The organism is Lacipirellulaceae bacterium (assembly GCA_040218535.1).
GTDB lineage: Bacteria > Planctomycetota > Planctomycetia > Pirellulales > Lacipirellulaceae > Adhaeretor.
The window spans coordinates 749,731-807,401 of record JAVJRG010000012.1; the positions used below are offsets into that span (position 1 = coordinate 749,731).

The 57,671-nt window shown below is 55.9% G+C and carries 43 protein-coding genes (2 of these 43 only partly in view); 27 read left to right on the forward strand and 16 right to left on the reverse strand.

The features are described 5' to 3' along the window. The 5 genes from RIB44_17120 to RIB44_17140 all read left to right on the forward strand — a co-directional run. On the forward strand, nt 1-751 hold the 3' portion of the coding sequence (locus RIB44_17120) for an aldehyde dehydrogenase family protein (protein ID MEQ8618295.1). Its footprint begins 680 nt before the window's first position; 751 of the gene's 1,431 nt are visible here — the last part of the coding sequence; the start codon falls outside the window, past its left edge; it ends in the stop codon at nt 749-751. A 126-nt stretch (nt 752-877) separates the two neighbouring features. Next, nucleotides 878-1,681, forward strand: coding sequence for an ATP-grasp domain-containing protein (locus RIB44_17125; GenBank protein MEQ8618296.1), 804 nt, complete (start codon nt 878-880; stop codon nt 1,679-1,681). 182 nt (nt 1,682-1,863) lie between these two features. Beyond that, complete coding sequence (locus RIB44_17130; protein ID MEQ8618297.1) at nt 1,864-2,532, forward strand: DUF533 domain-containing protein; 669 nt, start codon at nt 1,864-1,866, stop codon at nt 2,530-2,532. A 175-nt stretch (nt 2,533-2,707) separates the two neighbouring features. Continuing rightward, the gene (locus tag RIB44_17135; GenBank protein ID MEQ8618298.1) at nt 2,708-4,639 is read left to right on the forward strand and encodes a glycoside hydrolase family 44 protein; all 1,932 of its coding nucleotides are present in this window, start codon (nt 2,708-2,710) and stop codon (nt 4,637-4,639) included. Between the two features lie 51 nt (nt 4,640-4,690). Further along, the gene (locus tag RIB44_17140) at nt 4,691-6,025 is read left to right on the forward strand and encodes a PQQ-binding-like beta-propeller repeat protein (GenBank protein MEQ8618299.1); all 1,335 of its coding nucleotides are present in this window, start codon (nt 4,691-4,693) and stop codon (nt 6,023-6,025) included. Here the strand turns inward: RIB44_17140 and RIB44_17145 are convergent. The 5 genes from RIB44_17145 to RIB44_17165 all read right to left on the reverse strand — a co-directional run bounded on the left by RIB44_17145 (nt 6,010) and on the right by RIB44_17165 (nt 12,114). Then, nucleotides 6,010-7,596 carry a hypothetical protein gene (locus RIB44_17145; GenBank protein MEQ8618300.1) on the reverse strand — a complete coding sequence of 529 codons (1,587 nt, stop codon included), beginning with the start codon at nt 7,594-7,596 and terminating at the stop codon, nt 6,010-6,012. The genes RIB44_17140 and RIB44_17145 overlap by 16 nt on opposite strands. A 583-nt stretch (nt 7,597-8,179) precedes the next feature. Continuing rightward, nucleotides 8,180-10,210 carry a sigma-70 family RNA polymerase sigma factor gene (locus tag RIB44_17150; protein ID MEQ8618301.1) on the reverse strand — a complete coding sequence of 677 codons (2,031 nt, stop codon included), beginning with the start codon at nt 10,208-10,210 and terminating at the stop codon, nt 8,180-8,182. 165 nt (nt 10,211-10,375) lie between these two features. Then, nucleotides 10,376-10,945 (reverse strand): LemA family protein, encoded by a 570-nt coding sequence (locus tag RIB44_17155; protein ID MEQ8618302.1) that lies wholly within the window; start codon nt 10,943-10,945, stop codon nt 10,376-10,378. Nucleotides 10,946-11,056: 111 nt separating this feature from the next. After that, the gene (locus tag RIB44_17160) at nt 11,057-11,761 is read right to left on the reverse strand and encodes a hypothetical protein (protein ID MEQ8618303.1); all 705 of its coding nucleotides are present in this window, start codon (nt 11,759-11,761) and stop codon (nt 11,057-11,059) included. Between the two features lie 68 nt (nt 11,762-11,829). Further along, a complete protein-coding gene (locus RIB44_17165) occupies nt 11,830-12,114 on the reverse strand; it encodes a hypothetical protein (GenBank protein MEQ8618304.1) in 285 nt (94 codons plus the stop codon). Between the two features lie 345 nt (nt 12,115-12,459). On the opposite strand from RIB44_17165, the gene argH reads away from it, so the two are divergent. The 5 genes from argH to hemA all read left to right on the forward strand — a co-directional run bounded on the left by argH (nt 12,460) and on the right by hemA (nt 19,608). Further along, a complete protein-coding gene (gene argH, locus RIB44_17170; protein MEQ8618305.1) occupies nt 12,460-13,887 on the forward strand; it encodes an argininosuccinate lyase in 1,428 nt (475 codons plus the stop codon). Nucleotides 13,888-13,998: 111 nt separating this feature from the next. After that, nucleotides 13,999-16,242 (forward strand): hypothetical protein, encoded by a 2,244-nt coding sequence (locus RIB44_17175; protein ID MEQ8618306.1) that lies wholly within the window; start codon nt 13,999-14,001, stop codon nt 16,240-16,242. 49 nt (nt 16,243-16,291) lie between these two features. Continuing rightward, complete coding sequence (locus RIB44_17180) at nt 16,292-17,353, forward strand: sigma-54 dependent transcriptional regulator (protein ID MEQ8618307.1); 1,062 nt, start codon at nt 16,292-16,294, stop codon at nt 17,351-17,353. A gap of 75 nt (nt 17,354-17,428) precedes the next feature. Further along, nucleotides 17,429-18,334: a cytochrome c biogenesis protein CcsA gene (gene ccsA, locus RIB44_17185; protein ID MEQ8618308.1), complete on the forward strand. Its 906-nt coding sequence runs from the start codon at nt 17,429-17,431 to the stop codon at nt 18,332-18,334. Then, nucleotides 18,331-19,608 carry a glutamyl-tRNA reductase gene (gene hemA, locus RIB44_17190; protein ID MEQ8618309.1) on the forward strand — a complete coding sequence of 426 codons (1,278 nt, stop codon included), beginning with the start codon at nt 18,331-18,333 and terminating at the stop codon, nt 19,606-19,608. Before ccsA ends, hemA begins: the two co-directional genes overlap by 4 nt. 100 nt (nt 19,609-19,708) lie before the next feature. Here the strand turns inward: hemA and RIB44_17195 are convergent, their stop codons facing one another. The 3 genes from RIB44_17195 to RIB44_17205 all read right to left on the reverse strand — a co-directional run bounded on the left by RIB44_17195 (nt 19,709) and on the right by RIB44_17205 (nt 21,711). After that, the gene (locus RIB44_17195; protein MEQ8618310.1) at nt 19,709-20,218 is read right to left on the reverse strand and encodes a hypothetical protein; all 510 of its coding nucleotides are present in this window, start codon (nt 20,216-20,218) and stop codon (nt 19,709-19,711) included. Between the two features lie 109 nt (nt 20,219-20,327). Continuing rightward, nucleotides 20,328-21,107 (reverse strand): SMC-Scp complex subunit ScpB, encoded by a 780-nt coding sequence (gene scpB / locus RIB44_17200; protein ID MEQ8618311.1) that lies wholly within the window; start codon nt 21,105-21,107, stop codon nt 20,328-20,330. Nucleotides 21,108-21,150: 43 nt separating this feature from the next. Continuing rightward, nucleotides 21,151-21,711, reverse strand: a complete 561-nt coding sequence (locus RIB44_17205) for a hypothetical protein (protein ID MEQ8618312.1) — start codon at nt 21,709-21,711, stop codon at nt 21,151-21,153. A 164-nt stretch (nt 21,712-21,875) separates the two neighbouring features. Here RIB44_17205 and RIB44_17210 point away from each other — a divergent pair, with 164 nt between their 5' ends. The 7 genes from RIB44_17210 to RIB44_17240 all read left to right on the forward strand — a co-directional run bounded on the left by RIB44_17210 (nt 21,876) and on the right by RIB44_17240 (nt 30,610). Further along, nucleotides 21,876-23,075, forward strand: a complete 1,200-nt coding sequence (locus RIB44_17210; GenBank protein MEQ8618313.1) for a cysteine desulfurase family protein — start codon at nt 21,876-21,878, stop codon at nt 23,073-23,075. 90 nt (nt 23,076-23,165) lie between these two features. After that, entirely contained in the window at nt 23,166-24,356 is a 1,191-nt protein-coding gene (locus tag RIB44_17215) for a DnaA/Hda family protein (protein ID MEQ8618314.1), read from the forward strand. 401 nt (nt 24,357-24,757) lie between these two features. Further along, complete coding sequence (dnaN, locus tag RIB44_17220) at nt 24,758-25,873, forward strand: DNA polymerase III subunit beta (protein MEQ8618315.1); 1,116 nt, start codon at nt 24,758-24,760, stop codon at nt 25,871-25,873. Between the two features lie 6 nt (nt 25,874-25,879). After that, nucleotides 25,880-26,287 (forward strand): DUF721 domain-containing protein, encoded by a 408-nt coding sequence (locus RIB44_17225; protein ID MEQ8618316.1) that lies wholly within the window; start codon nt 25,880-25,882, stop codon nt 26,285-26,287. Between the two features lie 51 nt (nt 26,288-26,338). Then, nucleotides 26,339-28,903, forward strand: coding sequence for a DNA gyrase subunit B (locus tag RIB44_17230; GenBank protein ID MEQ8618317.1), 2,565 nt, complete (start codon nt 26,339-26,341; stop codon nt 28,901-28,903). A 41-nt stretch (nt 28,904-28,944) separates the two neighbouring features. Next, a complete protein-coding gene (locus RIB44_17235; protein ID MEQ8618318.1) occupies nt 28,945-29,493 on the forward strand; it encodes a hypothetical protein in 549 nt (182 codons plus the stop codon). A gap of 118 nt (nt 29,494-29,611) precedes the next feature. Further along, nucleotides 29,612-30,610 (forward strand): 2-hydroxyacid dehydrogenase, encoded by a 999-nt coding sequence (locus RIB44_17240; protein ID MEQ8618319.1) that lies wholly within the window; start codon nt 29,612-29,614, stop codon nt 30,608-30,610. A gap of 23 nt (nt 30,611-30,633) precedes the next feature. On the opposite strand, the gene RIB44_17245 is transcribed toward RIB44_17240, so the two are convergent. The 7 genes from RIB44_17245 to RIB44_17275 form a co-directional block, all read right to left on the reverse strand. Continuing rightward, on the reverse strand, nt 30,634-32,097 hold the full coding sequence (locus RIB44_17245; GenBank protein MEQ8618320.1) for a tail fiber protein: 1,464 nt from the start codon (nt 32,095-32,097) through the stop codon (nt 30,634-30,636). Nucleotides 32,098-32,301: 204 nt separating this feature from the next. Beyond that, nucleotides 32,302-34,020, reverse strand: a complete 1,719-nt coding sequence (locus RIB44_17250) for a PQQ-dependent sugar dehydrogenase (protein ID MEQ8618321.1) — start codon at nt 34,018-34,020, stop codon at nt 32,302-32,304. Between the two features lie 161 nt (nt 34,021-34,181). Beyond that, a complete protein-coding gene (locus RIB44_17255; protein MEQ8618322.1) occupies nt 34,182-35,474 on the reverse strand; it encodes a PQQ-binding-like beta-propeller repeat protein in 1,293 nt (430 codons plus the stop codon). A 213-nt stretch (nt 35,475-35,687) separates the two neighbouring features. Further along, entirely contained in the window at nt 35,688-36,191 is a 504-nt protein-coding gene (locus RIB44_17260; protein ID MEQ8618323.1) for a hypothetical protein, read from the reverse strand. A gap of 237 nt (nt 36,192-36,428) precedes the next feature. Next, nucleotides 36,429-39,911 carry an N-6 DNA methylase gene (locus RIB44_17265; GenBank protein ID MEQ8618324.1) on the reverse strand — a complete coding sequence of 1,161 codons (3,483 nt, stop codon included), beginning with the start codon at nt 39,909-39,911 and terminating at the stop codon, nt 36,429-36,431. A 211-nt stretch (nt 39,912-40,122) separates the two neighbouring features. After that, nucleotides 40,123-42,618, reverse strand: a complete 2,496-nt coding sequence (locus RIB44_17270; protein ID MEQ8618325.1) for a glycoside hydrolase N-terminal domain-containing protein — start codon at nt 42,616-42,618, stop codon at nt 40,123-40,125. A gap of 234 nt (nt 42,619-42,852) precedes the next feature. Then, complete coding sequence (locus RIB44_17275; GenBank protein ID MEQ8618326.1) at nt 42,853-43,386, reverse strand: metal-dependent hydrolase; 534 nt, start codon at nt 43,384-43,386, stop codon at nt 42,853-42,855. Nucleotides 43,387-43,654: 268 nt separating this feature from the next. Here RIB44_17275 and RIB44_17280 point away from each other — a divergent pair, with 268 nt between their 5' ends. The 10 genes from RIB44_17280 to RIB44_17325 all read left to right on the forward strand — a co-directional run bounded on the left by RIB44_17280 (nt 43,655) and on the right by RIB44_17325 (nt 57,297). Beyond that, on the forward strand, nt 43,655-44,653 hold the full coding sequence (locus RIB44_17280; protein MEQ8618327.1) for an SGNH/GDSL hydrolase family protein: 999 nt from the start codon (nt 43,655-43,657) through the stop codon (nt 44,651-44,653). Nucleotides 44,654-45,016: 363 nt separating this feature from the next. Further along, nucleotides 45,017-46,081, forward strand: coding sequence for a DUF1559 domain-containing protein (locus RIB44_17285; protein ID MEQ8618328.1), 1,065 nt, complete (start codon nt 45,017-45,019; stop codon nt 46,079-46,081). A gap of 61 nt (nt 46,082-46,142) precedes the next feature. Further along, nucleotides 46,143-46,655, forward strand: coding sequence for a hypothetical protein (locus tag RIB44_17290; protein ID MEQ8618329.1), 513 nt, complete (start codon nt 46,143-46,145; stop codon nt 46,653-46,655). 319 nt (nt 46,656-46,974) lie between these two features. Next, nucleotides 46,975-47,919, forward strand: coding sequence for a PEP-CTERM sorting domain-containing protein (locus RIB44_17295; protein MEQ8618330.1), 945 nt, complete (start codon nt 46,975-46,977; stop codon nt 47,917-47,919). A gap of 115 nt (nt 47,920-48,034) precedes the next feature. Next, nucleotides 48,035-49,189 carry a PEP-CTERM sorting domain-containing protein gene (locus RIB44_17300; GenBank protein MEQ8618331.1) on the forward strand — a complete coding sequence of 385 codons (1,155 nt, stop codon included), beginning with the start codon at nt 48,035-48,037 and terminating at the stop codon, nt 49,187-49,189. Between the two features lie 104 nt (nt 49,190-49,293). Further along, entirely contained in the window at nt 49,294-51,711 is a 2,418-nt protein-coding gene (locus tag RIB44_17305; protein ID MEQ8618332.1) for a hypothetical protein, read from the forward strand. 85 nt (nt 51,712-51,796) lie between these two features. Next, nucleotides 51,797-52,942, forward strand: a complete 1,146-nt coding sequence (locus RIB44_17310) for a hypothetical protein (protein ID MEQ8618333.1) — start codon at nt 51,797-51,799, stop codon at nt 52,940-52,942. Between the two features lie 918 nt (nt 52,943-53,860). Beyond that, the gene (locus RIB44_17315; GenBank protein ID MEQ8618334.1) at nt 53,861-54,400 is read left to right on the forward strand and encodes a sigma-70 family RNA polymerase sigma factor; all 540 of its coding nucleotides are present in this window, start codon (nt 53,861-53,863) and stop codon (nt 54,398-54,400) included. A 52-nt stretch (nt 54,401-54,452) separates the two neighbouring features. Continuing rightward, a complete protein-coding gene (locus RIB44_17320; protein ID MEQ8618335.1) occupies nt 54,453-56,258 on the forward strand; it encodes a LamG-like jellyroll fold domain-containing protein in 1,806 nt (601 codons plus the stop codon). 97 nt (nt 56,259-56,355) lie between these two features. After that, nucleotides 56,356-57,297 (forward strand): family 16 glycosylhydrolase, encoded by a 942-nt coding sequence (locus RIB44_17325; GenBank protein MEQ8618336.1) that lies wholly within the window; start codon nt 56,356-56,358, stop codon nt 57,295-57,297. 142 nt (nt 57,298-57,439) lie between these two features. Here RIB44_17325 and RIB44_17330 read toward each other — a convergent pair whose 3' ends face one another. Further along, nucleotides 57,440-57,671: the final stretch of a hypothetical protein gene (locus RIB44_17330; protein ID MEQ8618337.1), read on the reverse strand. 392 nt of this gene lie beyond the right edge of the window; the window shows 232 of its 624 coding nt (coding positions 393-624); its start codon lies off the right edge, out of view; its stop codon occupies nt 57,440-57,442.

The window sequence follows — 57,671 nt, forward strand, 5'->3', positions numbered from 1 at the left end:
CGGCTCGCCCGAGGTCGGCTGGGAACTGAAAGCCAAGGCGGGCAAGAAGCCGGTCATCCTGGAACTGGGCGGCAACGCGGCTTGCATCGTCGACGAGGATGCGGACCTCGAAGACGCCGCCGAACGGATGATCGTCGGCGCGTTCTACCAATCGGGCCAAAGCTGCATCGGCGTCCAGCGGATTCTCATTCATGAAAAGGTCTACGACCAGTTCCGCGACATGCTCGTCGAGCGCACGAAGCAACTCAAAATGGGCAACCCCAAGGACGAGGACACGTTCATCGGCCCGGTCATCTCCGCAGGCGACGGCGAGCGACTGAAGAACTGGATCGATTCGGCCGTCGAAGCGGGCGGCAAAGTCCTCTGCGGCGGCGGTCGCGAAGGAGCAATGGTCGAAGCGACGCTCCTAGAGAACGTCCCCGACGACCAGCCGATCTGCACCGAGGAAGCTTTTGGCCCCGTGGCAGTGCTGGCGAAGTTCTCAGACTTTGACGCGGCACTCGCGGAAGTGAACGACAGTGTGTTCGGTCTCCAGGCGGGCGTGTTCACCCGCGACCTCTATAAGATGCTCCGCGCGTGGGACGAGCTGGAAGTCGGCGGCGTCGTGATCGGCGACGTCCCCAGTTGGCGCGTCGACAACATGCCCTACGGCGGCGTCAAAGACAGCGGCCTCGGGCGCGAAGGGATTCGCTACGCGATTGAAGACATGACCGAGCTGCGGTTGTTGGTGATTCGTGAAGGGAAGGGATAGGTTTCTGGCGGTTCTTTTTTTGAACCACAGAGGACACGGAGAGCACGGAGGTTTGTTGGTGAACCTTAATAGGATGATTTCCCTCCTCTGATTATATTCTCTTATCTTCGAATGCGGATCACTCAAATGACCGAGATTACTTGGGTTCTCGAATCTGACGTATTCCCCGAGACTCACGCTGGTTTGCGTAGAGCTATATCTGAGCGTGGAATGAAGATCGTCGATTGGTGCGATAGCTGGTGGTACGACGGTTTTCCAAACTCTATCTCGGGAATCAATACGATCTTTCACGGTTCTCTGGGCAATGCTAGCGCGATCAATGAAAAACTCGATTGGTCACCTGGCGCGCTTTGTAATTCCTCAGCGCTAGAGTGCTCTTCTTGGTACGAAGCAGCGAAGAGATGGTTAATCCACGATGATTATCGAATTCTTCCAGCAAATGAATTAGTTGCAAACACCAAGGCCGTAGCCGAAGAGCTTGGATCACCTACGCAACTTTTTTTAAGGCCAGACAGCCCGTTGAAGCCTTTCAGTGGTCGAGTGTTAAATGTTGACGCCATCACCTTGAAAGCTCTGGATCACGGCTTCTATTTTGATGACGAATCGATACCAGTAGTTGTCGCACCCGTCCGTAATATTGGAAAGGAATGGCGATTCGTTGTTGTAGGCTCAGAAGTCGTTGCAGGCAGTGAGTATGACACCCAAACTCGCTCTGCCACTTCAGACAACCCTGACAGCCGAGCTTGGAATCTTGCCAACGTAATCGCTGGCGAGATACCACAACCTTCTTCGGCATACATGCTCGACATCTGCGAATCCGAAAATGAACTTCGACTTCTTGAGCTGAACCCATTCGGTGGTGCTGATCTTTACGGATGCGACCCCGATTCTATCGTGGAGTCGGTAAGTAAGTTGATAAGTTTCGAATAGTCTACTCAAGCTATGTGCAATTTGCGCACAGTGTCGTGCGTTTACTCCTCCGTGTTCTCCGTGCCTCCGTGGTTCAATCCAACACCACTACGGCAAACGCAACCATTGTTTGCTGCTAGCACCTCGATAGAGGTACATTGCTAGTTAGGAAATATTTCTCTTCACTTTCGAGGGCACAGACGATGGACGCGATTAAACTTCTTGGTGGGTTACTGGGCAATCGTTCGCAGCGTGGTGGCGGGCTGGGGCAGCAGGTGCTTGAGCATGTGCTCAGCGAAGTCCAGCGGAAGCAGGAGGAAGAAGCGTATCGGCAGCAGCAACAGACAGCAGCAGCCCAACAGGCCCATGCTCGCCAGCAGCAGTACTCGCAGCGCGGGCGAAATCTGAATCACGTGCTGCGTGATGCGCAGCAGCGATATCAACGCCATGTCACTCCCAGACGTGCCGCTCATGTCCCTGCGCGGCCGCACCACCAGCATCACGGCTACGACGATAGCGAACTCAATCGCCGCAGTGCGGTACTCATCCGCGCGATGATCAATGCCGCCAAGAGCGACGGCGGGATCGATCAGGCTGAGCAACAAGCGATCCTCAGCAAGCTGGGGCAGATCTCCCGCGACGAGGCACAGTTCCTTAATGACGAATTCCGCCGACCGTTGGACGTGCATGACTTCGCTCATAGCGTTCCCACAGGCATGGAGGAACAAGTCTATGCCGTGTCGCTGATGGCGATTCGTTTAGACACGCATGCCGAGGCACGCTACCTGAAGGAACTGGCCGAGTGTCTGCGGCTTGATCCTCGCACGCGCGACGAGATTCACGAGTATTATCACGCACCGTGCTTGCATTAGTTCTTGAACCACAACGACACGACGAGCACAACGAAACTTCTTTTGACGGGATGAACAAGATCGACAGGATAGCAGTCGAGAAGAGATCCTGCTCATCCTGTAGACCCTGTCTAAAACATCGTCGTGTTCGTTGTGTCGTCGTGGTTAATGTCTGAGTAACGACTAGGAACAGAAAATGGCAATGTTGAATCGATGCTTGTCCGCTGCTGCGCTGATCGTGTTTACGCTGGGAGTTTCCGTCGAGGCACAACTCATCACGCCTGACGATCCAGGCCCAAGCGATGTGCGGCTGACGATCAACTCCTCTCTCAATCAGAAAGCGATCTCGCCTTACATCTACGGCATCAACTCCTACGCGGAGTCTTCCTGGAACAACCCGGTGAAGTTCGATCGCAACGGGGGCAATCGCTGGACCGGCTATAACTGGGAGACGAACGCCTCGAACGCGGGGAGCGACTTTTTTCACTTCAGCGATAACTTTCTCGTCAACTTCCAAGCGAACACGCCGCCAGGTGAAGCGGTGCGGCCATCGCTTGTAGATGCTGGAAACAATAACCGTGCTTTGCTGACGACCATTCCTCATGCGGGTTATGTTTCCGCCGACACGAACGGCGAAGTCTTCGTCAGTGAGACCGCCCCCTCCGCACGTTGGCACGCAGTCGAAGCGAAAAAGTCGACCATCTACCCGGGCTCTTCGCTCTCGCTGACGCCCAACTTGACGGACAATTACGTCTTCACCGATGAGTTCGTCAATTGGGTGGAGCAAACCAAACAGCCAGGGCAAGAAGTGTTTTACGCCTTGGATAACGAGCCGGGCCTGTGGGCGGAAACGCACTCGCGACTGCATCCGTCCAAGGCGACGTTTGCGGAAGTCCGGGCCAACACCCTTGAACACGCCAGTGCAATTAAAGATGTCGCCCCAAATGCAAAAACCTTCGGCCCCGTCGGCTACGGCTGGCAAGGTTTTTTCAATCTGCAAAACGCACCCGACGCGACAACGGCTCCGGCCGACGAAGGCGTCGGTGAGTTGAACTTCCACGAGTGGCTCTTGCAGGAAGTGGCCGCGGAAGAAGCGGTGCAAGGCCGCACGCTACTGGACGTGCTCGACCTGCACTGGTACCCCGAAGCGCGCGGCGGAGGGGTGCGGATCATCGAAAACAACAGCGCTCCGGCCGTCGCCGCGGCCCGCGTGCAAGCGCCTCGCTCCTTGTGGGACCCAACTTATCAGGAAGATAGCTGGATCACTAACGATGTCATCGGGCAGCCGATCCAACTCCTTCCGCGCGCCCAGAACGACATCGACCAGTTCAAGCCAGGGACGCTGCTCGCCTTGACCGAATATAACTATGGTGGGACGAATCATATTTCCGGCGGCGTGGCCCAGGCCGACGCGCTGGGGATCTTCGGCCAGCAAGGGCTGTTCGCCGCCTCGCTATGGAACCTGCATGGCGAAGCGAATTCGCAGTTTGCGTCCGCCGCCTTTAACATGTACTTGGACTACGACGGCCAAGGAAGCGAGTTCGGCGATACCTCAATCGAAGCCGGGACGGATGAAATTGCCGAGTCAGCCGTTTATGCAAGCCTCGACTCCGAGGACCCAAACCGAATAATCGTCGTCGCGATCAATCGGACCGATGCGCCGTTGGATGCGGCGATCGAAGTGACGCATGACGAGCGCTTCGACGAGGCTGCCATTTACCAGCTCACCGACGCTGGGGCGGCCCCTGTTGCTGCAGGCGTCGTTACGCTCGATTTGGTGAATGCCCTGCTTTACGAAATGCCCGCGATGAGTGTCTCGACGATTGTGCTTACGCGTTTCGACGATGGCGACTTCAATCATAACGGACAGGTCGAAACTGACGACTTAGACGAGTGGGACACCAACTACGGCTTAACGAACGCCCTGCACAACCAGGGCGATGCCAACCGCGACGGCACGGTCGACGGCAGCGACCTGTTACGTTGGCAGCAAAGCCTCGGTGAGACGGGAGAATCTGCTATAAAAGTGGTGCCCGAGCCCACAAGTGTTTTCCTCCTACTATTACCGATGCCGTTATTGGCTTGGGACCGTAGATTAGGCCATCCCGATGTATCGGGACACGGATGACACGGAGTTTATCGTAACCCGAAGCGTAAGCGAGGGAAAAACCCTATTGGGATGCCCCCTCGCTTACGCTTCGGGTTACTAAATCGGACCTTCTCAAAAAGCCTCCAAATCGAAAGCCTCAACGAAGCTATGCACATCCGCCGGACCAGTTTCTATATCGCTTTGTTTTTTTTGTTCAGTCCGCAACTTCTACTGGCGAAGAGCGATCTTTGGCCTCAGTGGCGGGGACCGCAACGGGATGGGCAGGCGGTGGAAGAGGATGCGGCTTGGCCGGAGAAGCTTGACGAGGGGATGCTCGTTGAAAAGTGGCGGAAACCGTTTGGGCCGAGCTACTCCGGCCCCATCGTCACGGCTGACCGCGTGTTCACGACCGAAACGCGCGGTGAGAAGCAGGAGTACGTTTTCGCATTGAATCGCAAGACAGGCGACCAGCTCTGGGAGCAACACTGGGACGGGGCGATGAAGGTCCCCTTCTTTGCCGCCAGCAACGGTAGTTGGATTCGCGCCACGCCGGCATACGATGCCCAAAGCGACCGGCTCTACGTCGCCGGCATTCAGGATGTGCTGGTTTGCGTTGATGCAAAAACTGGCGAGAAAGTCTGGAGCGTCGACTTCAAAGAAAAATACGGCACGCCTAATCCAGCTTTCGGTTTCGCTTCGTCGCCGCTCGTGGATGGGGATGCCGTCTACGTGCAAGCGGCAGAGTCGTTCATCAAAGTCGACAAGAACAGCGGCGACATCCTCTGGCGAACGGCTGTCGAAGAAGGCCGCATGAACTCCGCCTTTTCTTCGCCAACAATTGCCACTGTCGCCGGAGTTCGGCAGTTGCTGGTGCAAATGCGGAACGACCTGAAAGGAATCAGCATCGACGACGGTAAGGAACTTTGGTCGCAGCCGATTCAGGCGTTCCGAGGAATGAACATCCTCACGCCACTAGTCGTCGGCGAGAGCACGCTCTTCACTAGCGCTCACAGTGGCCGATCGCAGTTGTGGCAGATCAAGCCCTCCGGCGATGGCGCATTCGCTGCAACTGAAGTGTGGCAAGCAAAGGCGAAAGCCTACATGTCGTCCCCGGTGATCGTCGGTGATTTCCTCTACATGCACTTACAAAACCAACGGTTCACATGCCTCGACCTCAAGACCGGCGAGGAGAAGTGGCGTACGAAGCCCTTCGGAAAGTATTGGTCAATGGTCGCCCAAGGAGACAAGATTTTGGCTCTCGACGAGACGGGTGATCTACGGCTGATCAGAGCGAATCCCGAAAAGTATGACCTGCTTGACGAACGGCACATCACCGACGCTAGCAGTTGGGCGCACGTGGCCGTCGTCGGTGGCGAGGTGTTTGTGCGAACGCTGGATGAGCTGATTGCTTACCGGTGGGAGTAGCTACTCCGATGGCGTCGTCGCTTTGACAAGGCGGCTAAGCTGCAAGCGGCTAGCAGTAGAGCGCTCGGTTCGGGGATCGTGGTGATTTGCCATGCGAGGGCATAATCCCAATCGACGCTTGAGGTCGAAGTCACTCTTAATTCGTAGATGCTTCCCGCAACCAGGCCGTCAAAATAGAGGTTCTCCGTGTTGTGGATCAGGCTGTTGGACGACGCAACCACGACTTCGGAAACAGGAACTGTGACGTCGACAAGCTCTAAGTTGAAGTCGTTGACCGTTGTTGTCAGCGAGGCACCAACAAGGTCCACCTTGGCATTCCAGGCGAGGGTTGTTTGCAGAAGATCGCCATCTTTGGCAGCAATAAACCGGTAGGTGCCGGTAGCGTTTGAGCCCCCAGCCCCACCGAAGCTCGGATCGTAATCCCAACCACGATCACCAATCGCCACCGAGAGGCCATCTTCGACGCTATCTTGCTCGCCAGCGGCCAGAATGTTGTAACTATTGAAGATGTTCATCTGGCCAGCACCGTAATCGAGATCCAGATTGTTCGTCGTATCGACGGTGTAATCGGTGAGATCTGTGAAGGCCGGATCTCGGAAGCCTGTCACGTGCCGATCAGTTCCAGCCATCAGCACCGCTTTGATCACTTCGGAAGTTTCCGCGTGATTGATCGTCCGCGTCCGGTTGGTGATCGTTCCATTAGACAGCGCCGCGGCTTGTCCCGTCTCTAACAGCAATGCTGAGGCTGCTGAGACCATCGGCGCCGCCCAGCTTGTTCGCTGTAAGTTGTTATCAAAACGAAAGCCGGGCGTCACCAAATCAGGAGCTTGGCGACCTGCAATATAGGTCGAATTAAGAGCGGTCGTTCCCTCGACGTGATTGCCATTGGTAAGGCCGACAGAGATTTCATTGTACGCATCTTTGAGCAGCGGCTGATTGGCACCGCTGTTGGGAACTCCAGCGACCACGATGAGGTCGTCCTGCTCGACAATGAAATCAGTCCGCTGCAAAGCGTTGATCGTATCCGAAGCGTTGGGAAAAGCACCGATCCAGCTATGGTTCGAAACCCGTGCCGTCGTCACCACCGGTGCACTTGCGGTCCCACGACGCAGGAAACCGTTGGCAAGCCAGTGATTCGCTTCGAAGACATCAATCGTGCTGATCCCAGGAGCGATGGAGTTCGTGTTGCCAAAGAAATTGCGTCCAACGGTCGAAGAGTGCGGCGAAGTTCCGCCATCTGCTGAAGGGGCTCCGGCAATGAGCGTCTCGTTGGTAAGTGTCTTGCCGACGAACTCGCCGCTGGAAGGGAAGTAGTGGCCCGCACTTGGTCCGCTGGCGATTTCAGCCTCAACCTGTTGAACTTCGATGCTGCTACCCGTGGGAATCGAGCCACCAAGTTGCGACTGCAATTCAGGGAAGCCCATGAGGTCGTTGTAAGTGGCTTCCGAGAGAGAAGCTGCCGAGAGACTCGCGGCAAGGCTAAGGAAAAGAACGCGGCCCCACGGCAAAAGATTTGCGCGCAGAACGCTTGCGCGGCTGGTAGAGAAAGCTAGCGATCGTGTCCGGGTCATTAGACTCGTCCGTTGTCAAAAGGTGTGCGTCAAAGGTTGCCAGAACGGCACAGACCATCGGCTGGGCGGCGAAAGCGGCCCTGTTCCTGCCTTGCTCCAGAATAACCAGCCTAGGAAGATTTCGCCAGCTTTTGCCAGGGCAGCGGAGGGAGCGAATCTCCTTATTTTCGGCCCTTTTTACGGTTTTCGCTCAAGTCCTAGGTTGTGTAAGAAGTTTCACACGCCTGTAAAAGTTGCAGGGTCAGGACGTCCTTTCGAGCCACAAAACTGCGGATAACAGCCTGATTGAGCAATTCCACAGTTTGGCACGCGATTCGCGTTACGATTCTAATGCTGAGTGGTCGGCCCGGAACCCGACTACTCGCCCCGGAGACCAGGAAGGTTTCCACGTGTCACTTCTTCACAACTTTGCATCCCCACGGAAAGGGAGATCTCTCATGGCTAACCCCGCACTAATCTTTGGCTGCTTTGGCGTTGTGGTTTACTTTTTCTTCGAAGGCATGCGGTAACGAATTGCGGAATTCGAAGTGTTGATTGCGGAACGGTCTAGCCGTCGAGCTACACCTCGACCGGAAGTTTTCCGCTAGTAACGTAGGCCTTTAGCTGCAGGTTGCTGCCAACTGGAATTGGATCGCTCAGGATATTTCGCGGAAGTTACCTGCACTTGCGGTTCCTTCAGATAGTCTGACAAGTGTGTTTTGATCAGCTCCTCGGCCTCCAAGAGCGATTTACCGGCAACCTTCACGCGTCCGTACATCGGCCCCAAGGCTACGGTCCCCATCGGTTCCACCGCGTAGTTTCCACTTATCGGTGCCTCAGGCAGCGTCCCAATCGCTTGAATGTTAATCGTCTCGCCGGGATCAATTTTTCCGTTGCTTGCTTTTTGAGCGAAGGGATCTGACCCAAACGATGGTTGTGGGACGGCACCGACAGTGACCCTTGAAGACTGGGCTGGGCGTGCGTCCAAGGCATCAGGAGCAGCTTGATACTGCATTGTATTGTCTCTTGGCACAGGCGTCGCATCGTAAGTGTAATTCTTGAGGTCTCCGGCTTGCCGTCTCACTGCCGGCTGCGGCGGGTTCTCTTGCAGTCGCTTTTCAAGCTTCTCTACCCGTTCGATTTGCTTGAGCCGACCGGCCAACTCCTCAACTTTCGACTCGCACAGTTTCACCTCAGCATGAAGCAGCGTAGCTTCGACCAGTAATTCGCGTTGTTGGAAAGCACTACCAGTTGCGTTTTCCTTCATTGCCGCAGCCCGATTCTCTTTGAGGTCTGCTTGATTGCTAAGTCCTTCAGCCTTTAGCGCCCAGTATTGACGCTCCAACTCCAACTGCTTCTTCCCACCCGCGGGCAACTCGATAGCCGACCCCATCTTGATAGATGCGGGTGCGGCGTAAGTTGGCTCGAAGGGGGTTGGAGCGGCCACAGTCCAATCAGGCATCGGCATAGGTTTTCGAAAAGAACTGTCGAACGACTGCGGTGGTTGTGAAGGTGCTACGATTGCCGATCCGGGCTTCTTCACTTCCAGATCGTCGAAAGCATCTAGTTCGACCGCTGGTGGCGGGCTATCCGCCGGAATGGGCTTCGCTACCTCGTCGATTTCAACAAACCTTCTTGCCGGGCGACTTGGCTGCAAGGGGGCATCAACTTCTGCCGCCTCGTGGACCGTCGACTTCGTCTCATTCGCCGCCAGTAAGTCAACCGCAGCGCTTGCGGTTTCGCCGCGTGAAGTTATTGAAACATCCTCCTTAGCGTTCACCTGCGTCAACAACACGGCAGCCAAGGCCACGGCAAGCACTCCCGCGGCCGGTTTCATCATCGTCGCAACAGTCATAGCAGCGATCCCTTTATGGGCTAGAGAACCGACAACTTGAGCGCCGTCGGGAAGTGGTAATTTGGTGCGAAACGCGAGTGCTAGTCCGGCAGTCCCTGCCGGGAGTGCAAGGGGCAGCGTCGCCGCGGAAGCTTCAAACGCTGTGGCGGTGACAGCCATCGCCGCGGAGAGTGCCACGCCCCGCCGGGCCAGTCGGCTCCGCAACATTCCGCGAGCCCTAGCTAGACGTCCTTTGACTGCCGCAGTGGTGCAACCGAGCTCCTCAGCAATCGCGGCCCGCGACTTCGCTTCGAAGTAGTGGAGTATCAAGGGGCGCTGATAGCGTGCTGGCAGTGCGTGTAGCTCTTCCATCAACGCAGAAGTCTGTTCACTCGCGGCAACCGCACTCAGTTGATCTTGGTAATTAGGTTGCTCATCGGCTGCCAACTCACCCAGTTGCTCCTGTGCTAGCGACTCTTCTCGTCGCCGTCTCCGCCGTTCTTTCAATCGCAACGCGGTTCGAAATGCCACGCGATAGAGCCAAGCCGCGGCTGAGTCGTTCGCTTTAATCGTGTGCGCCTTGCGAGCCAGAATGAGAAACGTCGCTTGAAAAGCATCCTCGGCATCTTGCCGCTGCCTGAGGATCTGCCAGCAGACAGACCAGACGAGCGTGGAGTGCGACTCAACCACCTCTGCAAACGCCGCTTCATCCCGATGCCTGACGAAGCGCATCAGCCGCTCGCCATCGGTCGGCGGAATCGCCTGCGTCGCGGGCGTGCTTTCGGTAAGTAAGTCGTACATGGAAAGTTGTTCGCCGACGGCCTTGGTCGTCGTGCACGATGGAACAGATCTGAGGTGCTGCTAATAAGATAGAGTCGCGATGAGGAGAAGCGGCCCTCGAATTTTGCCAGGAAAAGCGAAAACATCGTGTTTTCACGGCAAATTCGCGGCGACCAAGGTCGTCGGCTAACTTTTCAGCGACACCCGAGGCACGACGCGTTCTGCTTCGCTAGCAAGCTCGAAGTAATCGGCTCGCTCAAAGCCAAACATTCCGGCAATGACGTTCGAGGGAAAGCTTTCGCAGAGCTGATTCATCTCGCGGACGTTGCCATTGTAAAACCGTCGAGCCGCGGCAATGCGGTCTTCGGTGTTTGCCAGCTCGGTTTGGAGAGCCAAAAACTGCGTGTCAGACTTCAACTGCGGATAGCCCTCGACCAAGGCGAACAATTTTTTCATGCCGATGGCCAGTGCCGTTTCGTCCACCCCCTGCTGCGTCGGCGTGCCGTGGCTTTGGCTAGCGCGGGTGCGCAGTTCGGCAATTTCGCTCAACACTTCTTTCTCATGGGCAGCATACCCTTTGACGCAAGCCAAGAGGTTGGGGATCAACTCGTACCGCCGTCGCATCTCGACATCGATGTCCGACCAGCTTTCGAGCAAGTGCTGCCGTACTCGCGCAAAGCGGTTGTAGTTAGCGATGACAAACAGTCCCAGAAGAAAGAGGACGCCGAGCGGTATGAAGACGGGAGCGTATTGCATGGTCAAGAATATAGCCGAGGGAACATGCCTTGACGAAGATGGCGAGCCTGCGTTCTCGCCACGGATTGCACGGATGACACGGATTTTGAGTTGTACAGTATGGCCGAGTAACTAAACTCGCGCCTTGCTTTCAAAATCAGCTATCAGGTGCTGCGGCCACAAAGAGAAAAACTCTTGAGACCACTGTAAGTGCGTGAGAAACTCCTCCGGTTTCCAGATGCCTCCTTCTTGGATGCACAGCCAACCTTGCTGAACATCGATGATTGGCCCGCGACGGTTCAACAGAAACTCCATCATCCGGGGATGAACTAGGTCGTAGGCAAAGCGCTTGTCTTGGCTCTTCACATGGAACTTGTCGCTGAACTCCGCGGACTCGAAATCGATGTCGTCGAAGCCAAAGAAGCTGCCCACGCGATCAAAGAAATGCTCCGGGCGAATCGTCAAACTTGGTACGCCGCTAAGAGGAATCTCAACCACCAGATAACTTCTATGGTGGTGGGTCGTCTTGGACTTGCCCTTGGAATCGGTTGATCGGGTCGCGTAATGGTAATCACCCATCTGCGCGGACTGCAGGCCCAAGGGCGTCTCGATCTGGCCGACAAGCGTGTTGTATGCGAAGCGATTTGATCCACGCCTGAACAGATCGAACTGGGCGAAGCGCTCGTCATGCCCATGATCCCGAGCTTGTGTGTATACCCACCCGAGCGAATCGGCCAACTGCGACAAAGCCGCCCGCCGTTTCTTGGCCGCCTGGTGAGAATAGTATCCCAACACGCCGAAGATCAAGACAAGCAGCACGATGAGTACAATTGCCAAAGTGGGCACCCACCTTCCGAACTGGATCATGCTGTCGAGATCACTGGGCAAAGGCTAGGCCTCAAATACTACGCCTCGAAAGCCGGTTTGCCGAAGGCAGATTCCTCTTCTTCCTGCTCCTCATGCTTGTTTGGAAGCGCAGTGCTCTCCACAATGTGTCGGATCTCTCTGCCATCCATACCGCTGTCGACTAACTCGCGTTTGAAAGCCAGCTCCTGGCGGTGGGACACAAACAGTCGCACTTGCTTGGCAACCTCGCAGAGGGTGATGCAACCGAAGATGATCATCACGATGAACACCACCATGTTGAAGGGAGGAGGCATGCTCACGATGGCGTCGAAGAGAGATTTCATAGTTCCTGGCTCGCAATTAGGGACAGAGTCTGATCACTGTTCGTTGGGCAAACCTCGATCTTGCTATCCTAGTCGAAAACTTCCATAAAACCCTAGCCCCAGGCGCGAGCCTGGGGTTGAACTCTTCACACCGCGTGACGTTGAAACCCGCTCGCTCGCGCGAGGGGCTAGGATTGGAGTCACGACGTGAATCCGGGGCCAAATCGTGCTTAAATACTAGGCTCTCCGTGCCCGCGGCACATTGACTTCTCGCCCTAAGGCGTTTAAGCTAAAGAGCTTGGCGGGATTTTCTTCATTGCACAACCGATTCCGATTTCGTTTCCAAATCCCAGGCAAGCAGGCAACGTGGCGCCCTCCTCACAGTCTAACGCTGGCTCACAATCTGAAGCCGAGAAGAGTGCGAAACCCTGGGGTGGAGTCTTCGACGGACAAACCGCGCCGTTGGTTGAAAAGTTTACGGAAAGCGTTTCTTACGACCAAAGGCTCTACACCCAGGACATCCGCGGCAGCGTCGCTCACGCGCAGATGCTCGCCACGACGGGCGTGCTAACTGAGGACGAAGCCGCTCAGATCGTCACCGGCCTCGAAGAGATCGGTCGCGAGATCGCTGCCGGCACGTTCGTCTTTCGGCAAGATCTCGAAGATGTTCACATGAACATCGAACGAGCCCTCGTCGAGCAAATCGGCGACGTCGGTCGCAAACTGCACACGGGACGGAGCCGCAACGATCAAGTCTCAACCGATTTTCGTCTCTGGATTCGCGAAGCAATCGATCGGGCCGATCGACTGTTAGGCGATCTCCAACGGGCTTTCGTGAGCCGCTGTGATCAAGACGCGGGAGTCATTTTGCCTGGGTACACACATCTGCAGCGCGCTCAGCCCGTGTTGGCCAATCACTATTGGCTGGCCTATTGCGAGAAGTTCCAACGTGACCGTGACCGGCTTGCCGACTGCAGAAAAAGAGTGAATCAACTTTCGCTCGGAACTGCCGCGATGGCGGGGACGACGATCGACATTGATCGCCAGCACGTCGCCGAGGCTTTGGAGTTTGAAGGGCTCGTTGCCAACAGCCTCGATTCCTCGAGCGATCGCGACTACGCCATCGAGTTCGCCTTCGCGCTGACACTGATTGCCGAACACCTCAGCACCTTGGCCGAGGAATGGATTCTGTGGTCCACCGTTGAGTTCCGCTTTATTAAGCTGCCCCAGGATTACTGCACGGGCAGCTCGATCATGCCACAGAAGATCAACCCGGATGTGATGGAGCTCATCCGCGGCAAGACGGCCCGCGTGGTGGGCAATCTGCAGGCCCTTCTCGTACTCGTGAAGGGCCTGCCGCTCGCTTACAACCGTGATCTTCAAGAAGATAAAGAGCGTGTGTTTGATTCGGCCGACACGGTTGAAGCCTGCCTCGAATTGGCCGCCGCCGTGGTTGCAGGTGCCGAGCTGCAAGTGGAGGCGATCAACGAACGACTCGAACGAGGCTACCTCGACGCGACGACGCTGATGGAACACCTCATCAAGCTCGATGTTCCCCAACGAACCGCTCACGAGATCATCGGCAACCTCGTTGCCAAGGCCATGAAGCAAGATGTACCGCTGGCCGATTTGCCGTTAGAGACTTTCCAAGAAGCCCACCCTGCCCTCGATGAGTCCGTTTACGAAGTCCTCGGTGTGGAACGCGCCGTTGCCGCGTTCCGCAGCGTCGGCTCAACGGCCCCAGACCGCGTCGCTGAGCAAGTCGCCAAGTGGCAGCAGCGGTTGAAAGCGTAATCGTTGGATTCAGTCGCGAAGCGACGACACCACCTAGCCAGGGGCGGGAGCCCCTGGGAGAAGTCACTCCCCTGACCAATAGCCCCGAAGGGGCGACACATGATTCAAACCATGCCCAAGCCTTTCACGTCTCTCGTTGTCGCACTCGGTATAGTCGCGACGCTTGGGGTAACTTCCTTCGCCCAGGAGGAAACCCCAGCCGTCAATGTCGAGATCGACGTTGCCGACCCACTCGACAACCCGGCAGTCGCGGCTGTGCTGGAGCAAGATCGCACGACGCCTGCCGAGCAACTTCAAGTGGTGGCGACGCTTGTCGACTTAGGCTATCCGAGTGTTGCCGAGCCAATTCTCCAAGAAATCGTTGTGGCGAATCTCTCGGAAGAGAAGTTGGTCTCACTGGCGGATCGGTTTGGATCTGCCCGTTTGGTGCGACTTGTCCGTCAATCTCGAGATCCGGGTATCAAGGCTTCTCCGAAGTTTCAAAAGGCGGCGGCCACACTGGTCCAAAGCATCCTCGACGCGACTGACAGCAGAGCACGCGATCCTGAGCGGATCGCTTCCCTGATCGCGAAGCTGAGTGACGAGTCCGATGCCGTTCGCCGGCAAACTCGCTCCGACCTGAGCGTCGGAGGAGAGCCAGCGATCGTCGCCTGCTTCAATGCACTGGCCGCCACGGAAGAGGAAGACCTGCGGGCGCAGCTCCTCGCAACTTTGGCGTTGATGCGACATGCCGTGGAGTCACCTACGCTCGCCGTGCTCGCTCGTGGGAAAGGCCTAGTCCAACGCGACGCGGCTGAGCTGGCAGGACATCTACGCATGAAGGATGCCCTGCCCTACCTGTCATTGTTTTCGATCCAGGGAGACGAAGTCCCGGCATCTCAAGCCGCGCGGGCAGCGCTCGCGAAGTTCGGCCTGCCCATGCCCTCACCGGCAGAGGCCTTCGAGTTGGCTCGCCGCGACTTAGCAGCAAGTCGGCAGGGGCCGCCTCCGGTGGCGCTCTCGATCGACGAGGAGGGCCCTTGGTGGACCTGGAATGCCAAAACGAAAACCCTTTCAAAACAGCAATTGCCGGCCCGGATGCTGCGGATCAAATCAGCGTCTCGACTGGCTCGCGTCCTGAATCTCGGCGGCATGCCGCCCGCAGCCGATCTACGCGAGACGATGCTACTGATCGCCGCCGAAGAAGCGGGGCTGAGCGACACAGACGTTCCTGAGGATTTGAAGCAGTGGTTTGATTCGCTGAGTATCGCTGAACTAAACACAATGCTGGCCCGCGCGGTTAAGCAAGAGTATCACGCCGCTGCCGTGAAGATCGCAGAAACGCTCGGCGAGCGTGGTGACCTATCAGCAATTTCGAGCTATCACGGGCGTCCAACGGCCCTAGCCTCTGCCGTCGCCTCTCCCGACCGAGGCGTTAAGTTCGCTGCATTGCAGGCGATCATGAAAATCGCTCCGGGGCAACGTTTCCCAGGGTCGAGCGCGGTTGCTCCTGCTCTTTGGTACTTCGCCACCGGCGGCGGCGAACCGGTGGCGGTCGTTGGAGGCTCGACGATCGATCACGCGAACGCGTGGGCCGGAGCCCTCCGCGCAGCCGGTTACGATACTTCCCCGGCGACCAATGGACGTAGCGTTCTGCTCAGCGCATTCGATGTCGCACAAACCTCTAGAATGAACCTCGTTGTTCTCGATGCCAATCTCGACCGTCCCCGTATGCGTGAGGTGCTCTACCAACTTCGCCGCGATCCAAGAACGGCCCAGGTGCCCATCGCGGTGGTGAGTCCTGGTGAGCGACTCCGCGAAATGGAACCGCTAGCCGCGACCGTCCCTCAAGTCTTGGTCGAGCCACGACCCTCAGGCACCGCCGCCGTGAAGGGGTTGGTTAGCCGCCTCACGAAACTCGCCAGTTCGCCGTTTCCTGATGCCAAAGAGCGGGCTGCCCAAGCGAAATACGCGTTGGAAACCATCGCTAAGCTGCTCAAGGAAGGTCACGCCTACGATGAACTTATTCGCGACTCCGAGGTAGTGAGTAGCACGCTCTACGATCCGGCACTTACCGCTGCCTCGCTTGCCGTGCTGGAGAATCTGGGCACGCAGGCAAGTCAACTTGCTTTGGTCGATTACGCCAGTAGCGAAACTCAACCGGCCGAAGGTCGCCAAGCCGCTCTTGCAGCCTTTACTGCCAGCCACAACCGATTCGGCCTGCAGCTGACCCGCACACAGATCATTCGGCAGTACGACCGCTACAACGCAAGTGAGATCTCCAGCGAGGAGACGCAGATGATCCTCGGGAGCATTCTAGATGTGCTAGAAGGCCGAGCGGCGAAACCGCAAGCGGTTAGCGGCACAAAACCCTGATTCACTTCCTTAAACGGTTTCATTCGTCATTCCGAATTCGTAATTCCCCATGTCCCTTTCTACCCTACGCATCGACAACTCCAACGACGGCCCCGAGCCGTTGCCGGGGATCATCGGTAGTAGCCCAGCGATGGCCGAGGTCTACCGTGTGACGCGGCAGGTGGCTCGTTCGAGTGCCTCGGTGCTACTGCTGGGCGAAACGGGGACCGGCAAGGAACTGATCGCACAGGCGATTCATCAGCAGAGCGAACGCCGCAGCCGGTCGTTCGTCCGCGTGAACTGCGGCGCACTCAGCGAGAGCCTGCTAGAAAGCGAGCTTTTTGGCCACGTTCGGGGTGCCTTCACCGGGGCAATCGACAACCGGACTGGACGGTTCGAAGCGGCCCACAATGGGACGATCTTCCTCGACGAGATCAACAGCACGACGCTCCACCTGCAAGTGAAACTGTTGCGCGTGCTCCAAGAGCAGGAGTTCGAGCGCGTCGGCGATACCAAAACGGTGAAGGTCGACACGCGAATCATTGCCGCCAGCAACCGCGACCTGTTGGACTTGGCCGCCGAGGGAAAATTCCGCGAAGACCTCTTCTATCGCTTGAACGTCGTCCCGATTTACCTTCCTCCACTACGCGAACGCACCGAGGACATTCCCGACCTCGTGACCCACTTCTTGAATTTCTATAACGAGAAAAACGACCGCTACGTTGCCCACATCGAAGCGAAAGCCCTGGAAGCGATGCGTAACTACTTGTGGCCGGGTAACGTCCGTGAGTTGCAGAACTACGTCGAGCGTGCCGTCGTGATGGCTCCCGGCGACGAACTGACCTTCGACCTGCTTCCCTCGGCGGTCCGCACTGGCAAACAGCCTCGCTCGGTAGGTCCCCGGGTAATGAACTTCGAGGAGCTGACCGAAGAACTTGTCCAACAGGGCGTCAGCAGCGCCGACGAGAAGGCCGAAGATCTGCACAGCCGCGTGGTCGATCGGGTGGAGCGGGAAGTGATCTCGCAGGTGATGACCATGTGCGACGGCGTGCAAATCAAGGCCGCAGCACGGTTAGGGATCAACCGCAATACGCTGCATAAGAAGCTAAAAGAGTACGGGCTGGGCGAGTAGAATGGGTTGAGAGCCACGATCAAAAGTCACTCGCACTTCTACGTGGAGTGAATTCTTCCAAGTAACCAGGAACCCATGTCCCCAGGCGTTAACACCTTCTGTTTCGCAGCCAGCTATACCGTTGCGTTTGCGCTAGCGCTGATGGGCCTGTGGAGCCGGCCCGTCTGGCGGCGACCGGCGATGTTGCTGGCGGCGGCAGCGGGCGTCGTGGCGCATACTTGGTATTTGTGGAAGCGCATTGGTGAGTTGCCCCAAGCGCCACTCTCCAGCCCGCATGATTGGTACACGGGTGTCGCCGGGTTGTTGGCCGTCGCGTATTTGGCACTTACGCTGTATTTGCCGCGACGATCTCTGGGCTTGTTCATGCTACCCGTCGTGTTGGGTCTGATCGGTACTGCCTCTCTCTCCGAAAGGACGAGTGTTGCCTCCTTACAGGTTCCCCGCTTCTGGACGCTGCTCCATGCGGGCCTGTTGATGGGGGGAACGGTCGCCGTGCTGTTCGGGTTCGTCACGGGGCTTATGTATCTGCTGCAGAGCTCTCGGCTCAAGCGAAAAATGCCCACCAATGAGCGCTTTCGCCTTCCGAGTCTCGAATGGCTGGAACTCGCCAATAGTCGCGCCTTGGGAACGGCCGCACTGCTGATCGGGTTCGGCTTTCTGACGGGGGTACTCAGCCAGTTGTCGCATTCCGAGGGGCGTAGCGTTCCTTGGACGGATCCCGTCGTGCTTAGCTTGGCCGCGATGCTTGTGTGGTTGGTTGTGGCTGAAGGGTTTCGAGTCATCTACCCAGCGGCTCGCCGCGGGCGGAAGGTGGCCTATTTGACGTTGGCCGCGTTCGCATTTCTGCTGCTGACCTTGGCTTCGTTTACCTTGCAGGATTCACTGCATGGAGAGGCAGATAGAGAGGCGAGGGGCGAGGGGCGAGAATCTTCCGCATTCCACCTTCCGCCTTCCGCCCTGACCACAGGAGGTGTCCTATGAACCTCCGGATGGTCGGTTGTACCCATCGGGCGGCAAGCCTGGATGTGCGGCAGCAACTTGCGTTTGGCGAGAGCCAAGCGGAGGACGCGCTCAACCGTTGGCGAGAAGAATTCCCCGAAACGGAACTCGCGCTCCTGAGCACTTGCAACCGTGTTGAGCTCTATGCGGCGACGGATCAAACCGAGAATCACCTGAACGACGATCGACTTGCCGATGCGTTGCTCGGTTATCATCGCGTTCCCCGTGAACGAGTCGACACGCAGTTGACTCGGCTCTCAGAAAGCGAAGTGGTTTCGCACATTTATCGCGTTGCTTCGAGCCTCGACAGCATGGTCGTGGGCGAGCCGCAGATTCTTTCGCAGGTGAAAGACGCATACCAACGGGCCCACCAGACGGGTACCGCTGGGCCGTTGCTGCATGAGCTATTCCAGTCGGCACTACGAACCGCTCGTCGTGTGGCGGGCGAGACGGACTTGCATCGGCATCGGGTGAGCATCCCCAGCGTGGCCATCGGCGACTTTGCCAGCCGGGTTTTCGAGCGATTTGACGATAAGCACGTCCTCGTCCTCGGGGCGGGCGAAATGGCCGAGGAGACGCTCCGTTACCTTCGCGACGAGGGGGCACGCAAGATTTACGTGGCCAATCGCGACGCCCAGCGAGGTGCCGCACTAGCGGAACGTTTCTCGGGAGTAGCCGTCGACTGGGACGATCGCTGGCTGCAGCTCGGTCAAACAGACCTGGTGGTCAGCACCACGGCTGCCCAGCAGCCCATTGTGACGGCTGATGCCTTCGACAAACTGATCGCCCCCTCTCAGCGTCAGCGGTCGCTGTTCATCCTCGACTTGGCCGTCCCACGCGACTTCGAGGCAGCCGTTGGTGAGCGACTGGGCGTGTACCTTTATTCGCTGGATGATTTGGAGCTGGCCTGCGCACAGAATCGCAAAGCCCGAGCAGATCAATTGCCCCTGGCTGAAGAGATCGTCGCCGACGAAGCCCACAAATTTCTGGCCGAAGCTCGCCACCGTGCCGCGGCCCCAGTGATTACCGACTTTCGCCGCGGGCTTGAGCAGCCCAAACAGGCAGAGCTTGAGCGGCTGTTCGCCAAGCTGCCCGACCTTGATGAAAAGACGCGAGAAGAAATCACACAGTTTGCCGACCGGCTGGTCAACAAGATGCTGTACCCGCCACTGAAGTCTTTGCGAGACGCTTCAGAAGAAGGCTCGCCCAATAGTCTCATCGATGCTCTGAAGCGACTCTTTTGGCTTGATGATTAGTGGAACCAGATTCAAGACTTCTTCAGCCGCAACGCGTTAGCGTCCGGTTCTCAAGGTAACCGGGGGCTAAGGCCCTGCGGCTGATATCCTGTGACGCCCTCTAGTCCATGTCGTCGTCATCGTCGTAGCCGAACTCGTCATAGCCTTCGTCGTCGTCATCCTCTTCGTCGTCGTAGTCGTAGCCGACGCCTAGCTCATCTTCGTCGTCGAGGTCGTCGTCGAGGTCGGAATCTTCATCGTCGTCGACTTCTTCCCATTCGTCTTCCAACTCACTAGGCTCGTCGTCGCTGGGTTCGTCGTCCTCTTCTTCCTCATCGTCGTCCTCGTATTCGACGTCATCTTCGTCGTCGTCCTCGTACTCCTCGTCGTCCTCCTCCTCTTCGACCTCTTCATACTCGTATTCGTATTCGTACTCCGCAGGTTCGTCGTCGTCTTCAGCCTCGTCGTCATCTTCGTATTCGTACTCGTACTCTTCTTCTTCAGCAGTGATGACGGTTCGCTGCTTTTCTTCCCACAACTCGTCGAGCCATGATGGCTCGGAAGAAAGGCTCTTCGCTGGAAAGCTCCCTGTTGTTGAACTCCCCATTGTTGAACTCATGGTCGACGGCACGATGAATTCCCCCCTCTTCGCTGACGATACAATCATTTATTGCCCTCTCCCGCAAGCGAAAGAAGGAATTTGGGTAAGCACAAAACTCCGCTGGCAAGCAAGCGTCGCCTTAAGCAGCCTTGGGCAAACTTTCGTGTGCTTCAGGAGCGTGGGCGATCGAACGGCTTGCGTAAAGAGTTTGATCGATTGGCGGCAATTCTTCCAACCGCCGGAGCCCAAAAACTTGCAAAAATTTTCGTGTGGTACCGTACAAAAACGGCCTGCCAAGTTCCTCAGAACGTCCGACAATACGCAAAAACGACCGCTCCAGCAAGACTCTCAACATTTCGCCGCACTGCACGCCTCGAATTGCCTCAACCTCGGCTCGTACGACTGGCTGACGGTAAGCGACGACCGCTAGGGTTTCCATCGCGGGACCGGAGAGTTGCGGATCCTCCCCGCCGCCATGCAGGCGGGCGATCCAGTCCGCTGCCTCGGGGCGAGTCATCATCTGCCAGCCTCCGGCCACCTCCACGATTTCCAGCCCGCTGGACCTTTGCCTCAACTTCGTGTTGAGCTGACGGACCAGGGAGCGGGCCAAAGTTCCATCGGCAAGACTCGCCAATTTCGCCAGTTTTCTTGTTGAGAGCGGCTCCCGAGCTAAGAAAAGGACCCCTTCGAGTCGCTGGAGATCACTGGCGTTTTGCTCACTCGTGGACGTTTTACCTTCGTCCAACTCCTCGGCAATACCTGGTCCTTGCACCCCAAAGAGGCTGTCGAAACCGCTCCGCATCGGGGGCAAAAGATTTCGCTGGCAATCTGACGAACCCGTGCCAATCGAGTACCTCAGCGCCGTGCTGCCCAGCCGGGCGGCCAAACTTCTCGACAAGTTGCGGGAGCGGTTCTGCATGCTTGAAGTCTTGTTTCAAGAAGAATCCGATAGCGGCTCTCAATCAACGGATCTGCCGGTCGGCGTGCCAGACGGCAACCTCGGCAACCACCTGTGCGATGGATTCATGAGGATCGCTCGCTACGGCCTCAAATTGCTGCGTCAGAGCCGAGGATTGCGACAGAGGCATTTCGCACTGAAAACGATAAAACTGCTCCGCTTCACCCCAGGTCTGCAAGTCGTACTGGCTGGCACCCAACTCGCGGAGCTGGCGAAGCAAGGGTTCTAAATGGTCTTGAGCGTTCTTCGTGGCTGGCTGCGACGGGACTGGCTGCGACGGGGCTGCCTTGGCAACCGACTCAAACGGTTCGGGGATTGCCGCTCGTTCAGTGTCCTCCCACAACGCTGGAGGTACCTGCGTTGGCAGCGCGTTCGGCTCCCCCATCGCTTGCGGTTTCGCCGCGACCTCATCGACAGTGGTCCAACCCAACCGCTCCTTCCCCGCCTGCACAATCCCACCAAGTGCATGGCGAGCTTCCTCGGGAAGCTGATCGTAAAAGATCCACCCGGCAGGCAAACCAACCAGCACGGTCAGCATAATGGCAGCACGTAGAAAGGTCGTCATCGCACGGGCTCCTGAAGGCAACGGATAGCGGGCGGATCATAGTTGCCACGAAATCACGTCCCAAGGTCGAATGAGCTGAAGAAGGTTGAAATGCTAGCAACGTCACGCGTCACGAGACTAGCCCGCGGGCTAACGAAAAGGCTCTGCTCTGATAGACTGCTGGCATGACCGAGAATGAGCCCATCTATCTCGATAACGCAGCAACCACACCGTTGCTGCCCGAAGTCGCCCAGGCGATGCACGAGGCTGGACTCAGCTATCCTGGGAACCCGTCAAGCCAGCACCGCCAAGGTCGAGAGGCGAGGCGGCGGTTGGAAGAGGCCCGCGAGGAGATCGGCAACCTGCTAGGCACCCAAACAACGGGAATGGAAGCCGATCGGGTGATCTTCACCAGCGGCGGGACCGAAGCGGCAAATCTGGCTATTCTCGGGCTCAACCAGCCTGAGCAACCCACAAGGGCGACAGAACTCGTTATTTCGTCGCTGGAGCACCCCTGCGTCAGCGCTCCTGCCGAGCAGCTCGAATCCCAGGGAGTGAGCGTCTCCCGATTGCCTGCGAGAGCCGATGGCACGGCAGAAATCGCTTCACTAAGCGAACTCAACCCTGAGCGACATCGGCTCGTTTCGCTGATCCAAGTCAATAACGAGACCGGCATTATCCAGCCAGTGCAAGAGGCCGCGAAGCTTTGCCAGCAGGCTGGCGTTCCGCTCCATACGGATGCGACCCAGGCAATCGGAAAGTGCCCTGTCAACTTTAGCGACCTTGGCGTGACCGCTCTAAATTGTGCCGCGCATAAGTTTCATGGACCCACTGGCATTGGCGTCTTAGTGGTCAAGCACGGGGTGTCTCTCGACCCTGGGCTTTTCGGCGGATTCCAACAAGCGGGCCTGCGACCTGGAACGGAGTCGGTTCCGCTGGCGGTGGGTATGGCAACCGCATTGCGATTAGCGAAAGAAAATCTGCACGACAACTACGAGCGATTGCGCACTCTGCAAGAACGATTCGAGCAAGCACTGAGGACCGGACAGGTTCCGGGCGAAACTCCTCAACCTGGGATCCCGGTCAAGACCGTTGGTGATCTCAAACAGCGTGTTCCGCACATTTCCAATCTGATCTTCCCGGACGTCGACCGACAGGCTTTGGTGATGGCTCTCGACCTGGCTGGCGTGGCGATCTCAACGGGCTCAGCGTGTGCTAGTGGCTCCAGCAAACCGTCTCCGACGTTGCTCGCGATGGGCCTCTCGGAAGAGGAGATTTCCGGTTCGATTCGGGTCAGTTTCTCAGCGCTGACCACAAGGGACGAAATCGACGGAGCCGCTCGCCGCATCCTCAATGTGGTCAATGGGTTACGGCAAGGAATATAACGGCTGTTTTTGACCTTCGCCGGTCCCCTTCGAGGGTCAAATCGGGTAGGCTGACGGGTTGGAAAAAACTGCTGTAGCAGGGCTCTCCAAGTGCCAGTTCTGGCGACCCTGTTCGCCCACCAAAGCTGGGCGAATTTCGCACTTTTGAACCCTGAAAAAGAAGTCTCAAAGCCCCGAAAGCGGGACGGAACCGAAGTGCTCAGCGACGTCGAACAATACGAAATCCAAGAGCTTGATCTGGGGGCGAGCGCGCCTGCAGGTGATCGCTTGGAAAGTCGCTTTGTCGTTGACGAGCAGAACCAACTGCTAGCGGCGTTGTTCGAATCACTGCTGCCTGCTGAGCATTCTTCCCTGCCTCACTGCAATCCGCTCACCCTCGTCGGTCCTTCCGGAAGCGGCAAGTCGATGCTCGCTCAAGGTCTCGTGAGACTTTGGCAATCGGATTCATCGCAGCAGACTGCTCCTGCCGAAGAGGTCGCCTACTTCACTGCGGCTGATTTTGGTCGCGAGTTGCAAGCTTTGCAGGAGGATTCCTCGGACCCTTCTGGGCTTCGCACGTGGCGACGAAGCATCCGACAAGTTGATTTGTTGGTCATTGAAGACCTCGACCAACTTCGCCAGCGAAGCACCATTCAACAAGAACTTTGCCGCTGTCTCGATGCGGTTGTGGATCGCGGTGGTCGTGTGATCGTAACCGCCAGTCGCGAACCGTTGACGCTCACCAATCTGCGCGGCGACGGAGACGCCCTGGTCGATCGTCTCTCTGCAGGGCTCGTCTTGCGACTGCAATCGCCCGGTCCGGCAGCACGACGTCACCTACTGCGATCGATCGCAGAGAATCGCAGCATTGAACTCGACGAACAGCAACTCACCACACTGGTAAATCGTTCCGGTAGTAAGCCAGCAGCAAAACTGTTCGGTTTGCTAACGGAATACGACTACGACCTACAAACGACTCGCCATGCTGAGACCGTAGCAAGCGACGTCGAGCAGCTCTCATTGAAGGAAATCACTACGGTCGTTTGTCGTTATTTGGGCCTCAAGAAGACCGACTTAACGAGCAGTTCACGGCGGAAATCACTGACCCAAGCCCGTGGCATCACGGTCGTCTTAGCCCGTCAATTGACCTCGCTGAGCTATGCCGAGATTGGGCGGCACTTAGGTGGCCGTGACCACTCGACCATGATCAGCGCTGCCGAAAAAGTCACACGCGATCGCACAAAAATACCTGCTCTCGAACACGCACTTGGAGAACTCGAGCATCTGCTGACCGCCGTTTAGCCCGTAGCCGAAGGCGTGGGATTCTCATGAGAAAGCCTCGCCTTCGGCTCAAGGCTAAACGACTGTGATTCCAACATCGAAATTCGCTCCCTATGTGGAAAACCTGTTGCCACCCTGTCGTTTCCCCTCAACACTTTCGACCTATTGACAGGCAGCGATGTGGACCCACCAACTTGCGGCTAGCTATCAACACTTGACACACATTCCTGCGACATCCTACAGACAACCTTTCCACACCAAGTGAGTCTTCCTAAACCCCTACTGCATAGAAGTTTCCACGGCTTTTTTGCCCGCTAACGACACATTCTAGCAACGCATAATTACCACTACTACAAAAGTTTAATAGATAGAAAGAAAAGGTAACCAACCTGGTTGCCTGAGAAGTAACGAAAGGAATACCTATGAAGATTTCCTGCGATCGCGAGCAACTGTTGGCGGCCTTCCAAACCGTCGCTGCAGTCGCACCATCGCGTAGTCCTAAGCCGATTCTCCAGAATGTCAAACTTGAGGTTTCCGATTCGGGGGCGACTCTTTCGGCAACGGATCTGGAGATCAGCGTCCGACACAACGTTTCCGGAGTGGACGTTCAGACCCCCGGTGCGGCTTTGCTATCGGTTACACGATTCGGTTCGATCCTGAGGGAAAGTGTTGATCAAACGCTCCAACTGGAAACCGATGGCAGCGGCACCACCATCCGCGGCGAGCGGAGCCAATTTCAGTTGCCTGCGGAAAGCCCCGCGGAGTTTCCCAACGTCACGTCCTTCGAGGGGGACGATTACTACGAGGCACCGGCGCGCTTGCTTCGCGAATTGATCCGACGGACGGCCTTCGCCACCGACAACGAAAGTAGCCGTTACGCCTTAGGTGGCGTGAAGCTCGAATTCGACGATAGCGTGTTGACCGCGGTCGGTACCGATGGTCGGCGGCTCGCCAAAATGACGGGACCAGTGACCGGCAGTGGCACACCGATCGATCCGACGCAAAATACGATCGTCCCCACACGAGCGATGACGCTGATCGAGCGGGCGGTGGCTCCTGACGATTCGGCGGTTAAGCTGGCGGTGCGTGGCAACGAGTTTGTGGTTCAGACCGAGCGAGCAACGATTGCGTCTCGCCTGTTGGAAGGACGTTTTCCCGACTGGAAGAAGGTTTTTCCCGATTCCAGCGGGGCCCAGAAGATCGATCTGGCCGTCGGACCCACGCATGCGGCCGTTCGTCAGGCGGCCATTGTGACGAGCGAGGAAAGCCGCGGTATTGACTTTACTTTTGGCAACGGAATGCTCGTGCTGGCGGGCCAAGCTGCTGAGGTGGGGCAATCACGGGTTGAGTTACCGATTGGCTACGACGGCGACGAGATCGTCATCATGCTCGATCCGAAGTTCCTGATGGAGTTTCTTAAGGTGCTTGATGCCGATAAGACCTTCGCGATGGAACTTAAAGGTGCCGACAGTGCCGCGGTTTGTGTAACCGATGATGGATTCGCGTACGTGATTATGCCGTTGGCGCGAGATCGGTAAGACAGGATGGGAAATAACGACAAGAAACGCGACTCTGCTGCTCCCGAGGACTGCCACCCAGAAGATTGGCAGGCCCTTCATGAGAAGCGGAAAAAACAACGCGGTTGGTGGTACCACCGTCGCGAACCAAAGCAGATCGCTGATGTCGTGGCCCAGCTTGTTCAACGTAAGGGCTACGCCGGGGTGCAAGCGGCTCGTGAGTGGGACGAAGCATGGCAGCAGGCGGTTGGAGAGAAACTTGCGAAAGTCACGTCGCCCGGTGCGATGAAGCGTGGAGTGCTCGAAGTGATCGTGGCGAATTCGCTTTTGATGCAAGAACTCGGCTTCGACAAAGAAAGACTACTTCAGGCAATGCAGACCGCGTTGCCGGAATCAGGCATAAAACAACTACGATTTAAGGTCGGCAAGGTCTAGCCACTCGTGGCTTAGCCGCCAGATCAATCCGTATCCAGACAAGCAGAAATTATGGCAGACGAAGAACAACAACCCGAAGAGCAGCCAGCAGGCAGCAAGAAAGCCAATCAAGAGTACAACGCCGGCGATCTCGAGCACCTTAGCGATCTTGAGCATGTGCGCGAGCGGCCCAGTATGTACATCGGTGACACGACGGTTCGGGGGCTCCACCATTTGGTGTACGAAGTCGTCGATAACTCCATCGACGAAGCGATGGCAGACTTTGCCAACGAGGTCACCGTGACGGTCAACGCCGATGGTTCGGTCACCGTTGAGGACGATGGCCGTGGCATCCCTGTCGAAAAGCACGAGCAACTCTCTGAACAGATGGATCGCGAAGTCAGCACTCTTGAGGGGGTGATGACCGTGCTGAAGTTCGGTGGCAAGTTCAGCAAAGGTGCCTATCAGACTTCCGGCGGTTTGCACGGTGTGGGCGTGACCGTTGTGAATTTCTTGAGTGAATGGGCCGAGGTCGAGGTCTTCCGCGACGGGCACACTTACCATCAAGAATATGAGCGTGGTATCCCCAAGGGTCCTGTCCGCCGCGTCGGCGCAAGCGACAAGAAGGGCACGAAAACCACGTTCAAACCCGATCCACAGATCTTTCAGGTAACGAAATACAATTACTCCACGTTGCTTAAGCGATTGCAGGAGCTGGCTTTCTTAAACGCGGGCGTGAAGATCACGATTTCCGACGCGCGTAATGGCGAGAGCGAGTCGTTCCAGTACGACGATGGAATTCGTCAGTATGTGGAGCACCTCAACCGAGCAAGCGACACGGTTCACCCCGATGTGCTTAGTGTTGAAGGTGCCCAGGATGGCGTGGAGTTGCAGATCGCTCTGCAATACTCAGGCGAATACACCGAGAATGTTCATACTTACGTGAACAACATCAATACCCATGAGGGAGGAACCCACCTTTCCGGTTTTCGTAGTGCTCTAACGCGTACGATCAACGCCTATGGCAAGAAAGAGAACCTTTTCAAAGACCTGACCCCCAGCGGTGAGGATGTACGTGAAGGATTGACGGCGGTCATCAGCGTGCGTGTCCCTCATCCGCAGTTCGAGGGTCAAACGAAAACAAAGCTGGGCAACAGCGAAGTGGAGGGAATCGTCAATTCCATCTTCGGTGAGTTCCTCACGAAGTACTTCGAACAAAACCCCAAGACCGCCAAGGCGATCGTCCGAAAGGGCCAGCTTGCTGCGGAAGCTCGTGAGTCAGCACGCAAGGCACGGCAGCTAATTCGCGAGCGGAAGGGTGCGCTTACCTCCGGCGGTTTGCCTGGCAAACTGCGCGATTGCTCCAGTCGCGACGTGGATAAGTGCGAACTTTACCTGGTGGAGGGCGACTCGGCCGGCGGAAGTGCTGAGGGTGGCCGACTGCGTGAGTATCAGGCGATCTTGCCGCTACGGGGTAAGATCATCAACGCCTACAAATCGCGGGAGGATAAAGTCCTCGCCAACAACGAAGTCCGCAGCATGATCTCGGCGGTGGGGACGGGTATCGGGGCCGACCAGGATATTACGAAGCGTCGCTACGGGCGGATCGTGATCATGACTGACGCCGACGTCGACGGTTCACACATTCGGACACTGCTGCTGACGTTCTTCTATCGCCAGATGTATGAGCTCGTGGCGAAGGGGCACGTTTACGTCGCCCAGCCGCCGTTGTTTCGCGTCAAGAACAAGAAGAAGACTTATTACGTGCAAACCGAAGAGGAAATGAAGCGGCAGCTTCTCGATTTAGGTCTGGGTGACAGCGTGTTCGACGCGGGGGATGGTCGCACCGTCGAGGGTGAACAGATGGCCCGGATGGTCCGCAGCCTTGCCGCCATGGAAGAATCGATCATCGCGCTCGAACGCCGCGGAATTAGTCTCAAAGCCCACGCCGAACGGCAAGACCCCGAGACGCTCAAGCTGCCCATTTATCATGTGTTTCTCGGATTTGAAGACCACTGGTTCACAACGCGAAAGCAGCTAGATGAATTCATCGCTGCCAAAGAGAAAGAATTAGGCCACGAATTGAAGGTCGACACGGGCACGTCCGTAGGACCTGCGACAAGCGCGAATGGTGCCAGCTCCAGCGGGGCTGCCACGAATGGCGAAGCGAAGTCAGAGGAGAGCGAAACAAGCGAAAGCCAAGGACCCAAGCTGAGGATTGTCGAGCTCCATGAAGTTCGCACGATCAATACGATGCTCAAGGACCTGTCCGAACTCGGTTTTGAGATCGATACGCTGATCCCCATCGAACGCACAGGCGAAGAAGGCAGCCGTTACACGCTCCGTCGCGGCGAGAACGAAAGTGGGCTGGAAGACCTCCGTGCCTTGCCGGGCGCAATTCGTGCCGCCGGTGAAAAGGGCCTTCAAATTACTCGCTTTAAGGGCTTGGGTGAAATGAACGCCGAAGAACTTCGCGAGACGACACTCGATCCAGAGAATCGCACTCTGCTGCAAGTCAAAATGGAGGACGCTGGCAGCGCCGACGAACTGTTCCGCATCCTGATGGGCGACCAAGTCGAGCCGCGGCGCGAGTTTATCCAGAAGCATGCATTGGATGTGCGGAATTTGGACGTTTAGGTTGCTGGCCTACTTCTAACCTGAATCTTGGGAGACTCCCGATGGTCGAACTCACTGCATTGTGGCTGCCGATTCTTGCTTCGACAGCGGCTCTCTTCTTTTTGGGATTCATCTTCTGGATGGTACTCCCCGTGCATCAAGCCGATTGGAAGCGGCTCCCCGATGAGGCCGCCTTTGGCGAAGCAGTTCGAGGGATTAACATCCCAGCGGGCAACTACATGATTCCTTACGGCGATATGAAAGAAATGCAGACGCCCGAGTTTGCCGAGCGGCAGAAGCAAGGTCCGCAGGGAATCCTTCAGATTTGGACCGAATGTCCCATGGGAAAAATGCTGGGCCAACAGGTTCTCTTTCTGCTGGTGACGATGTTCTCCGTGGCGTATCTCGCGACCCAAGCGCTCACACCTGGGGCAGAGTTCATGGCCGTCTTTCAATTCGTCGGCGCAGCGACGTTGTTGGTTCTGACCATGGGCCACATCCCAGGAAGAATCTGGTACAAGCGACGCGCTCTTGGCCACGTGGTCGATGGCGTTGTGCAAGGCGTAGCCGCGGGGTTAATCTTTGCCGCGTTGTGGCCAGCAGTCAGTTGACCAGTTTCTGAGCCGCCATGCGTAAGCAGTCGGATGATTGGCTCTAGAGTACCCGACTGCCTACGCATGACTGCTCTGACAGCAAATCTTGCGTTCCCTCTGAAAGCAGCGACTCCCGATGACTCGGATTGCCATCTTTAGCACGAAGCCTTACGACCGCAAATACTTGGAGGCAGCCAACTTCGCTCACGGATTCGATCTGAAGTTCTACGAGCCCCGACTCACGACCGAAACCGTGCGACTGGCCGAAGGCTTCGACGCGGTGTGTGCCTTCGTCAATGATGAACTTGGTGGCGAAGTCATCCGGCAACTCGCTGACCAGGGAGTGAAGACGATCGCGCTCCGCTGTGCGGGATTTAACAATGTCGATTTGGCTGCCGCGAAGGAGCATGAGGTTCGCATCGTTCGGGTGCCCGCTTACTCCCCTCACGCCGTGGCGGAACATGCCGTGGCGCTGCTACTCTCGCTGAATCGTCACCTTCACCGAGCCTACACCCGGGTACGCGACGGGAATTTCACGTTGAATGGGCTCGTCGGCTTTGATCTCGTCGGCAAGACGGTAGGTATTATCGGCACGGGAAAGATTGGAGAAACGTTTGCCGGGATCATGAAAGGTTTCGGCTGTCATCTGCTCGGCTACGACAAATACGAGAACGACGACTGCAAAAAGTTAGGGCTAAATTACGTGGAACTCCCCGAGCTGTTCGCCCAGTCAGACATCATCTCGCTCCACTGCCCGTTGACCGAGGAAACGCATCACTTGATTGATGAACAAGCGATCGCGGTTCTCAAGCAGGACGTGGTCCTCCTGAACACAAGTCGCGGCGGGGTGCTTGACACCAGGGCAGTCGTCGGTGGTTTGAAGTCGGGAAAGATTGGGGCGCTAGGGATCGACGTCTACGAAGAAGAAGCAGGCCTCTTCTTCGAGGACCGCAGCGAGGAAGTACTCACCGACGACGTGCTGGCCCGGTTGCTGACATTTCCCAATGTGCTGATCACCGGGCACCAAGGCTTTCTTACGCACGAAGCGCTAACGGCCATCGCCGAGACCACCCTCGCCAACATTGCTTCTATCCAAGAAGGCGCGTGTGCGAACGAAGTCCAGATAGGCAGCTGATGCTTCCCGGACTAGAGGAACGATTAGCGCGATCGCCTCTCTGCGAGCAGCGCGAAGGAAGCAATACCTGCCAGTAGTAGGATCGTAGAAGGTTCGGGAATTTGGTGGACGTGAGACGGAATATTGGCCTCCGTCAAGGCGCTCATTTGCTGGCCGAAGCTGCTGCCAAGGTTTCGCGGCGTCAACCCTGGACCTGTGCCCTGGCCAACGGCGACGCGTCCTCGTAGATCAGGGATTCCAAAGTCGCTCCTGCCGTCTCCGCCATAGTCGGTGCCCAACAGCGAAAATACAGCAGAATACTGAGCGATAGGAAGATCCTGCCCGTGGGTATCGATCCAACCCCGCGGATTGAAGTTGCCTGCGAACATGCTAACCGACGCAAGAAACGGCTCTCCACTGCCGATGCGCTGCGGTAGGTTGGGATCCGCTGGTTCTTCTTCCAGCGCTCTCGAAGGGAAGACCCCCTCTAGGGCGAGAATGTTACTTAAGGCAAGTGTCGGTTGCAGGTTGCTTTGCTGTTGGCCACCTCCTGTTGAGCCGGTGACCGCGTCGGAACCAAGAAAGTCATGCATGTGAGCTGGCAGATGTGACTCGGTTAGGGTTTCTTCATGATCGCCTGCTTGGCTTCCGATGGGCCGGTTCGAAAGTCCCGGACCTAGTCCTTCACCAACGACCGCTCGACCGCGAAGATCCGGTAAGGCGAAGTTCGTCCGACCGTCACCTCCGTAAATCGTCCCCAGGATCGAGAAAAGAGCCTGGTTCTGACTGATGTCGAGAAGCTCCCCGTCGGCACGTGCCCAACCTTGGGGAATATCGTCGTGGGCGATCCAAGTAACCTCGCCAAGGAAGGGTTCCTGACCACTCAAGCCAATTCGAGCGATGCCTGGATCGCCGCTGTCTTCGGAGGTCAAGCTCCGTGAAGGAAAAAGCCCTTGGATGGCAATGATTGGGGTCAATGCCAAAGAAGGCTGCATATTGGAATGGGTGGAATCGCTTCCAGCAGTGCCGGTGGTCAGTCCGTTGCCGAAGGAGTGCGTATGCTCGGGGACATCCGAAAGCGTGATCCTCTCAGTTCCCACTTCTTGCCCTAGGTTGTAACTGGGCAGCCCAGGTCCCTGTCCGGCGCCGATGGCTGTGCGACCTCGCAAGTCCGGCAAAGCGAAAGTGTTAATGGCATCGCCGCCGAAGGTGTTTCCTAACTTGGAAAACAGCGCCGTGTTATTAGCAATAGGAAGTATTTGTCCGTGAGCTAATGCCCAATCGCGGGGATTAAAGCTGCCGGCGAACAGCCCCACCTCACCGAGGTCTTCGTCATTGCCGTTGATTCGAACCACATAATTCAACGTGAGCGAGGGTTGCTCATTCTGAAACGGACTCGGCGAGTTGGAACCCCAAGGAGCTGTCGTTTCGATCGCGTGTGCCGAATCGCAGTGGACGAAAAACCAACTGATTGAAAGCGTGGCGAAAACTCGAACAGCCAACCGCATAGTCTCTATCTCCCCAATAGAGTATCGATGAACAGAACGCACTGCGGCAGGCCGCACGCGATGGTCCACATCATACCCCCAGCCAGAGGAGAATGAAACAGATTTTCAGAAAGTAATCACGCCTTTCTGACTGGGACGCGAAGTACAGCTTCTCTTTGTAAGTCGATCGCCTCAATAGCTTTGAGACAGATCGAGCTGCCGAGATTAGTAGCGTCTTCGGCGCGTCGATGCGAGCCCAGCCAGCAGAGTCGCAACCATCAGCAAGCTAGCCGGTTCAGGAACGCCCTGCAGACCTGGTCCGCCGGTAAAGTTGTTTTGCCAGGTGAGAAAGTCGACGGCATCGACGCGTGTCGAAGCATCAAAGTTGCCATCGTTCCAGTCTTCACTGGTACCGTACCCATTGGTCCAGCGAGCCAGATCCGCGGAATCAACATCGCCATCGCGGTCGGCATCACCTGGGTCGATCCCCACAACCCCCGTGACCCTGCGAATGGTGCCGTCTCGCTTGTTCATGAAATAAAGCGTCCCATCGGGCCCTTCACCAAAGCGGATATCCGTGCGGCTATAGCTGGCGTTGTTTTCATCCCGTAGGAATTGCCGGTAGCTTTTGAGCGTGCCGTTGTCGTTGATGGGCACATCGACAAATGGCGCGAGGAAGCCATTGTTGAACTGGCTGACGTTAGTGAAGTCGTCGCGATCCACTAAGTCATCAACATCGACGGCATAAATCGGGTTGGAGTTTGTCGCGAAGTCGGCAAAGAAGTAAACGCCGTTGAGCTCGGGAATGTCCGTCCCCCGATAAACGAATCCACCCACAACGGCGGAACTTGAGTTGAAACCATTGTTGTCCGGGTCGTGGTCGTACTGTGCGACGGGGTAAATAAACGAGTCGTTGGGATGGTTGGCGGGGAGTGTGCCGAACCCTCCTTCAAACTGAAACGTCCCCTCGCGATCACGCCAGCCGTAGTTCCCACCGGACACGCCACGGCTGATCTCTTCAATGTTTCCTTGGCCAATGTCGGAGATGTACATCTCGCCGGTCTTACGGTCCCAGTAGAACTTATGAGAGTTCCTCAGACCGTAGGCCCAAGCTTCTTGGATGCGATTGGACTGGCCTGCAAAGGGATTGTCGTTGGGAATGGTGTAAGGATCCGTAGCGGTCGCGATCGGATCAACACGGAGAATCTTTCCATGAGCCCACGCTGAAGGAGTGGTGTCAATGTCTTGGGCCAGATCATTAGGGTCGCCCCCGCTTCCTCCGTCACCAACAGCAATGTAGAGGTTCCCATAGTCGGCCGTGCCGGGTGTTGCCGTCGGATTGAAGCCTAAGCGCCCAATGTTGTGGTTGCTGAAAGGTTGTCCAATCCGCATCAGCTCGCGATACGAACTTGTGTCGACGGTGCCGTTGGCGTTGACCATCCATTCCGCGACGACCGAATCGTGATTCACTCCGGGTGGGGAGTTGAAAATCGTGGGTGAGGGGCTCCCCGCCAACGGTGTGAAGGCATCGCGGCTGTGCGTTGTGTAGAACTTTCGGTACCCGTCCGACTGTGAGTCATTGAAGTCAGGATGGAAAGCCAACCCGCGCAGTCCGCCCTCGTTATTGAAGTTAAAGTCGCTCCCCAGAAAGTCAGCCACATCCAGCCACAACGTCGGCGTTGGATTCGCGGCGTTGGGGTCAAAGCGATAGATCTCACCCCGTTGTTCAATAACATAAGCTTGTCCGGGAGCTCCGCCGAAGACCAATTCTTCCAACCGTGGCGAGTTCCCGCCGTTGTTGGGAATCGTAACGACATCTTCCAACTGAATCGACCAAGGCGATGTCGGCACCGTGGCGTTGATTGGATTTTGAGCAAACGCCGAAGAAGCAAAGACTCCGGTGATCAAAGCTGCGACCAGCGCAGTGTTCCACAAACAGCGCATGTGAGAGTTCCCCTACTTGTTCCGTGAAAAGTGCGTTGCAAATCGCCTGAACGCACTGCCGAGACAATTATGCTCAGTTGCTGGCCTCGAGCAGCGAACGAGCGAATTCCCGTGCAGCCCTATTATCAACCAATGCCCGGCTTCATTGCAAATGATAGCAGTCAGTTTTCACTGCCAAACAAGAACAAATGCTTCTCGCCACGTACCAACAGCCGGTTGCGGACTGCCACAGGGGTGGCGATGGTTTTTTCTCCGAGCTCGTTCTCGGCGAGGACTTCGAATTCGTTTTCTGTCGAGACGACGAAGATCGTTCCGTCTTCTCGGGTGCAATACAGATTGCCGCCGGCAAGAATCGGAGACGCGTAATACTTGTTGCGATTCTTGGGCAACTTGAACTCGTCGAGTGTCTTGCCCGTTTGTAGGTCGAGCTTGGTGAGTTGTCGTTTGTCACCGAGAACGAACACTTGATCGCCATGAATAATCGGCGTGGGCACGTCGGCTCCAAGATCGTGACGGCGCCAGAGCTCAGCGTCTGCGGTAATGTCGCCGTGGTTTTCCTTGAGACTCACGGCAGCCAAATGCTCCGCGCGACCGTAGGGAACGACAGCCACTTCGGGCGTGACCGCAGCGGAAGCGATCACCCGCCACATGCCTTTTTCTTCCGGGTTGAAGCCGCCACATTCCCAAACAAGATTTCCGGTCGCCGCGTCATGTCCTGTTAGGTGATCGGCTCCCCACGTGACGATCGTCAGCGCGCCACCTTGCTTGATAACGTGTGGCGTCGTGTACGCCTGATCGGACTCCCGGGGACGCTTGTACTGGCGTCGGGTCTTCCAAGCGACTTCGCCATCGCCCAAGTTGAAGGCCACCATGTAAGAATCCCCTTCCTGCATGACCGCGACGACCACTTTGTCGCCGGCAAGAACGGGCGACGTGCCCAAGTCCCACCAGAGAGTATTCTCGCCGTACATCTCTTGGAGGTTCTTCTCCCAGATCCGGTTGCCGTCGAAATCCCAGCACGAGAGCCGTCCGCTTTTGAAGTACGCGACAACAACCTTCCCGTCGGTCACGGGTGAAGGATTCGCGCCGCTGCCGTTGGGGTGCTTGCCGTTTTTGCCAGGACCGAGCGGACGGAGCCAAACGGTGTCGGCCGTCGGTTGCGATCTCTCGAACTGGTAACAGGCGATCGCGTCGGTTGGTGGTCCTTCCTTCTGCGGGATCGAACAAGTCACAAAGACGAACTCGCCCCAAACAACTGGCGTCGAACTACCGATGCCGGGGAGTTCCGCTTTCCAAAGCAAATTCTGCTCTGGAGAGAACTCCACAGGAAAATCACCTTCAGCAACGCTGTTGTCGCTGGGGCCGCGCCACCCCGGCCAGTTGGCGGTTTGCTTGGCAAAGCTGGTGTTACAGAGAAGAAGCAGGCCAGTCACAGCGATGAAGAAGGATTTCATGGTTTGCTCGGAGTGTGTAGCTAGTCATTCTCAAGTGAGAACTTGATTATAGTAAATTCTCTCAAGGATTGAGGTCTAGAAAATGGGCACTTGCAGAAGACTCAGAACCCCCAGCTTGCGCTAGGGGCTAGGGTTTGCTCAGCTACTAACTCCTCCAAGCTCCAAGACCCCTAGCCCCTAGCGCAAGCTAGGGGTTTGCAGATTCGTAGAATATCAAGTTGAACCAGGATCGACCCAGCCTCGGTCTTCGTACCACTGCCAACCTTGGTGCTTTGGCAGATAGACCCTCAGCAGGTAGTTGAAGTGCTCTTCGTCGCTGACCTGCTTGCGACTCGCTTCACGAGAAAACCAGGGTCGACCTGTGATGCCTGCAGCACGCGAAAGATCGAGCGCGAGTAGGTTCTTGATCCGACCTCGAACTTTTCTGAACGTGAGATGCTCATTACGCCAACTGACCACAGCGTGAAGGTGCGTTCGGTCAGTGGCCACGCCATGCAGTCGATAGTCTTCCGTTTCTGCAATCGCTTGAAGCCTCTCGATCAATCGTTGCTGAGTTCCGCGAGTGAAGTAGAACACTTCATGCTTCATCACGCTGCGATACGACTTTGCTAAGGGCTGACTGGTCGGTTGGTAGCCTTGGTTTTTCTGCGTGTACCCTCGCCGATGATCGGGGAGCCAGGTTCCGAAACCATGGTGAGTAAAAAGGTATACAGGCATACACCTATCGTAGCGAGAGTAGAGACCTATGCCAACCTTATTCTTGGAAAAGAGCTTTAAGCAATCGAAGGTGTTGTTGAGGCTTCGGACGTTCTTGGGGGCTCGAACGCTTTTGGCACTTCGAACCCCTAGCTCGCGCTAGGGGCTAGGGGTTGTTCTTGTGGCGAACGTCACCACTGCTTCGATCTCTAGCCCCTAGCGCAAGCTAGGGGTTCGCGTCACCAGCAAGTTGCGTTTCTACTTCGCGAACTCGTCATACAACGCAAGTATGTGTTGCGCAGTGCTACGATTATCACGTAGCAGCGTCGTCTCCTCGTGAATGCCTTTGAACGTGCTGAGAATGTACTCCGCGTCGTCGCGGTTGATTCCATAAAGATGAAAATAGGCCGCGTCGAGCTCGGCCATCAGGTGGGCCCGCTGGGCCTCGTCCCATTTGTTGAGCCGCCCGTTGTACTCTTTTTGGAAACTGCCACTGGTGAAGTCGCACGCCTCGGCCAACGGCAGCATGTCTTCAGCCGTACAAGTGAGCTTGAGGACCCGCTCGCTGATCCAGGTTTCCAGCGTGGTCTGCTGGTCCCAGGGGCACGGTTTGGCGTAGGTGTCGGGAGGGAGGACGGGGAGCTGCTCGACAATGAAAAAGTTCATGTGTGTCCCGCCGGTCTTTTGCTTCGCTAAGAAATCAACACACATTGCATTCAGGCAAGCCAGCAAGCAGGCTTGCAATCTGACCTCAGCACTCTCAAAGAGGATAATTGGAGCTGTGTTGATGACTCCGACACACGGAATTGCACATGCGAGTAGTGTTCGTTGGTCCGTAGCACGGGTAATATCTCTGAATGCCAATAGAAAAGGCGGAAGTGAATTCTCAAACTGATCCAATACGTTACTTTTATCCGTCCAGAATCGTGGAAGAACTAAATGTTCGGGGTTCTGATGCTGTACTAAGGTGGTCTCGTGCGTTTGCCCCTGGTTAATCCAATTGCTGGTGTCTTCGAAAACGGTGCCATGGCGGTGATCATAAGGACGGAACATTTTCGCTTCGTAGATTGGCAGCCGGATGTCATCGCCTTTACTCCAATGGTTGCCTTTCAAGCTCCACCCTTGGGCCTGCAAGTCAGTTGCTTCGTCGAATAGCTCCGCATCGTTTGTTTGGTGGTACATAGCCTTGAAAGAGATGCCCCACGAGTTGCCAGTCGGTCCTTTGCGAGTCCTATCGATGAGAACCGGCACGTGCCGATAAATTTGCTTGGCAAGCTCCGCGTCACGGCGTGTTTCAAGTATGGGACACGTTTTCGTATTCGGATTGAGCAGTTTTATATCATCACCGGAAAGTGGAATATGTCTGTTACTATCCTCAAGCTCATCCATCCAGTGTATGAAGAAAGCGAAGTCTGCATGATCGGTCTGACGCGATGAGCCAAAGAAGCTCAAAATGCAGAAGCGAAACGAGGCGTGAACATCGGGAAAGTAAATCTTCTTGTTTTCAAAATCATAGAGCCGAATCAGCCGGTCGTTCTCCGCGACTTCGGCAAAGAAATCCTTGGTCGTCTTATCGCTGGCAATGCCTGAGGGAACGAGCAACCCGACGCGACCTCTCGGCGCCACAAGCTGTGAGCCTAACTCCGCGAACACAGCATACGTGTTGATGTCCCCCTTGCCGGTCAGCGGGTACTGATCGCTCTTGCGACAATACGTGAGCAGCGACGCGGCAGCTTCTTGGGCCTGCTCGTAACGCTCGTAGAGGGCCGGGTCTTCGGATTCGAGCGTAGCGACCAGCTTTCTCCGCTTAGCGGCATTCGTGGCGGTGGCGATTTCCGGGGCGGGTAGCGAGAAGAACTCGCGCTCTTGCAGCTTGATCCGCTCCCAGGGCGGATTCCCAATCACGCAGTCAAACCCCTGTTGCTCGCGGTCGAACACATGAGCAAATCGCTCCCGCCAGTCGAAACCCGCGGGGTGGACTTCCGCGTCGTGAACCAGCGAGTTGCCGTGAACGATGTTTTCACTGAGCTTCGCCAGCGTCTGCCCCGGCGTCGCACTGCGGATCCAGAGGGCCAGTTGCGTGATCTCGACCGCTTCGGGCGAGAGGTCGACGCCGTAGAGGTTGTCTTCGAGAATCCACTGCGGCACGAGCGCCTGTTGGACGACGGCCTGCTCCTTGGCCTTCTTGTTACCCAACTGCGTCAGGTGTTCAAGCACTTCAAAGTAACGGCTTTCCAGCGTGTTATACGCCTGAAACAAAAACGCCCCGGAGCCACAGGCGGGGTCAACGACGCGCAGATCGCGCAAGATCGCGAGGCAGCCGTTCCAATAGTCGGGCGTGTCGGGCGTTTTTCCCAGGTCGGCCTTTTTCTTCGACGTGCCTTGCTCGATGGCCAAGTCGCGGAAGCGTTCCTCGATCAGTTCGTCGACCGTGTACAGCACGATCCGGCTCGTCAGTTCGGCTGGCGTGTAATAAACGCCCAGTTGCTTCCGCTTGGCCGACTGCGGCATCTGCGCGTAGCGCTCGCTCTTTTCGGCATCGCCGAAGAGGCCCGTGGTTTTCAGCTTTTCCAGCTCGGTGATTGAGCGCTCGAACAGATGACCGAGGACGTCGAGATTCACTTCGTCGGCGAAGTCGAACTCGCCGACGAAGCGAAAGAATTCCGTCCAACGGTCGTCGAGTTCCAGCTCGTCCGCGGGCGATTGCTTGAAGAGCCCGCCATTGTACGCGGGGATTTGACCCCCGTTGGTGTGGATGGTGGTCGGCTGGCCCTCATCGACAAAGCGGAACAGCGTTTTGAAGTTTTGCCAACGCGGGTTGGTGATTGCGCTGAACGCGGGCAGGTTTTCGTACGCTCGCTTGATGGTTTCCTTGGGCAACAGGCCGCGATCTTCGCAGAAGGCGATGAACACCACGCGGTCGAGCAGACGCTGGGCGTACTCGATGGAGTCTTCAATCGAGTGCTTCAAATCGTGGTGCAAGTGGGCGACGAAGTCGAGCCGATGTTTGGAGTAAGCATCGTAGAGTTTGTCGCTCACTTCGCGCTGGCGGTTCTGCGTGCTTTTCAGTAGCTGTAGCGCCTTCGGTTCTTCCTTGGCGATGCCCTTCACGAGGCCGTTGTAACGGAAGATGGCATAGAACTGACGAAACACCGCCAGCGAAGCAAGCGACTGCAGGGAGAAGTGTTCGTACGCTCGCTTGGTCGAACCGCGTTCGTACAGCCGGAAACTGACCATATTGGTGACGATGCCCCAGCGGCAGCCGCTGGGCATGTTCACCAGATAATCCCAGCACTGATCAACGGCCGTGCGACCACCCGCGCGGTCGCGGTCGAGATGCACGCGGGGGCCTTTGAGTTCGAGCACCGCTTTGGGTTCGGGCTCAAGTTCTTCTCCAAAGTTGCCCAGCACGGCGTCGGGAAATTGGCCGGACAGATTGTACTGTTGCTCGAGATTCCACTTCGTGGCGTCAGTGGCCACGCCGGGATAGCCCAGAACTTTGTCGAAGAGGTCCGCGAAGAATTCGCCTTCGAGTTGGCGCTCGGACTTTTTCTTCAGTCGCCCCTTCTTATCGAGTTCGACCCACTTGAGGACGATCTCGTGAGCAGCAGCCACCGCGGCTTCATCAAGCCGGTTGTCCTCACCCGCATCGCGGACCAGCCGAGCCAGGAATAGCCGGTCGGTCTTATTCTGTCGCTGGGCGACCGGGTTTTCTTTGGCGATGAGGTCTTGTTCGGCCATGGCGTCGGAGAGGAAGCGTTCGGGCAGCGCGAGCACGCATGATAGCCGGTGTTGGCCGCCCCTTTAAGCGGGCGTTTCGAACCCTGAACCCCTAGCTTGCGCTAGGGGCTAGTGTGTCCTGAGGAAGAAGCGTCTCCAGATTGGAAACTTCTAGAACTTTACATCCCCCCTAGCCCCTAGCGCAAGCTAGGGGTTCCCCACGCACAATCATTCAAAACTCCACCTTCACCTCAACCGGCTCACCAGCTGTCGCGTCGACGGTGAAGGCATTCTCAGGTGTCGTGCTGTGATCGACGTTCGACTCGATTTTCTTCATCCCGCCACGATGACGAATCACAAGGGTTTGGTCTTTGTCGCTGGTTACGCGGGCGCGGACCCAGCGCTCGTCGAGGTTCCATTCCAGAGATTCAATCGTCGTTTGGCAGCGAGCTTTCACGCCGGTCAATTTTCCCTGGTTCATAAACTCCGGTAGCGCGGGGAGAAGCTCAACAACACCGCTTGCGGTTTCGCCGTTGTAATCTGTGTCCGTGAAGACGATCGACTCGATCACTAAGCCTTGCAGGCAAAGAACCAAGTCGTAATTGAAAATCTTGTGCCCACGGTCATGGCTGCTGCTGAGGCCATCGTAGAAGTAACCGTTTTCGAGGAAGTACTTCAGCACCTTACCGAACTCCTCGCCGTTTTTCAGACGCAGCCAACCGATCGCTTTTTGTAAACCGCCGTGGGCTTGGACGATCCCCTGGGGGCGCTTGCGGATTGCGTTGGCCAGCGCCGGCATAAAGTCGCGCGTGCCCGGATTCTCTGGGTTCACCTCGTAGGCGGGCCACAGTGGGTAGAGGTGGCTGAGGTGACGGTGGCCTGGGTTCTCGCCGTACGATTCCCAGGCCCATTCTTTGAAAACGCCGTCGTTGTTAACCAGATAGGGCGGCAACTTCGTGAGCATCTGCTGCCAACGCTTGGTTGACCCCGAGGGGGCGATCTCGAATTCCTTCTCCGCTTCGAGCAGCATCGTCAGTGCGTGTTTGCACGCAGCGATGTCCATCACTGAGTTGATAGCCGCCGAGGTGCGCGGTTTGATCCCTGCCCAAGCGTTCTCGGGAGAGTTCGAAGGGACGAAAACGTAGTTTCCCTGATCGTCAGTTCGCGTAAGGAAGTCTTCGTAGAAGTGGGCCTGCTCAACGAGCAGCGGGTGCAGCCGCTCACGCAAGAACTGTTTATCGCCGGTGATTTGGTAGTGTTCCCACAGCGGATAGAGCAGCCAGGGGCCTAATCCGGTTGCCGTGAAATGGGCGTGGTAAGGGCCGCAGTGGATGGGGATGGCGTACTCACCATCGATGCGCACCGGGCCGAGGATGCCGCGGCAGCCGTAGTAGTTCTTCGCCGCCTCGCGCCATTGCGGAAGCGTTCGTTCGAGAATGGCGAAATAGCCTTCCATGCACTCGGGCAGGTCGGCGATATTCCCGCCGAAGACGGCCATGTTCACGTTCGAGTCGCACGTATAATCGCCCGCCCAGGCGGCCGTCCAACTTCCGCTGAACATGCCCGAGAGCCGCGGGGCGTAGTCCTTTCCTGAAGAACTGAGGAACAGATAACGGCTGGTCGCGAACAAGCGTTCGAGCAATGCCAGATTAACGGATTCGCGATTCTTAGATTCTGCGGTGAGCAGTTCGGTGTTGGTCTTCCCCTCACCCTGCCCTCTCCCCAAAGAGGCGAGGGTTTTTTCTCCGAGGGTGAGCGTCACGCGATCGTAGATCGGCTTGTGAATCTTGGTGTGGCGGTCGAGAAGGGATTGGTAGTCAGGCTTAATCTCAGAAAGTTCTATTTGAAGTTTCTTCTTGTCCCATTCATGCAAATCGTTACGGTAGCGCTCAAGTTTGGTTAGGAGAAGAATTGAATCAGCATCTACGATGCGAATCGTCTCGCCTTCGATAAAAACTTTTCCACCGTCGACGATAACTTTAGTGACGCCTTCGTATCCAGCCTGCTTGCTATTCTTCTTAGGGTACTTCGCTCGAAAGTTGATAAGGGCACCATCGGGAACTCTTTCGACGAGGGTCTTCGTTTCGACATTCTTTGGCGCGCGCGATGGCAACTCAGCTGAGAGCGTACAAGTTAGCTTCACATGCTCAAGCGGATTCAGATCGGTGATGAGAACATTATCGGCACGCGAAGCAAAACTTCGCATCCCCCAACTGCCTTGATCGTGCGACCACCAATTGAAAACTTCACCCGTCCCGTAGACTGTTTTCCGATGGTACTGGGTTGGCTCTTCAGCGCCGGGAATATCGACCACCAATTGATACCCCGCGTGAAACGGTTGCGAGCTGACCATGCCGTAGTACGGTTTATGGACGACTGGCAAGCCGCGGCGGCGGAGCAGCTCGTCGTGGAATTCTTGGTACGCCGGCCCGATGTTGCCAGCGAGCATCCCGTCGCGGAGCTCGTCGAGTTGGTCCGTCATATCCGGTACGGGAAACGCCGCTCCGTTGGGCACTAGGAACTTGTGTGAATTGAACACGATCACCTGCCGCTCCGGCGGGCCGTAGTGCAACGAGCCGATGAGTCCGTTGCCGGTGACCATGCCGTCTTCCCACTTGAGGGCGGGCTGCTTGGAGAAGCTGGTTTGTACGCCACTGTCAGATAAACGTTGGGCGTGTGCAAGTTGGGGGATCAGTGCGAAGCCAAGTAACAACCAGGAGCGAAGCATTTCAGTGAGATGGTAATAGGCAAAAGAGAATGAGAGTTGTGACGAGGAGTTATTGTACAAGAACTCTCGTTAGGACATGATTTTCGTCAACGAATTTCACGAATCACACGAATATTTGTAGAAACGCCAGATGTGGCCCAAACGCGGTTTTCTATTCGTGAAATTCGTGTGATTCGTTGACGAAAAAGAAGACCTAGAGACCACAGTAATCCCTGCCTTACCTTGCGGTGGGGTTTACCTGGCCTTTGGCATCTTGCGATCTGACAACACGTAACGACGGATGAACAAGGCGAGCGTCAAGACGCTGCCGTAGAACAGAGACTCGACCAGGGCGACACGGATATTATGCCAGCTCCATAAGTCGCTCAAATCGAGGTGCGAAAACCACGGAATCGTCAACGCAAGACGCGCATCGCTGTAGGGCCAGAACATGGCAAGGCCTTTGCCGTGGTTATAGAACATGTCGAGCAAAAGATGGCTGCCCCAGGCAATCACTCCTGCGGTGATCATTCTGCCGGGAAAAGAAACGCGACGTCGGAGTGCGAAGTACGCCATCGCAGCTGCAACGACACAACCGACCGCGGTAGAAAACAGGCTATGGCTGATGTCGTAACGCTGGTGACCCCAGCAAGGAAAAGGCAAATCGGGCGTGTTGGCCAACAACACGAAAACACAGGCTGAGATCGTTTTCGATTTGGTTGACCACTCAGGCGGAATCACCAGCGCCCCAAGGGCGAGACCTGTAAGCGAGTGACCGACGGGCGACATGGACTTGGTTCTGGATGAGGGAACGAAAAGTTTTTTACGACTCCCTTGTCTAACTTGTTCGCCACTACCTCGACTTCCCTAGCCCCTAGCGCAAGCTAGGGGTTTGGAAGCGTCGGACGAAAATGACTCGACTATTTCTGTCAACGAATTTCACGAATCACACGAATATTAGTTGTAACGCTGGATGTGGCTTTAGCGTGGTTTCCTATTCGTGAAATTCGTGTGATTCGTTGACAAAAATGCAGCGGGGATTGCTAAAGTAGTGAGCATGAAAACTTACGCTTCTGCTTTTTCGTTCGTTGCTGCTTACTGCCTCGCGTTTTGTGCAAACACATTTGCCGAGGAAACGTCTGCTCCCTGCAGTGTCGAGTGGACAGGTCGCCGGGTCGTTTTCTTGGGCGACTCGATCACGAACGACGGTACCTACATTGCGCATTTAGAAACGGCTCTGCGGATTGCTGATCCGGACGCCGAAGTTGATTTCATCAATTTGGGCCTTTCAAGCGAAACCGTCAGCGGGCTTTCAGAACCGGCCCACGCTTTCCCGCGGCCCGACTTGCATGAGCGGCTGGACCGTGTTTTGGAAAAAGCGGAACCGAAGCTGGTCGTCGCCTGCTACGGTATCAACGATGCGATTTACTATCCGTTCTCTAAGCAGCGCTTCACGGCTTACAATGACGGCGTGAAGCGGCTTATCAAGAAATGCGATGAAGCCAAAGTCAAGCTGGTCCTACTGACGCCGCTGCCCTTCGATCCCTTGCCCGGCAAAAAGGCGGGCACGTTATTGCCAGCGGGCGAGAAGGAATACTCCTGGAAGAACATCTACAAGAACTATGACGAAGTCATGCAGAAGTACGCCGCATGGCTAGTGGAGCTTCGCGAGCCAACAGTCACTGATCAAGCCAAACTGGTAGCCTGCGTGATCGACCTCCATACGCCCGTCAACAATTTTCTCCAAGAGAAACGCCAGGAGTTGCCTGACTATTCCTTGAGCAAGGATGGCGTGCACATCAACAGTGACGGGCACCAATTGATGGCTCAGATCATCGCGAGGGCGACCGGCATAGAGCCGCGAGGCGTCAGCCCGCGGGTTGCCGAGAGGAAGGCTGAAATCTACGAGTTGGTGAAGCAGCGGCAAGACCTACTGCACGACGCTTGGCTCAGTCATGTGGGCCACAAACGGCCAGGCGTGAAGCCGGGGTTGGATCTGAAAATAGCCAATAACATGGCCGATAACTTGCTGAAAATGATCAAATTAGTGCAGTAGGGCACCTGCGGTTGCATGCAATAGCTTTGCCGGCTGACCTTGCGACTGCCTATAATAAGGCAGCACTTCTGGGCCAGAGTGTGCTTCGTGGGGATCTTTTCAGACCAATTTTCACCTGAATTATCACAAGTTCGGTCATTTTTATCGTCCACTGTACATAAGTCCTTACAGGACAATGTTCTGCACCAGTCTATTTGAAGAGCAGAGTCCTAGTCTCATATTGCCCAGATTCTTATTTCAACGACTTATCAGCTTGCAGAGATAGAACTGCCGCTGGCCATCGAGTGCCCCGGAACGCACTGGATTTCCTGCAGCCTGAGGGTGGTTATTCCATCGCAGGTTTGAAACCTTGGAGATGAAATCATGAAGACTCGCTTATCCCTTAGCTCTGAATCACGTCGAAACGGCGGCTTCACCCTCGTTGAGCTGCTCGTCGTGATCGCAATTATTGGCGTTTTGGTGGGGCTATTGCTGCCAGCGGTTCAGGCGGCTCGCGAAGCGGCTCGGCGGACGCAATGTCAGAACCACTTGAAACAGATCGGATTAGCGGCTCTTACTTTTGAGTCCAATAACGGTGAATACCCGACATTGGGCGACTGCGGTTGGTCGAGTTGGTTCGCTCAGTACGACCCCAAAGATAGAAACTACCCGCACGAAAACTGGGGCTGGGCCTATCAGATACTTCCCCAGCTCGAACAGCAGAGCCTCTATGATCTCAGATCTACCCAGGGTTTGGCGATGGCAAGTGAGGCGGGCGGGTCACCTGTCCCCACCTACCATTGTCCTTCACGGGGCGAAATCGGAACGACCACGGATTCCACCGGAACCAGCCGCTTCGAAATGGACTATGCTGCTGCTCGTGTTGCTCACATGGCTGAAGAACCGCCGTACTCGGGCACGGATATGTGGTGGCAGCATATGCATACTTCACCGCCCAATGTAGGTGCTCTTGAGGGTTATATATGGAGTGCAATGATCACGAAGAAAGCCCACGCTGAGTATAGTGGTACCACGCTAAAGACCAATCACAAGTTTATCACAGTAAAAAATGTCCCCGACGGCACAACCAATTCGATCATGTTCGGCGAGAAATCGAAAGGAACTGAAAGATATCAAGCGGTTGTTACGAACTGGTGGGACATCTTGGGCATCGGAGATGGCTACTACGCGTGTGCGACACACGGTGCGCTCCGCTCTGCCACACCCAGGATTTGGGGAGATAGTTCGGCATCAACCGTCTGGCAAGATAACGAGCGCCGCGCCACCAACCAGCGTGAAGACAAGTTTGGTAGTGCACACGCAGGCATCTTTCTTGCTGTGATGGGTGACGGTTCAGTTCAAGCTATTGGTGATGATGTCACAGCGCTGGTCCTTGATCAATTGATCGACATCAATGACGGAGCCGTCGTAAGCCTTGAAGATCTCTAAGGGTTTGCCTAACCTCAGATTTGTTGAGCAGGGTCCTCTCCTCTTCGCTAGGTTTCTAAAGATGCAGAAATACCGAGTCGCAGCCATCCATAGCTGTTTTGCGTTCCTGATTTCAGCCGTAGTAGTAGCCTTGCCAGGGTGCGGCGATCCGATTGTTGATGGTGTTGCAGCCATGAATAAGACCAAGCTGCAGCAGCTCTACAATTGCTACAAGCTCTACTCCAACAACCACGGCTATCAAGGGCCGGTCGATAAGGAGACGCTGACGACTTTCTTGCTTCAGGATCAATTCAAAACGAACCTAAAACGGATGCAAATTGACCGCGAGAATCTTGATGCCCTATTCCTCAACGATCGCGACGGCAAACCTTTCAAGGTGCGCTGGGCGGTCAATGGCTTCGGTGACAAGGCCGTGATCTTCGAAGAGGAAGGCGTCAACGGGATGCGGTGGGTAGCCCTGCAAGAAGCCCGTGAGGTAGACGCCAAAGAGTACGAGGCGCTGTGGACGGGCAAGCAGAAGGTTGAGACCGTGCTGCCTTCGCAAGAGGCCGGGCCGGAAGACGCGGGGCCTTGATTCGTTCCGAAGCCCGGTTTGCTGACTCAGATAGCCTTTGGTAAGTGGCTCTACAAGCGGTTTGCCGCACGGAATGGAGCGTCTTAAGAGATTCCCCTGTCGTGAGTTAGGGGAAATCAACCGTTCTCATAGTCTGGCAATGAAGAGAATCCACCGATTCTTGTAGATTTCTAGGCCTAACGGCCTGTCGAATCACATAAGTTCATTGTGCGATTGAGTACAATATGGAGCAATGGGTTCATGTACGCCGGATAACGCGTACGACTTATCGAATTTCCACAACTTGTCTTTTTACTGTTTTTCGAGGGGAGAAGTTCTAATGAGGCGTTCTATAGTGACTTTCTTGGTTGCCGTTCTGGCGACCGCCTTCGGCACCGCTGCGTCGGCTGCCGTCATTTATGAGACCGACTTCGTCACGAAGTTTGATGGCAGCGGCATGTTCAACGCCGCCAACTTGCAGTTCCAGGATGGGTGGCTGGGTCAAAACTTCACAACCGTCGACCCAAGCGGATCAGGCACTGCTAACACCCCTTCCACCACTGCTTTCCCGCGGAACCTGAACAATCGCGGTGCGCAAGGCAACAACGCCGGTGGTCCTGGTGGTCCTGGCGAGCTTGCCGGTCCTGGTTTCAACGTGGGCGACAAGGTTCGCGTCTCAGCGGAATACCAATTTGAGCTTTCTGGTCGCATCAACGTACCGCTTGGGCAGATCGGTGTCCGCCATAACTTTGTCAATGGTGGATTCAATGCCTCACCGGTCATCGGCATGCAATTGTTTTATAGTGAGTTCCAATCCTCGAGCGGTGGCGCTCTTAAACTCTTCGGCGACCTGGGCCGCAATGGTTTTTCTGGTGCCGATAACGCTTTCGCGTTGATTGCTTCGGGTTTGGATATCGGTCTTGATCCGGATGGAGTCGCCGGCCCTGCTGACTTGGTTTCTGATGTACTCGCCGTAAGCATCGAAATGACTTACTTGGGCGCTGACCAATGGCAGACATCCGATTTGACGTTGGCCAATTCAACGACTGCCACACCCCTGCTGAGTGCAGCCGCTGACAAGCCCGCCATCTTGGGCGAGATTCAGACCGTTCCTTCTGGAAACGATCTATTCGCTGGCATTCAGTGGATGCGTAACGCGACCCCGAATGTGTCGGTCGACTCGTTCAAGTACGAGTTCTTTGCGATTCCAGAGCCAGCTTCTTTTATCTTGTTCGGATTAGGTGCTTGCGGACTCATCGGCGCGCGCCGCCGCGATGGCAAGTAGCAATAGAAGCAACACCACGCGGCAGTCGGGGTCTGTTCGACTGCCGCGTGTTTTGCAGACAAATAAGTTTGGGGCAATTTACCGATTTACTACTGAAACTGCGCGGAGCAGATTGATGAAAACGATGATCTTAAGAACATTGAGCCTCGTACTCGGACTGGCAGCAACCGCTAGCCTAGCCACAGCACAAATTACGACAACTATTATCGACACCGATTTTTCAGCAGCCGAAGGCTATGTTGATGGGGAGCTACGTACTTTCGGGACAGTCAATCCCAATGGGGGAGATCCCGGTGTGTGGCTCGGCCAAACTGGTCCAATGGTCGATACCAGCGGCACAGGTACCGTTTCTATCAGCGGTGCTTTCCGACGTAACATTTGGAACATGGGTGCCCTCGGTGGCCAAGCAGGCGGTACCGGCGACACTGAAGGTGGCGGCGCGTCACACCCCACCCCAGCCGGATTTGGCATTGGTGACACCTTGCGTCTTGAGCAAACGTACTCCTTTGAGTTGCTCAGTGGTGCCGCAAACGTTGGACTGCTCGACACTGGCGTGCGATCGAACTTTGTCCTTGGCAGCTTCGAGGCAGCACCAAGCTTGGGAATCAAACTCTCTTACAGTGAGTTCGAAGATGGCGCTTTGAAAATCTTTACCGATCTCACACGTAATGAGAATAGCGGAGCGGATAATCCCTTCGCTTTGTTCATTGAGCCCGTGGATATCGGAGTCGATAATGGTTGGAACCCTGCGACTATGATGAAGGATCTGCCGACAGATTTGGTTTCCGACACGATCAAGGTCACATGGGAAGCGGTCTACGATGGTGCCGACACTTGGACTAGCACCGAATTGATCGTCGAGAACGTTGACACTGCTACGGTACTCGCGACTGCCAGTGTCGATGATCCTGACGCTTTGGAGACTGTCACCGTGGCCGGTTCCGGTTCAGAAGCATTTCCCTCCTTCCGTCTCATGCGAAATGGTGGGCTTGATGCGGGCCCTATCGGCACATCGGATTCGTTTAGCGTTGCTTTCACGGATGCTGATGCTTCGAGCCCCGATGGCGACTTCGATGGGGACCTTGATGTCGATGGTGCAGACTTCCTGGAGTACCAACGTGACACGAATCTGACGATCGCTGATCTCGCTGATTGGAACGCCAACTACGGCGGCGGCGCCCCTGCTGTCGGTGCCGTTCCTGAGCCTAGTGCCTTGTGCCTGCTAGGATTGGCCGCAATGGGCCTGACTGGAATGCGTAAGCGCAGCTAACCCCGTTGGGTTATCGGAGAGTAAAGTTACCCGTCGGTCGCCCGGGGCAGCGACCGACGGGTTTTCTTGTTTGCTAACACTGAGTCTGGAACAGAGGCAGAGCTATGAGAAGTTTGGTACGGAGACATTGCTTTTTCGCTGCGCCGGTAACCGCCGTGATGGTCGTGTTTTTAGGTTGGCAGCAACCGCTGCATGCCCAAACGAACGTGACCGTGATGGGCAATGTTCACCGCGCGATCGGTGGCGTTAGCGAGCTTGATCGGGCGAAGTATTTCAATCATAGCGGAACGCTGCAAGCACCGACCAATACGAACCTTGGGAACTTGACGGTTGAAGCTTGGTCGCCCAACGGACTCAATACGACAACAGGTCGTGTGGCAACGGAGTTAGACCAATTCATTGCCCAGAACCTACCCGAAGACCCAAGTAAGCCAGGGTACTTTGAGCACTCCGCTCTGATCTCAAAAATTCAGGGCGACTATCGGAATTTCGTCCTCAATGGCTCGCGTTGGTCGGGACTGCGTAACTACAACGATGAGCCAATCTTCGTGCAGTCGGGCCGTAACGGTGGTTTCTGGCCAAACTTCTTGGACAGTGGTGGCTTGATGCCGACCAACTACGAAGCCTATGCCGACTTTTTGAATGTTTATCTTGAGGAAGCTGTCTACGGAACAAGGCCGAATCAGGGATTCCTGCCAATCGAGCAGGATCGCTTTTTCTTCGAAGTGATGAACGAGCCCAACTGGTCGACGCCGACCCAGTCGCAATGGAACGGCGTGATCGAAATGCACCGTGTGGTAACGGAGTTGGTGAAGGAGCAATTCCCGCAGGCGAAGATCGGAGGCCCGTCTTGCTGCGATGATTTGGGCGCGGGGCAGAATTCGTGGGAGCGATCGCGGCAACTGATGGACGACATGGTCAACTGGGAAACGCCCTCAGGCGACTCGGTTGAGCTCGACTTTTGGACCATCCATCCCTACGAGCGTTACAACGTCGCCAATGATGGCTCCTGGTCACGACAGGTGGACGGTTCGCCGGGACATTCGGCGGCGATCATGGATCTTTACGAGTCCTACAGCCACCAGTTGTTTGGTGATCCCAAGGCGTTTGCCTTGACTGAGTATGGCTCGTTCAATCAGGCGAACAGCTCCGGCAGTTACGGAAACTATACCCGGACGGAACAGCAATGGGATTTAGTGCGTGACATCAAAGAGAAGATGTTAGTCTACATGGACCGACCCGACCGCATCATTAACGCGACACCCTTCGTTTCTCCGCGACACTGGCAGAACGCCGTTCCGACAAACCCAGCAGGCGACAATGTCTTTTGGGAGCAAGTCGCCGGCGGTGCTTGGCAGGAGACGATCGTGGCAGGCATGTTCCGTATGTTTGCCGACGTGCGTGGTGAGTACGTTCCGGTAGGCAGCGACAATACGGATTTGCAGGCTATGGCTTTCCGCGACGGCAATGAGATTCATGTGTTGCTGAATAATCTGGAGAAAGTCAGCAACACGATCAACTTGCAAGCTCTCATCGGTACGGCCAATGTCACCAGTGCGTCGCTCGATCGCGTATTTTGGAATGGCACGCAAGGCATTTATGAGAGCGATCTGGACGTGAGCGGCACTTGGCAGAATCTCACCCTCGACGGTGAAGAGGGGGCCGTGTTGAAACTCACGTTGAGCGGCCCGCAGTTGTACGATCTTTCGACCAATGAAAACACCTACTACGGCGATGTCGTCACGACACCCATCGGTGCCCAGGGCAAGTCGCAGGTGGTGAACATTGCTGCGGAAACGGACAATGCCGTCAGTGCCCAAGTGCGTGTGGGCTTTAATCGTGATCTTCCTGGCGTGAGTCCAGGAGAAGAATTCTTCGTGTTCGTCAACAACACACCCATTCGAGTTCCTGCTGGAGAATTGAATTTTGATGATGGCGATGTTGACATGGTCTCGCGTACCGTCGATGTACCTCTTGCAGTTCTCGTGGATGGCAACAACGAAGTTTACGTTGATTTCGTAGGTGATGGTGGTGAGCTTGTCTCGGCGGTGCTCGTCGTGACAGAATCAATTGGCGATTTCGACGGTAGCGGAGTGTTCGACGGCGGTGACCTCTCTGCCCTCTTCTCTCAGTTTGGCCCTGCATCGCCGGGCAGCGAGTATGATCTCGATATTGACGGGATCGTCGGTGGCGGGGACTTACAGATCTGGCTCTCAGAACTACGCGGCAAGACCGAAGACTTCATCGGCGACTTTAATCTGGACGATGCCGTCGATGGCGATGACCTATCTGCCTGGCAAGACGGCTACTCTAACGACGGTGACGACTTCGGCGATGGCGATTTCAATTTCGACGGCGAAGTGGCCGGCATCGACTTCCTCGGCTGGCAACTCTCAGCGAATGCCTCAAGTAGCGTTGCTGCGTCACGGGTAGTGCCCGAGCCGACGGCATTTTTGCTGGGGCTGTTAGGGATCTGTGGGTTCGCCAGGCATCGTAGGTCGTGTCGCTTCGATTTGTGGTAAGATGCACAGTGTGATTGGCTAAGAGCCATCAACGCAATCGACGTGCAACTCTCTCTTCACAACCACTCAATGGCGTGCAGGAACTGTGACTCGACCGCTACTGTTCTGGTTCCTTTGCGTTTTTCTTCTGGCGTCTGCCGCGGACAGCTTTGCGTCGCACTACACCTATGAAGTGATCGACCCGAATTCCAATGTGCGGTATGGGCCATTTGTTGCTAATGATGGCAGCGTCGTTTGGTCGGGTAGCGCTACAGTCGATGGAGAACGCCAAAGCGGAATCTTTAGGTGGAACTCAGGTGTTACTGAGCAAGTGATTGCGCAAGGTGATACTTTTCTTGGCTTCAGTGCTTTAGCTTTAAGCGACAACGGCACGATCGCTTTCACGGCAAGTATCTCGACTGGCGGTAGAGGAGCGTACCGATTCGACGCGCAGGGCCTGACGGAAATCGCTGTCCCTGATGTTAATCTTCGAGACGCCTTCGTGCAGGATGTCAACGATCAGGGCGAAGTGCTCTACACGGCACGAACGACAGCAGATCTGGTTCGACCGAACGAATTGCGAGTCGGGACGGGAGACGCTGATCGCACGTTAGCAACGATTGCGTTGCCGGGTGGTTTTTTTGGCGGGTCGATGAACAATCTGGGTGAGGTTGCTTATTCGATTCAGACATCCGCAGCATCGGGCGACATCTGGAGTTTTAAGCCCGACGGATCGGCTTCAGTTGTTTCGGTCCCCGAGAACTTTGGGTTCGGAAGGCCTGCGATCAATGATGCAGGAGAACTTGCCGTCATTACTCGCCTCGGAAGCCAGAGTGTTTGGCTTTATTCAGGAGATACCTGGGGACCGCTAGCCAGCGACCCGGAGAAAACCTACTTCGCTGATGCGTTGCCGACACTAAACAATCGGGGCCAGATCGTAGCGCGGTCGCAAGCGGGTATCGAAGTTGCCCCTTCACCGAGAAGCACTGTCTTCTCCAACAATAACCCGCCAATGGAAATCGACGGCTTCTATTACACAGCGAGTAGTGGTTTCGGCTTTGGGCGAGACATCAATGATCGCGGTCAGGTGGTAGCAAACCTTAGACGCACAAACCAATTCGGTAGTATCCTTACGGATGAGGCGTTAGTACTTGCCACTTTGGTTCCTGAACCGAGTTCCTTCCTTCTAGTCCAAATACTCTTGGGAGCTGGTGTACTCCGTCATCGAGTTCGCCAGACGCCTTGTCTGTAAGGGGCGCTCTCAATCCAATGCCGAGCATTGCAATTGAAACGGCTTCCGATTCGTTTGATTTTTCTCGACTCACTTGTGCGCGCATAAAAACAGCGGGCTGGAGAGACGGAATCTCCAGCCCGCTTTAGACGACTGCCCCCGTTACAAGCGCAGGAACAACAGACAGTCGTTGCACTCTCGCATTGATCACAATTTCCGTGGCCAATGCCTATCAAGTGATTACTGGCCCGGCGACCGGACCTATTGGCAAACTGCTAGGTTCGCCAGCTTGGTTCAAGATTTGATGAAGAGTCGCAAAATTGTATTCTAAATACGAAATCTACGAGATGCAATTTCTAGTCTAATTACTTTTCGCAAATTTCGCAGCAATCGGGAGGAAGGTTAAGGGGTCCGGTGTCCCCAGACCTCTCAACTCCCTCACCCTAGCGGAAACCAGGACAGCTGAGCAGCTTTAAGCTGTCAGTGTCCGGTCGTCCGGAATAGGTATAAGCTTATGTCCTCTTAAGTTGAAAAACACCTTGAAAATGGCTCCTGTAACAAACTTTCTGGCGGTTTCAGGTTGAGGAGATTGGCTTTTGGGCTGGACGTGAATGAGGTATCCGGTCAGGTGATTGCCTAAGTGTTTCTTTAGTAACGACTTAGGGATTTCTAGGTTGGCTCAGAACGGACAGCAGCTTGATACCGATGACCGATCGAACGCGTGCGGATGGCTGCATGAATACAGAATCTCCGATTCTGCGAATCAACCCAATAACCTGCGAAATATGCCGTAAAAGATGACTTCCATGAGCAGATTTGAGCCGTTTCGATCATTAGTCCTTAGTAGGCTCAAAGTGTTGCCAAAGTCCTTGCGGTTTGCCGTGTAGAGAATTAGGCCGGATCATTAATTGTTGTTGGTACGGAGAATCAACCGCCACGATGGGTGCTTCGGATATGGAATCATCGAGTCACGAGCAGTTTGTTGCTCTGTTCGTCCGTCATGAGGCGGCGATCCACTCGTTTATTCTGACGATGCTCCCTTCGTATACCGACAGTGAAGAGTTGCTCCAGGAAACAAGCCTGACGCTGTGGCGGCGATTCGATCAATTTGAGGAGGGGACCAGTTTTCGCAACTGGGCGTTTCAGGTCGCCAAGTTCACCGTTTTCAACTATGTAAGAAAACTGGGGCGTGATCGGCACCGCTTTAGCGAAAAAATGATGATGATGTTGGCGGAGCACGCCGAACAGACGCAAGAAGATTTGGAATCGCGAAGAAGAATACTCGACCACTGCATCTCGAAACTTCCCGAGAAGGATCGTGCGGTGCTTGTTGGGTGCTATTCGGAGAAGAGTACGATCAAAGAATACGCGCTCCAGAAGGGCCGGACTCCCAACGCTGTTACTAAGCAGCTGAACCGAATACGAAAGTCATTAGTGCAATGCGTTCGCCTCACACTGCGTACGCAAGGCACTGTTTAGAACCAACGTAAGTTATTCACCAAATTGACAATGAGCTATCGGGGCAGATACCGTGTCAAATCCATTTGAGAATGTTGATCCCACAGAGAGTGCAAGACCGCGCTCGAATCCGCCAGCCAATGCACACGCCATTGAGAAGCGTGTACTTCCGTTGATTGAAGCCATTGTGAATGGCTCAGCAAGTGATGCGGAGTTGGCGAGCTTGGAAGAGTTGCTTGCGCAGCATCCTGCGGCACTGCGTTACTACACGGAGTATGTCAACGTCCACTCTGCACTGCGACGGCGTTATTTGGCTGGCGACTTGCCGAAGGTTGAAGACGATTTATTGACCGCCGCTGAAGTCACACTCGCTAGCGAGCTGGCAGGCATAAGTGGTCAGCGCGACAACAAGACGCGAATGGGATGGCAAATAATTGCAGCGGCGCTAGCGGCTTCATTGGTTGCTGTGAGTCTGTTTCTCACGAACCGCGATTCGGCAAGTCAGGCGGATTCTTCCAAGCAAGAGAAAGCCGCAACGTCTCCGTCTCCTACCCAAAAACGCGAAGGTTCAGCCGCTGAGCGAGCCGCGCAGGCGAGTCGTAATGGCGTGGCGGTCCTCACGAAGCTCGTTGATGCTCAGTGGGAAACGGACGCTGCGGGGCTTCAGGTTGGCAAGCCGCTCTCTTCGGGCACTTTGAAGTTGGCTTCAGGCCACGTGCAGATCGAGTTTTATTGCGGTGCGACGGTGATTCTTGAGGGACCCGCGTCGTTTGACCTGCTGACGACCGATCGAGGCTTCTTTCACTATGGCAAGCTTCGCGCACACGTCCCCGCACGTGCTAAGGGTTTCACAATCGGCACTGACAAAGGTGATGTAATTGATCTGGGCACGGAGTTTGGCCTGTCGGTCTCCACCGACGGCCCTTCGGAGCTCCATGTGATTGACGGCGAAGTCGATTTCCAGGCTGCCGTGTCTGAAGAAGCAACCCTCGTTGAGAAACTTCGGCTGCTTGGTGGCGAGGCGCTGCTATTGGCGGGCGAGGGCGTTCCGCAGAGAATGAATTCCGAGCAGAACCGTTTCGTTGGTCCCGCTCAGTTGGCTGAACTTGCTGACTCGCGTCAGGGGCGACACTACCAACGCTGGCAGAACTATTGCCAACAGATTCAGGCAGACCCAAGTCTGGTCGCTCACTACACGTTTGAAGAAGGTGAAGGGTGGGGACGTACACTTGTGAACCACGCTCCTACCTCTGATAAGAGTACCTATGGGGCGATTGTCGGTTGCGACTGGACGCGCGGTCGGTGGCCTATGAAGCAAGCCTTAAGGTTCGCTGACGCAAGTCATCGGGTACGCGTGAATTTGCCCGGTGCGTTTGACTCTTTGACACTGGCAAGTTGGATCAAGATCGAAACGTTCTACAAGGAACGACCGATCTCACTGCTTCATCCGGAGACCAACCAAGAGCGGTTCGTCCATTGGTCGATTGATCGCGTACCCACCGGCGGACTGATGCACTTTGCGGAAACCACGAATACCACCGGATCGATCAAGGATCGCAAGCACTACAGTTCGGTCCGCCACGCAATCAGCCAGAGCGACATTGGCCAATGGGTTTGCCTCTCAACGGTAGTCGATAGCGATCAGGGAACCGTGAGCCACTATTGCGATGGTCGGCTTGTTGGTACCCAGCCGATCAAAGAAATGCGTCAGTTGGGAATTGGCGTCTGTGATCTTGGCAACTGGCCCTACAGCGAATGGGCCAAGGATACCAAGTTTGAAGTTCAGAACCTCAACGGACTGATGGGCGAGTTTCTCGTCTTGGGCCGTGCCATGGATGAACGAGAGGTTCGTCAGTATTACGAAGCCGGCAAACCTTGATTTTCAGTATCGCCTGCCGCTAGCCTCCTGAGTTCCCGCCACCTTGCCGCGCTCGCAGCCCCGTTGCGTGCCGCGGTCCCACCTCAAGAAAAACCAAATGTTTCGTCTCGCGCAGAGTCTCCGCTGGGTGCTAGTTGTTTGGGCAATCAGTGATCTGTCTGTTTGCTTGGTTAGTGCCAACGACAACGTCGCCCCAGGCCTAAAGACGAAGTCCCAGGTGGAAAGCTGGACCCATGAGGGTGACATCGTGGCGGTCAAGCGAGCGACTGACGAGTTGCCGCTCTCCCATCAAGCGTCGAAGAACGAGTGGCAACTTTGGCCCGAGATGACTGACGAGTTCGAAGGCGAGGTGCTCGACGAAGCGAAGTGGATGCCCCGACATCGCTCATGGCAAGGTCGCCAGCCGGCTTGGTTTAATCCCAAGAATGTGACGGTCAAGGCGGGGGAATTGCAACTCACCATGCGGAAAGAAGCCGCGCCTGAGAAGTTACGCCGCCGCGGCTATCACACTTATAGTTCAGCCGCCGTGCATGCCCGCGAGAAAGTCCTCTACGGCTACTTTGAGGTCTGTGCCCAACCGATGAATTCCGCAGGGTCCAGTTCGTTCTGGTTTGCTGGCAACGGCAACGGTTGGCGGACGGAGATCGACGTGTTTGAACTAAGCGCGAAAGCAAAAGGCTTTGAGCGACGCTATAACATGAATCTCCATGTGTTCTACACGCCCGAGTCGCGCAAGCACTGGAATGTCGGCGACCACTGGCAGACGCCTTGGAAATTGGCCGATGACTTCCACGTCTACGGCCTCGATTGGAACGAGCATGAGATCGTCTACTACGTCGATGGCGTCGCAGTCCGGAAAGTCGAGAACACCCATTGGCATCAACCGCTCTATATGATCTTCGATTCGGAAACGATGCCCGACTGGCTGGGCCTGCCCGCGGATGAAGATCTTCCTTCAACGTATCGCGTGAAGTACGTGCGGAGTTGGAAGCGGGCTGAGGTAAAGTCTGAACCGGTGAAAGCGGCGGCGGTGAACTGAACTAGCCTGCGAGTGCGAATATCTGCACGCGTACCGTCGAGATCAAAAAAAAGCCCGTGAACACCTAGTTGAGCGACAAGAGCAAGTGTCGCTCACCACGCAATTCACGGGCGTATGAACCAACTGGCCCTTAGCGAATCAATCAGCAAGCATAGCGCCAACGTTGGGTGGTCAGGCCTGCAACCAACAGCAAACCTAGCGACAGGGTCGAGGGCTCGGGGACCGTGCTGATCGTATCGAAGATCAGCCAGCGTGGGTCTGAGTTGAAGAACTCGACCTGGATCGACTCAAAGTCAGGGTTGGGCCTAATTTCGAAATCATCGTAGCGATGAAAGGCGTTGGGAACCCCAGGCACGGGCGTGATTGGACCTGAA

Excerpts from the sequence above, each read along its gene's own strand:
- RIB44_17295 (MEQ8618330.1), top strand. The coding sequence starts at position 46,975 with ATGAGGCGTTCTATAGTGACTTTCTTGGTTGCCGTTCTGGCGACCGCC.
- RIB44_17125 (MEQ8618296.1), top strand. The coding sequence starts at position 878 with ATGACCGAGATTACTTGGGTTCTCGAATCTGACGTATTCCCCGAGACT.
- RIB44_17265 (MEQ8618324.1), bottom strand. The coding sequence starts at position 39,911 with ATGGCCGAACAAGACCTCATCGCCAAAGAAAACCCGGTCGCCCAGCGA.
- RIB44_17210 (MEQ8618313.1), top strand. The coding sequence starts at position 21,876 with ATGACCGAGAATGAGCCCATCTATCTCGATAACGCAGCAACCACACCG.
- RIB44_17290 (MEQ8618329.1), top strand. The coding sequence starts at position 46,143 with ATGCAGAAATACCGAGTCGCAGCCATCCATAGCTGTTTTGCGTTCCTG.
- RIB44_17325 (MEQ8618336.1), top strand. The coding sequence starts at position 56,356 with ATGTTTCGTCTCGCGCAGAGTCTCCGCTGGGTGCTAGTTGTTTGGGCA.
- dnaN (MEQ8618315.1), top strand. The coding sequence starts at position 24,758 with ATGAAGATTTCCTGCGATCGCGAGCAACTGTTGGCGGCCTTCCAAACC.
- RIB44_17255 (MEQ8618322.1), bottom strand. The coding sequence starts at position 35,474 with ATGAAATCCTTCTTCATCGCTGTGACTGGCCTGCTTCTTCTCTGTAAC.
- RIB44_17145 (MEQ8618300.1), bottom strand. The coding sequence starts at position 7,596 with ATGACCCGGACACGATCGCTAGCTTTCTCTACCAGCCGCGCAAGCGTT.
- RIB44_17300 (MEQ8618331.1), top strand. The coding sequence starts at position 48,035 with ATGAAAACGATGATCTTAAGAACATTGAGCCTCGTACTCGGACTGGCA.
- RIB44_17140 (MEQ8618299.1), top strand. The coding sequence starts at position 4,691 with ATGCCCCCTCGCTTACGCTTCGGGTTACTAAATCGGACCTTCTCAAAA.
- RIB44_17315 (MEQ8618334.1), top strand. The coding sequence starts at position 53,861 with ATGGGTGCTTCGGATATGGAATCATCGAGTCACGAGCAGTTTGTTGCT.
- RIB44_17130 (MEQ8618297.1), top strand. The coding sequence starts at position 1,864 with ATGGACGCGATTAAACTTCTTGGTGGGTTACTGGGCAATCGTTCGCAG.
- RIB44_17155 (MEQ8618302.1), bottom strand. The coding sequence starts at position 10,945 with ATGCAATACGCTCCCGTCTTCATACCGCTCGGCGTCCTCTTTCTTCTG.
- hemA (MEQ8618309.1), top strand. The coding sequence starts at position 18,331 with ATGAACCTCCGGATGGTCGGTTGTACCCATCGGGCGGCAAGCCTGGAT.
- RIB44_17285 (MEQ8618328.1), top strand. The coding sequence starts at position 45,017 with ATGAAGACTCGCTTATCCCTTAGCTCTGAATCACGTCGAAACGGCGGC.
- RIB44_17235 (MEQ8618318.1), top strand. The coding sequence starts at position 28,945 with ATGGTCGAACTCACTGCATTGTGGCTGCCGATTCTTGCTTCGACAGCG.
- RIB44_17205 (MEQ8618312.1), bottom strand. The coding sequence starts at position 21,711 with ATGACGACCTTTCTACGTGCTGCCATTATGCTGACCGTGCTGGTTGGT.
- RIB44_17165 (MEQ8618304.1), bottom strand. The coding sequence starts at position 12,114 with ATGAAATCTCTCTTCGACGCCATCGTGAGCATGCCTCCTCCCTTCAAC.
- RIB44_17305 (MEQ8618332.1), top strand. The coding sequence starts at position 49,294 with ATGAGAAGTTTGGTACGGAGACATTGCTTTTTCGCTGCGCCGGTAACC.
- RIB44_17240 (MEQ8618319.1), top strand. The coding sequence starts at position 29,612 with ATGACTCGGATTGCCATCTTTAGCACGAAGCCTTACGACCGCAAATAC.
- RIB44_17280 (MEQ8618327.1), top strand. The coding sequence starts at position 43,655 with ATGAAAACTTACGCTTCTGCTTTTTCGTTCGTTGCTGCTTACTGCCTC.
- RIB44_17180 (MEQ8618307.1), top strand. The coding sequence starts at position 16,292 with ATGTCCCTTTCTACCCTACGCATCGACAACTCCAACGACGGCCCCGAG.
- RIB44_17175 (MEQ8618306.1), top strand. The coding sequence starts at position 13,999 with ATGCCCAAGCCTTTCACGTCTCTCGTTGTCGCACTCGGTATAGTCGCG.
- RIB44_17230 (MEQ8618317.1), top strand. The coding sequence starts at position 26,339 with ATGGCAGACGAAGAACAACAACCCGAAGAGCAGCCAGCAGGCAGCAAG.
- RIB44_17275 (MEQ8618326.1), bottom strand. The coding sequence starts at position 43,386 with ATGTCGCCCGTCGGTCACTCGCTTACAGGTCTCGCCCTTGGGGCGCTG.
- RIB44_17245 (MEQ8618320.1), bottom strand. The coding sequence starts at position 32,097 with ATGCGGTTGGCTGTTCGAGTTTTCGCCACGCTTTCAATCAGTTGGTTT.
- RIB44_17250 (MEQ8618321.1), bottom strand. The coding sequence starts at position 34,020 with ATGCGCTGTTTGTGGAACACTGCGCTGGTCGCAGCTTTGATCACCGGA.
- RIB44_17135 (MEQ8618298.1), top strand. The coding sequence starts at position 2,708 with ATGGCAATGTTGAATCGATGCTTGTCCGCTGCTGCGCTGATCGTGTTT.
- scpB (MEQ8618311.1), bottom strand. The coding sequence starts at position 21,107 with ATGCAGAACCGCTCCCGCAACTTGTCGAGAAGTTTGGCCGCCCGGCTG.
- RIB44_17260 (MEQ8618323.1), bottom strand. The coding sequence starts at position 36,191 with ATGCCTGTATACCTTTTTACTCACCATGGTTTCGGAACCTGGCTCCCC.
- RIB44_17150 (MEQ8618301.1), bottom strand. The coding sequence starts at position 10,210 with ATGTACGACTTACTTACCGAAAGCACGCCCGCGACGCAGGCGATTCCG.
- RIB44_17270 (MEQ8618325.1), bottom strand. The coding sequence starts at position 42,618 with ATGCTTCGCTCCTGGTTGTTACTTGGCTTCGCACTGATCCCCCAACTT.
- RIB44_17225 (MEQ8618316.1), top strand. The coding sequence starts at position 25,880 with ATGGGAAATAACGACAAGAAACGCGACTCTGCTGCTCCCGAGGACTGC.
- ccsA (MEQ8618308.1), top strand. The coding sequence starts at position 17,429 with ATGTCCCCAGGCGTTAACACCTTCTGTTTCGCAGCCAGCTATACCGTT.